Source organism: Couchioplanes caeruleus (assembly GCF_003751945.1).
Classification (GTDB): domain Bacteria; phylum Actinomycetota; class Actinomycetes; order Mycobacteriales; family Micromonosporaceae; genus Actinoplanes; species Actinoplanes caeruleus.
The window spans coordinates 2,165,185-2,222,855 of the sequence record NZ_RJKL01000001.1 but is presented as its reverse complement, the minus strand read 5'-3'; the positions used below and the strand labels follow the sequence as shown (position 1 = coordinate 2,222,855).

General features: G+C 71.3%; 49 protein-coding genes, 1 tRNA gene and 1 pseudogene (2 of these 51 only partly in view). 32 read left to right on the top strand and 19 right to left on the bottom strand.

Annotated features, from left to right (window positions below; all coding sequences use genetic code 11):
* Positions 1 to 54, top strand: partial view of an imidazole glycerol phosphate synthase subunit HisF gene (gene hisF / locus EDD30_RS09605; RefSeq protein WP_071806155.1) — the end only. 741 nt of this gene lie to the left of the window's left edge; 54 of the gene's 795 nt are visible here — the last part of the coding sequence; its start codon lies off the left edge, out of view; its stop codon occupies positions 52 to 54.
* 34 nt (positions 55 to 88) lie between these two features.
* On the opposite strand, the gene EDD30_RS09600 is transcribed toward hisF, so the two are convergent.
* A complete protein-coding gene (locus EDD30_RS09600) occupies positions 89 to 517 on the bottom strand; it encodes a hypothetical protein (protein WP_071806156.1) in 429 nt (142 codons plus the stop codon).
* Positions 518 to 675: 158 nt separating this feature from the next.
* Positions 676 to 1,329, bottom strand: a complete 654-nt coding sequence (yczE, locus tag EDD30_RS09595; RefSeq protein WP_071806157.1) for a membrane protein YczE — start codon at positions 1,327 to 1,329, stop codon at positions 676 to 678.
* Positions 1,330 to 1,388: 59 nt separating this feature from the next.
* On the opposite strand from yczE, the gene yczR reads away from it, so the two are divergent.
* Positions 1,389 to 2,843: a MocR-like transcription factor YczR gene (gene yczR, locus EDD30_RS09590; protein WP_071806158.1), complete on the top strand. Its 1,455-nt coding sequence runs from the start codon at positions 1,389 to 1,391 to the stop codon at positions 2,841 to 2,843.
* A gap of 103 nt (positions 2,844 to 2,946) precedes the next feature.
* The gene (locus tag EDD30_RS09585; RefSeq protein ID WP_071806159.1) at positions 2,947 to 4,545 is read left to right on the top strand and encodes a hypothetical protein; all 1,599 of its coding nucleotides are present in this window, start codon (positions 2,947 to 2,949) and stop codon (positions 4,543 to 4,545) included.
* A gap of 55 nt (positions 4,546 to 4,600) precedes the next feature.
* Here the strand turns inward: EDD30_RS09585 and EDD30_RS09580 are convergent, their stop codons facing one another.
* Positions 4,601 to 6,424 (bottom strand): AMP-dependent synthetase/ligase, encoded by a 1,824-nt coding sequence (locus EDD30_RS09580; RefSeq protein ID WP_071806160.1) that lies wholly within the window; start codon positions 6,422 to 6,424, stop codon positions 4,601 to 4,603.
* Between the two features lie 283 nt (positions 6,425 to 6,707).
* On the opposite strand from EDD30_RS09580, the gene pdxR reads away from it, so the two are divergent.
* Complete coding sequence (pdxR, locus tag EDD30_RS09575; protein WP_244945181.1) at positions 6,708 to 8,504, top strand: MocR-like pyridoxine biosynthesis transcription factor PdxR; 1,797 nt, start codon at positions 6,708 to 6,710, stop codon at positions 8,502 to 8,504.
* Here the strand turns inward: pdxR and EDD30_RS09570 are convergent.
* Together EDD30_RS09570 and EDD30_RS09565 are read right to left on the bottom strand one after the other, a co-directional pair.
* Positions 8,390 to 9,688: an APC family permease gene (locus EDD30_RS09570; RefSeq protein ID WP_071806161.1), complete on the bottom strand. Its 1,299-nt coding sequence runs from the start codon at positions 9,686 to 9,688 to the stop codon at positions 8,390 to 8,392. The genes pdxR and EDD30_RS09570 overlap by 115 nt on opposite strands.
* Before the next feature lie 66 nt (positions 9,689 to 9,754).
* A complete protein-coding gene (locus EDD30_RS09565) occupies positions 9,755 to 10,372 on the bottom strand; it encodes a TIGR03085 family metal-binding protein (protein ID WP_071806162.1) in 618 nt (205 codons plus the stop codon).
* 169 nt (positions 10,373 to 10,541) lie between these two features.
* Between EDD30_RS09565 and EDD30_RS09560 the strand changes: the two genes are divergently transcribed.
* Entirely contained in the window at positions 10,542 to 12,329 is a 1,788-nt protein-coding gene (locus EDD30_RS09560) for an ABC transporter ATP-binding protein (RefSeq protein WP_394328266.1), read from the top strand.
* Complete coding sequence (locus EDD30_RS09555; protein ID WP_071806163.1) at positions 12,326 to 14,098, top strand: ABC transporter ATP-binding protein; 1,773 nt, start codon at positions 12,326 to 12,328, stop codon at positions 14,096 to 14,098. Before EDD30_RS09560 ends, EDD30_RS09555 begins: the two co-directional genes overlap by 4 nt.
* A 145-nt stretch (positions 14,099 to 14,243) precedes the next feature.
* On the opposite strand, the gene rpsD is transcribed toward EDD30_RS09555, so the two are convergent.
* Positions 14,244 to 14,852, bottom strand: coding sequence for a 30S ribosomal protein S4 (rpsD, locus tag EDD30_RS09550; RefSeq protein ID WP_071806164.1), 609 nt, complete (start codon positions 14,850 to 14,852; stop codon positions 14,244 to 14,246).
* An 85-nt stretch (positions 14,853 to 14,937) separates the two neighbouring features.
* On the opposite strand from rpsD, the gene EDD30_RS09545 reads away from it, so the two are divergent.
* Positions 14,938 to 15,678 (top strand): DUF2470 domain-containing protein, encoded by a 741-nt coding sequence (locus EDD30_RS09545; RefSeq protein WP_071806165.1) that lies wholly within the window; start codon positions 14,938 to 14,940, stop codon positions 15,676 to 15,678.
* A 120-nt stretch (positions 15,679 to 15,798) separates the two neighbouring features.
* On the opposite strand, the gene EDD30_RS09540 is transcribed toward EDD30_RS09545, so the two are convergent.
* From EDD30_RS09540 to EDD30_RS09525, 4 genes are all read right to left on the bottom strand, one after another.
* Positions 15,799 to 16,401, bottom strand: a complete 603-nt coding sequence (locus EDD30_RS09540) for a TetR/AcrR family transcriptional regulator (protein ID WP_071806166.1) — start codon at positions 16,399 to 16,401, stop codon at positions 15,799 to 15,801.
* A 21-nt stretch (positions 16,402 to 16,422) separates the two neighbouring features.
* Complete coding sequence (locus EDD30_RS09535) at positions 16,423 to 17,157, bottom strand: ABC transporter permease (protein WP_071806167.1); 735 nt, start codon at positions 17,155 to 17,157, stop codon at positions 16,423 to 16,425.
* Complete coding sequence (locus EDD30_RS09530) at positions 17,154 to 17,879, bottom strand: ABC transporter ATP-binding protein (RefSeq protein WP_071806168.1); 726 nt, start codon at positions 17,877 to 17,879, stop codon at positions 17,154 to 17,156. Before EDD30_RS09530 ends, EDD30_RS09535 begins: the two co-directional genes overlap by 4 nt.
* 166 nt (positions 17,880 to 18,045) lie before the next feature.
* A complete protein-coding gene (locus EDD30_RS09525; RefSeq protein WP_148088125.1) occupies positions 18,046 to 19,773 on the bottom strand; it encodes a hypothetical protein in 1,728 nt (575 codons plus the stop codon).
* A gap of 134 nt (positions 19,774 to 19,907) precedes the next feature.
* On the opposite strand from EDD30_RS09525, the gene hisI reads away from it, so the two are divergent.
* Genes hisI through EDD30_RS09510 form a run of 3 tightly spaced genes read left to right on the top strand, consistent with a single transcriptional unit; the run spans position 19,908 to position 22,389 of the window.
* The gene (hisI, locus tag EDD30_RS09520) at positions 19,908 to 20,303 is read left to right on the top strand and encodes a phosphoribosyl-AMP cyclohydrolase (RefSeq protein WP_071806171.1); all 396 of its coding nucleotides are present in this window, start codon (positions 19,908 to 19,910) and stop codon (positions 20,301 to 20,303) included.
* A complete protein-coding gene (locus EDD30_RS09515; RefSeq protein WP_071806172.1) occupies positions 20,300 to 21,841 on the top strand; it encodes an anthranilate synthase component I in 1,542 nt (513 codons plus the stop codon). Before hisI ends, EDD30_RS09515 begins: the two co-directional genes overlap by 4 nt.
* A gap of 23 nt (positions 21,842 to 21,864) precedes the next feature.
* Positions 21,865 to 22,389 (top strand): Trp biosynthesis-associated membrane protein, encoded by a 525-nt coding sequence (locus tag EDD30_RS09510; RefSeq protein ID WP_244945180.1) that lies wholly within the window; start codon positions 21,865 to 21,867, stop codon positions 22,387 to 22,389.
* 97 nt (positions 22,390 to 22,486) lie between these two features.
* Here EDD30_RS09510 and EDD30_RS09505 read toward each other — a convergent pair whose 3' ends face one another.
* Entirely contained in the window at positions 22,487 to 22,774 is a 288-nt protein-coding gene (locus EDD30_RS09505) for a hypothetical protein (RefSeq protein WP_244945179.1), read from the bottom strand.
* A gap of 352 nt (positions 22,775 to 23,126) precedes the next feature.
* Between EDD30_RS09505 and trpC the strand changes: the two genes are divergently transcribed.
* The 5 genes from trpC (at position 23,127) to EDD30_RS09480 (ending at position 28,470) form a co-directional block, all read left to right on the top strand.
* Positions 23,127 to 23,930 (top strand): indole-3-glycerol phosphate synthase TrpC, encoded by an 804-nt coding sequence (trpC, locus tag EDD30_RS09500; protein WP_071806175.1) that lies wholly within the window; start codon positions 23,127 to 23,129, stop codon positions 23,928 to 23,930.
* Positions 23,931 to 24,006: 76 nt separating this feature from the next.
* Positions 24,007 to 25,248 carry a tryptophan synthase subunit beta gene (gene trpB / locus EDD30_RS09495; protein ID WP_071806176.1) on the top strand — a complete coding sequence of 414 codons (1,242 nt, stop codon included), beginning with the start codon at positions 24,007 to 24,009 and terminating at the stop codon, positions 25,246 to 25,248.
* 76 nt (positions 25,249 to 25,324) lie between these two features.
* Entirely contained in the window at positions 25,325 to 26,131 is an 807-nt protein-coding gene (gene trpA / locus EDD30_RS09490; RefSeq protein ID WP_071806177.1) for a tryptophan synthase subunit alpha, read from the top strand.
* A gap of 34 nt (positions 26,132 to 26,165) precedes the next feature.
* Complete coding sequence (gene lgt, locus EDD30_RS09485) at positions 26,166 to 27,260, top strand: prolipoprotein diacylglyceryl transferase (RefSeq protein WP_071806178.1); 1,095 nt, start codon at positions 26,166 to 26,168, stop codon at positions 27,258 to 27,260.
* Between the two features lie 16 nt (positions 27,261 to 27,276).
* Entirely contained in the window at positions 27,277 to 28,470 is a 1,194-nt protein-coding gene (locus EDD30_RS09480; protein ID WP_123678197.1) for an FAD-dependent oxidoreductase, read from the top strand.
* 32 nt (positions 28,471 to 28,502) lie between these two features.
* Here the strand turns inward: EDD30_RS09480 and EDD30_RS09475 are convergent, their stop codons facing one another.
* Together EDD30_RS09475 and EDD30_RS09470 are read right to left on the bottom strand one after the other, a co-directional pair.
* The gene (locus tag EDD30_RS09475) at positions 28,503 to 29,240 is read right to left on the bottom strand and encodes a hypothetical protein (protein ID WP_143162900.1); all 738 of its coding nucleotides are present in this window, start codon (positions 29,238 to 29,240) and stop codon (positions 28,503 to 28,505) included.
* 288 nt (positions 29,241 to 29,528) lie between these two features.
* On the bottom strand, positions 29,529 to 30,410 hold the full coding sequence (locus EDD30_RS09470) for a GNAT family N-acetyltransferase (RefSeq protein ID WP_071803462.1): 882 nt from the start codon (positions 30,408 to 30,410) through the stop codon (positions 29,529 to 29,531).
* Positions 30,411 to 30,536: 126 nt separating this feature from the next.
* Here EDD30_RS09470 and gltB point away from each other — a divergent pair, with 126 nt between their 5' ends.
* Positions 30,537 to 35,108: a glutamate synthase large subunit gene (gene gltB, locus EDD30_RS09465; RefSeq protein WP_071803461.1), complete on the top strand. Its 4,572-nt coding sequence runs from the start codon at positions 30,537 to 30,539 to the stop codon at positions 35,106 to 35,108.
* The gene (locus EDD30_RS09460; protein WP_123678196.1) at positions 35,101 to 36,579 is read left to right on the top strand and encodes a glutamate synthase subunit beta; all 1,479 of its coding nucleotides are present in this window, start codon (positions 35,101 to 35,103) and stop codon (positions 36,577 to 36,579) included. Before gltB ends, EDD30_RS09460 begins: the two co-directional genes overlap by 8 nt.
* A gap of 15 nt (positions 36,580 to 36,594) precedes the next feature.
* Here the strand turns inward: EDD30_RS09460 and EDD30_RS09455 are convergent, their stop codons facing one another.
* Entirely contained in the window at positions 36,595 to 36,834 is a 240-nt protein-coding gene (locus EDD30_RS09455; protein ID WP_071805344.1) for a hypothetical protein, read from the bottom strand.
* A 436-nt stretch (positions 36,835 to 37,270) separates the two neighbouring features.
* Between EDD30_RS09455 and pyk the strand changes: the two genes are divergently transcribed.
* Positions 37,271 to 38,707, top strand: coding sequence for a pyruvate kinase (pyk, locus tag EDD30_RS09450; RefSeq protein WP_071805343.1), 1,437 nt, complete (start codon positions 37,271 to 37,273; stop codon positions 38,705 to 38,707).
* Positions 38,704 to 39,579, top strand: coding sequence for an acyl-CoA thioesterase (locus tag EDD30_RS09445; protein ID WP_071805342.1), 876 nt, complete (start codon positions 38,704 to 38,706; stop codon positions 39,577 to 39,579). Before pyk ends, EDD30_RS09445 begins: the two co-directional genes overlap by 4 nt.
* Positions 39,580 to 39,726: 147 nt before the next feature.
* Here the strand turns inward: EDD30_RS09445 and EDD30_RS09440 are convergent, their stop codons facing one another.
* Positions 39,727 to 41,043 (bottom strand): HdeD family acid-resistance protein, encoded by a 1,317-nt coding sequence (locus tag EDD30_RS09440; protein WP_071805341.1) that lies wholly within the window; start codon positions 41,041 to 41,043, stop codon positions 39,727 to 39,729.
* A 150-nt stretch (positions 41,044 to 41,193) separates the two neighbouring features.
* Positions 41,194 to 41,270, bottom strand: a tRNA-Leu gene (locus EDD30_RS09435).
* Between the two features lie 217 nt (positions 41,271 to 41,487).
* Here EDD30_RS09435 and EDD30_RS09430 point away from each other — a divergent pair.
* The 11 genes from EDD30_RS09430 (at position 41,488) to EDD30_RS09380 (ending at position 53,929) form a co-directional block, all read left to right on the top strand.
* Positions 41,488 to 42,105 (top strand): ANTAR domain-containing response regulator, encoded by a 618-nt coding sequence (locus EDD30_RS09430; RefSeq protein ID WP_071805340.1) that lies wholly within the window; start codon positions 41,488 to 41,490, stop codon positions 42,103 to 42,105.
* A 218-nt stretch (positions 42,106 to 42,323) separates the two neighbouring features.
* Positions 42,324 to 43,487: a branched-chain amino acid ABC transporter substrate-binding protein gene (locus tag EDD30_RS09425; protein ID WP_071805339.1), complete on the top strand. Its 1,164-nt coding sequence runs from the start codon at positions 42,324 to 42,326 to the stop codon at positions 43,485 to 43,487.
* Positions 43,488 to 43,565: 78 nt separating this feature from the next.
* Positions 43,566 to 44,516, top strand: coding sequence for a branched-chain amino acid ABC transporter permease (locus EDD30_RS09420; protein WP_071805338.1), 951 nt, complete (start codon positions 43,566 to 43,568; stop codon positions 44,514 to 44,516).
* Positions 44,513 to 45,652 (top strand): branched-chain amino acid ABC transporter permease, encoded by a 1,140-nt coding sequence (locus EDD30_RS09415; RefSeq protein ID WP_071805337.1) that lies wholly within the window; start codon positions 44,513 to 44,515, stop codon positions 45,650 to 45,652. Before EDD30_RS09420 ends, EDD30_RS09415 begins: the two co-directional genes overlap by 4 nt.
* 65 nt (positions 45,653 to 45,717) lie before the next feature.
* Positions 45,718 to 46,542: an ABC transporter ATP-binding protein gene (locus tag EDD30_RS09410; protein ID WP_394328247.1), complete on the top strand. Its 825-nt coding sequence runs from the start codon at positions 45,718 to 45,720 to the stop codon at positions 46,540 to 46,542.
* Positions 46,532 to 47,242 carry an ABC transporter ATP-binding protein gene (locus tag EDD30_RS09405; RefSeq protein ID WP_071805336.1) on the top strand — a complete coding sequence of 237 codons (711 nt, stop codon included), beginning with the start codon at positions 46,532 to 46,534 and terminating at the stop codon, positions 47,240 to 47,242. Before EDD30_RS09410 ends, EDD30_RS09405 begins: the two co-directional genes overlap by 11 nt.
* A 26-nt stretch (positions 47,243 to 47,268) precedes the next feature.
* On the top strand, positions 47,269 to 48,177 hold the full coding sequence (locus EDD30_RS09400) for an ABC transporter substrate-binding protein (protein ID WP_071805334.1): 909 nt from the start codon (positions 47,269 to 47,271) through the stop codon (positions 48,175 to 48,177).
* A gap of 12 nt (positions 48,178 to 48,189) precedes the next feature.
* Positions 48,190 to 49,197, top strand: coding sequence for an amino acid ABC transporter permease (locus tag EDD30_RS09395; protein WP_123678194.1), 1,008 nt, complete (start codon positions 48,190 to 48,192; stop codon positions 49,195 to 49,197).
* A complete protein-coding gene (locus EDD30_RS09390) occupies positions 49,194 to 49,958 on the top strand; it encodes an amino acid ABC transporter ATP-binding protein (protein ID WP_071805330.1) in 765 nt (254 codons plus the stop codon). Before EDD30_RS09395 ends, EDD30_RS09390 begins: the two co-directional genes overlap by 4 nt.
* Positions 49,959 to 50,024: 66 nt before the next feature.
* Positions 50,025 to 52,715 carry a DNA polymerase I gene (gene polA, locus EDD30_RS09385; RefSeq protein ID WP_071805328.1) on the top strand — a complete coding sequence of 897 codons (2,691 nt, stop codon included), beginning with the start codon at positions 50,025 to 50,027 and terminating at the stop codon, positions 52,713 to 52,715.
* 869 nt (positions 52,716 to 53,584) lie between these two features.
* Positions 53,585 to 53,929, top strand: a complete 345-nt coding sequence (locus tag EDD30_RS09380) for an ArsR/SmtB family transcription factor (protein ID WP_071805354.1) — start codon at positions 53,585 to 53,587, stop codon at positions 53,927 to 53,929.
* Between the two features lie 313 nt (positions 53,930 to 54,242).
* Here EDD30_RS09380 and EDD30_RS09375 read toward each other — a convergent pair.
* Positions 54,243 to 54,562, bottom strand: a pseudogene (locus EDD30_RS09375) (DUF3140 domain-containing protein); the annotation flags it as partial.
* Entirely contained in the window at positions 54,552 to 54,704 is a 153-nt protein-coding gene (locus EDD30_RS38930; RefSeq protein WP_170047260.1) for a hypothetical protein, read from the bottom strand. The gene EDD30_RS38930 and the pseudogene EDD30_RS09375, both read right to left, overlap by 11 nt.
* A gap of 587 nt (positions 54,705 to 55,291) precedes the next feature.
* Between EDD30_RS38930 and EDD30_RS09365 the strand changes: the two genes are divergently transcribed.
* Positions 55,292 to 55,708 carry a hypothetical protein gene (locus EDD30_RS09365; protein WP_143162674.1) on the top strand — a complete coding sequence of 139 codons (417 nt, stop codon included), beginning with the start codon at positions 55,292 to 55,294 and terminating at the stop codon, positions 55,706 to 55,708.
* A gap of 177 nt (positions 55,709 to 55,885) precedes the next feature.
* Here the strand turns inward: EDD30_RS09365 and EDD30_RS09360 are convergent, their stop codons facing one another.
* Positions 55,886 to 56,725, bottom strand: a complete 840-nt coding sequence (locus EDD30_RS09360; RefSeq protein WP_071805352.1) for a class I SAM-dependent methyltransferase — start codon at positions 56,723 to 56,725, stop codon at positions 55,886 to 55,888.
* Positions 56,726 to 57,227: 502 nt separating this feature from the next.
* Between EDD30_RS09360 and rpsA the strand changes: the two genes are divergently transcribed.
* On the top strand, positions 57,228 to 57,671 hold the 5' end (the start) of the coding sequence (gene rpsA / locus EDD30_RS09355; RefSeq protein WP_123678193.1) for a 30S ribosomal protein S1. 1,062 nt of this gene lie beyond the right edge of the window; only the first 444 of its 1,506 coding nucleotides appear in the window; its start codon is at positions 57,228 to 57,230; its stop codon lies off the right edge, out of view.

Genomic DNA, 57,671 nt, shown 5'->3' with positions numbered 1-57,671 from the left:
ACGATCGGCGAGGTGAAAGACAGCCTCCGGTCGGCGGGACACCCGGTCCGCTGACCGCCCGTGACCGGTGCGGGCGCGGTGGGGGAGGTCAGCGGCCGTCGGCGAGGCGGAGCGAGTATTCGCGGACCGCGGCATGGTAGGTGCCCTCGTCGAGGCTCCACTCCGCGTCGCCCGGTGTCACCGCTCGGTTGAGCTGGGTCTGCAGGGTCACGACCGCCGACGAGAGGCCGCTGAAGGGGCGGGTGCGCCAGAGCTGCTCACCGGCCGGAGCCACCGCCACCAGGTCGTCGTCGATGGTCAGGAGTCCCGCGCCGGCCAGGCGGCGGACCGACTCCTCCAGATCTTCGCGGCTGGGCACGCTGTGGTGCAGGAAGTCGGCAGCGGCCAGCAGATCAGCCAGGGACGCGCCGGTCAGCGGAAGCGCGGCGTGCATCGCCCGGTCGCGCTCCAGCCGCTCGGCGATGACCGCTGATACGAAGATCCATGCGTCGTTCCAATGCCAGCCGCCAGCCCCCATGCCGCAATGATGCCGTCTGGCCGTCGAAGCGGAAAGCGCAGGTGTGGCAGATGTGCACCGGGCCATGCCCGGCGCCCGGACAATTCGCCCTCCCGGGGTCGCGGGTCCACCCAGGAGACGGCCCGCGACGGGGGATCAGACCCGGTCCGGGCGGCATGTCAGGGCAGGGCCGGGGCGAGGCGGGCCGGCGGGGTTCGCGGCGCGACCGTGAAGATCGGCAGGAACGCCTGGACCAGTGGGCCGATCACCAGCGCGTACGCGACCGTGCCGATCCCGGCCGTGCCGCCGAGCAGGAAGCCGGTCGCCAGCACCGTCAGCTCGATGGCGGTCCGGACCAGGCGCAGGGACAGCCGCGGGAAACGATGGGCGATTCCGGTCATCAGGCCGTCGCGGGGCCCCGGGCCGAAGCGGGCACCGATGTACATGCCGGTCGCCACGCCGTTCAGGAGGATGCCGGCGATCAGATATGTGACACGGATCGTCATCGATGCGCCGGGGGAGAGGAGGGCCAGGGCGGCGTCGACCACGACGCCGATCACGACCAGGTTGGCGATGGTGCCGAAGCCCGGCTTCTGCCGCAGCGGGATCCACAGCAGCAGGATCGGGACGCCCGCCAGGATCACCACCCAGCCGATGCTGAGGCCGGTGACTTCCGACACACCCTGGTGGAAGACGTCCCAGGAGGTCAGTCCGAGGCCGGACTCGACCATGAACGCCATGCTCACGCCGTACAGGATCAGGCCGGCGAAGAGCTGGCCGACGCGGCGCGGCAGGCGGCGCCCGGCGGTGGCCGAGTTGCTTGGGATCGTCATGAGTGCCACTCTGAAGGCCAATTGCGGCGGCTGACAGAGCCAATTTTCCGGGGGTGGCTATGACGACGTCGGTGCGCGGAGGCCAATTGGCCCGCCTGCTCGGCCAGTGGCACTCGCTTCCCGGGCGCCACCGGAGCCCGGACTATGCCGCGCTGGCCGGAGCGGTCCGCGGCCTGCTCGCCGACGGGCGGCTGCCGCTGGGCGTACGGCTGCCCGCCGAGCGCGAGCTTGCCGAGGCCCTGGGCGTGAGCCGGACGACGGTGACGGCCGCGTACCGGAACCTGCGCGAGACCGGCCACCTCACCAGCCGGCGCGGCGCCGGGAGCTGGACCACGCTGCCGAACGGCCACCGGGTCGCCAGCTCCGGCCTCTGGACCCCGGACGACGACATCGACATGATCGACCTGGGCGTGGCGGCCTCCGCCGCACCGGTCGAGCTGGTGCCCGCCGCCCGCGCCGCCGCCGACGACCTGCCGCGCTTCCTCGGCAGCGCCGGCTATCACCCGAGCGGCCTGCGGGAGCTGCGGGAGGCCGTCGCCGCCGCCTACACCGCCCGGGGCGTGGCCACCAGCGCCGAGCAGATCCTCATCACCAGCGGCACCCAGCAGGCGCTGGACCTGGTGCTGCGGCTGTCCGTCCCCGCGGGGGCGTCGGTGCTGGTCGAGTCGCCGACGTACCCGAACGCGCTGGCCGCCCTCGCCGCCCGCCGCGCCCGGATCAGCACCCACGGCCTCGACGCGACGACCGGCTGGGACGGCGAGCTGCTGCTCGCGGCGCTGCGGCAGACGCGGCCGCGGCTGGCGTACGTGATCCCGGAATTCCAGAATCCGACCGGCCACCTGATGCCGGCCGCCCTGCGCGAGCGCCTCGTGGCCGCGGCCCACGCGACCGGGACCGAGCTGGTCGTCGACGAGTCCTTCGTGGATCTTCCCCTCGACGGCGCCGAGATGCCGCCGCCCGTGGCCGTCTACGACCGGCACTCCCGCGTCGTGTCGATCGGGGGCATGAGCAAGGCCTACTGGGGTGGCCTGCGGATCGGCTGGGTGCGCGCGTCGGCGCCGCTCGTGCAGCGGCTGGCGGCGCTGCGGGTCGGGGTCGACATGGCCAGCCCGGTGCTGGAACAGCTCGTCGCCGTGCATCTGCTCGCCCAGGCCGAGACGATCGTCGCGGCGCGCCGCAGGCAGCTCGCGTTCCGGCGGGACGCGCTGATCGCCGCGCTGCGCGAGCATCTGCCGGAGTGGCGGTGCTATGTGCCCGGTGGCGGCGTGACCCTGTGGGCGGAGCTCGACGGGCCGATCTCCAGCGCGCTGTCGCGCGCGGCCGAGGACGTGGGCGTCCGGCTCGCGCCGGGACCGCGGTTCGGCCTGGACGGCACGCTGGAACGCTTCGTGCGGCTCCCGTTCACCCTGGCGGCGGACGACCTGACGGAGGCGATCCGGCGCATCGCCTCCGTGCGCCACGACCTGGACCGGGCGGCCCGCCCGGCCTGGCGCACCCCCGCGGTCATCGCGTAGGACCCCGTCGATGCACGGGTGCGGCCGGCACCTATCTTGGGCGCCGAGTGGATCACCGCCGAACGGGCGGGAGACCCCGAGGCAACCAAGGAGAAGGCTCCCTGTGACGTTTCTTTCCATCGCGCGCCGCGCGACGGCCGCGGCAGTGACCGCGCTGCTCGCCGCGGCCGCGCTCGGCACGGCCCGGCCGGCCGCCGCGGCCGATCCGGAGCCGCGGCAACCGGGCTACGGGTTCAGCAACCAGGATTTCGGTTTCTCCGAGGGTGGCAACCACCCCGACCTGCCGTCACGCTATCCGGCGATGACCGCGTTCCTCGAGGGCAGAACGCCGATCATTCGGATCGAACTGGAGTGGTGGCGCCTCCAGCCGACCCGGGAGACCACCAACGACCAGCTCAACTGGGGGCGGCTGGACAACGAGATCCGCAGCGCCAACGCCCAGGGACTCCGGGTGCTCCTGATCCTGGGCTACGGCGTGCCCTGGCTGGCCGGCGACAAGGCGACGACGAAGAATCTCGGCTCCTGGTTCCCGAGGGAGGACGAACCCTGGCGGAACATCATCGACCAGGCCATGGTCCGGTATTCCGGCATGGTGCAGGCGGTCGAGGTGTGGAACGAGCCGAACCTGAACGGCCGCCACGGCAACGACACGGTTGTCGAGCTGCAGCAGCGGTACTGGGAACTGACCCGGATCGCCCACCGGGCGGTCAAGGCGCGCTGCCCGGAGTGCACGGTCCTCGCCGGCGGGTCGGCGAACGGCCCGACGGAGGCACCCGCGGAGTCCCCGTCCGGCTGGCTCGACTACGGATACCGGCACGGATTCAAGAACGACTTCGACGCGGTCGCCTACCACCCGTACTGGGGCGGGTTCAGGGGCCGGGGACCGAGCACGCCGGCATGCCCGCCGGACCCGCGGATCTGGAGCCTGTTCGGACCGGCCGATCCGAAGTGCGGCGAGCTCGCCGCCACCCGCCAGCTCATGGTGCAGAACAACGACGGGGCGAAGAAGATCTGGGCCACCGAGTTCGGGGCGCCCACCGACGAGATCGAACCCGAGTACCGGCAGTCGAGGGAAACCGTCCGCGACCATATCGTCGAGGCCGTCCACATGTGGCGCGAGCGGGACTACACCGGCCCGATGTTCCTGTACTCCTACCGTGACGTGCAGCCCGTCTACGGGGACAACCCCAATCTCTGCGCCGAGAAGCCGCGCGACTCCCAGTGCAACTACGGCATCACCGACTCCGACGGCAAGCCGAAGGAGCCGATCTTCAGCGACCTGAAGGCCAAGGTGGCGAACCGGTATGAGCCTTCGATGCCCAACGGTACGAACCTGCGCCGCCTGATGGCGCTGAAGTCACCGAACGGCAAGTTCTGGTTCTGGTTCGAGGCGACGGGCAACGTGGCGGTGTACCGGACCCGCGACGCCAAGGTCCTCTGGGCGAGCGACACCCTCGGCACCGGGGACGAACTGCGCATGCAGAACGACGGCAACCTGGTGCTCTACACGAAGACCGGAGCCGTGGCCCGCTCGACGGGCAACCGGCCCCGGATCCTGCCCTCGAAGACGCACCGGCCGGTCGCCGAGCACCCGGTCGCCTCCCGGCTGTGGATGCAGGACGACGGCAACCTCGTGCTCTACCACGAGACCCCGAACGGCCCGAAGGCCGTGTGGGCAACGGATACCGCGGGCCAGCACTGAAACCGGAGGGGCGGAGGACCGCTGTTGCGGTTCTCCGTCCCATCTCGGCCCAGGATCAGATCTGCGCGAGCGAGCCCGCGTACATCTTGTCGATCTGCTCGGCGAAGTTGGACTCGACGCTGCGGCGCTTGATCTTCATCGACGGGGTGATCTCGCCGTGCTCGATGCTCAGGTCGCGGGGGAGGATCGAGAACTTCTTGATCGTCTCCCAGCGGTTGAGCTTGCCGTTGAGCTCCGCGATGAAGTCGGCGATCAGCTTCTCGGTCTCCGGCGCCGCGACGATCTCCGCGTACGGCTTGCCGGCCAGCGGGCCGCCCGCCGCCCACGAGGCGATCGCGTCCTCGTCGAGGCTGATCAGCATCGTCACGAAGTTGCGCGCCTGGCCGACCACGACCACCTGCGAGGTGTACGGGCAGACCGCCTTGAACATGCCCTCGATCGCCGACGGGGCGATGTACTTGCCGCCGGAGGTCTTCACCAGGTCCTTCTTGCGGTCGGTGATCCGCAGGAAGCCGTCCGCGTCGAGCTCGCCGATGTCGCCGGTGCGGAAGAAGCCGTCCTCGGTGAACGCGTCCGCGGTCTCCTGGGGCAGGTTGTGGTAACCGCGCATGACCGGCTTGCCGCGCAGCAGGATCTCGCCGTCGGCGTCGATGCTGACCTCGAGATCGCCGAGGGCACGGCCCACCGAGCCGATCCGCAGCTCGTCGCGGCGGTTGACGAAGTTGCCGGCGCTGCTCTCGGTGAGGCCGTAGCCCTCCGAGATCGGCAGGTTGGCCGCGGCGAAGAACTCGGCGATGTCGCGGCTCAGCGGCGCCGAGCCGGACACCAGCACGCGCAGCCGGCCGCCCAGGCGCTCCTGGAGCTTGCTGAAGACCAGCTTCTCGGCGACCGCGTACTGCGCCTTGAGCAGACCCGGGACGGGCTTGCCGGTCACCTCCAGGGCGACCTTGCGCTTGCCGGTGGCGACCGCCCAGGTGAAGATCTTGGCCTTGAGGCCGCCCGCGCTCATGGCGGTGGTGACCGTCTTGTTGTAGACCTTCTCGAAGATGCGCGGCGCCGCGCACATCAGCGTCGGCTTGACGACGGCGAGCATGTCGACCAGCTTCTCGACCCGGCCGTCGATGTACGTCGGCACGCCCACGTGCAGTATTCCGCAGAGCAGCGTCTTGCCGAACGAGTGCGACAGCGGCAGCCACAGGTACTGCAGGTCGGAGGACTCGAACAGGCCCAGCCCCGCCTGCGCGACGCCCTCCCAGGTCCAGCCGCCGTGCAGGAGCTGCACGCCCTTGGGCCGGCCGGTGGTGCCGGAGGTGTAGATCAACGTGGCGAGGTTGTCGGGGCCGACGTTCTCGGTGATCCGCTCGATGAGGTCGGGGGTCTCGGCGAGTGCCGCACGGCCGCGTTCCTCGAGCTCGGCGAGGGTGAGCTGGGGCGGCTGAGCGGAGGCGTCCGCGACGCCGTCGATGAGGACGACGTGGGTGACCGAGGTGGTGGCACCGGCGATCTTCATCGCCTGCTGGGGGTTCTCCGCGACCAGGACCTTCGAGTCGGAGTCCGCGATGATGTACGCGGCGTCCTCGGGCTCGGTCGTCGGGTAGACCGTGGTGGTGGCGCCGCCGGAGCAGTTGATGCCCAGGTCGACCAGCGCCCACTCCAGGCGGGTGTTCGACAGGATCGCGACGCGGTCTTCGAGACCGATCCCCAGCCCCACCAGGCCGGCCGCGATCGCCTTGGCCCGCTCGCCCACCTCGGACCAGGTCAGCCACGTCATGCCGGAGTCGTCGGCGGTGGGAGCGGCGAACGCCCGGCCGTTCGGGGTGGCCCGCACGCGCTGCAGGAACATATCGGGGATCGAGCGGTAGGGAACCTCGAGAACCATAAGGCGCCGCCTTTTGCGTCTAAGGGGGTTACAGCCGTGTTACCGGAGAGTATTGCCTCGGTAGGTGTGAACACCAGAGTCTCGTGGATCCCCTGATCAATCCTATCCGCCGGTCAGTACGCATTGCGGACACAAAACGGCTCAACAACTTTCGGCAAACTTCGTCAATGCGGGATCAGCGCGTCTCGAGGGAGGGGCGGCCGCCCGAGCAGACGACCGTGAACCGCACCCGGTCGTGGTTGTCGGAGGTGCTGCGGAACTCGCCCTCGTCACCCTCCTGCTCGTGCAGAGAGAAGCCCGCGCCGGGGACATGGAGACGATTTCGGGGGTGGCGGAATCACAGCGGGCGACGACAGTGCCACCCCGGGTGGTCAGGGTGCGGCTGGTGCCGGCGGCCGGCCGGCCCGGCTGCGCGGACCCCGGGGTCCCGGGCCGTGCGGACGACGGCTGCGCGGACGACGGACGCGTGGACGACGGCCGGGGCCGCGCAGACGGCGAACCGGGCCGGGTGGACGACGGCTGCCCGGCCGACGGGGCGGACACCGCGGAGGGCGGCAGTTCCGCCAGCTCGCGGGCCACCGGGGCCTCGCTGCGCGGACTGGTGCCGTCCGACGTCAGGCCGGCGCCGAGCACGCCGATCCCGGCGATCTTTTCGGTGACATCGGAGAATGGGCACGTGGACCTGATCATCAGCCTGGACGGCACGGACGGGACGACGGTCCAGGTCTACCGCGCGATCCGGCGGGCGATCGCGGACGGCCGGCTGCCCGTGGGACACCGGTTGCCGGCGACCCGGGTACTCGCCGCCGACCTGGGCGTGGCGCGCAACAGCGTGGCCACGGCGTACGAACGGCTCGTCGCCGAGGGTTCCCTGGTGGCGCGGACGGGATCGGGCACGTTCGTGGCCCCCGTCGCCACCGCGCCCGTGCCGCGCCGGGCCCCGGCCGACCCGCTGCGGCCCCGGGCGGGCTGGACCTTCGACCCGTTGCCCACGAGCGCCGGCACGCCCGCGCCGCGGTACGACTTCCGTACCGGCATCCCGGACGCGCGGCTGTTCCCGTTCGAGTCGTGGCGTCGGCTCGTGGCGGCCGAGCTGCGGCTGCGCGCCCATGATCCCGGCGGGTACGCCGATCCCGCCGGCCATCCGGCGCTGCGCTCGGCGATCGCCCGTTACCTGGGCTACTCCCGGTCGCTGCGGGCCGGGACCGACGACGTGCTGGTCACCAACGGCGCTCAGCACGCGCTCGACCTGATCGGACGGGTGCTGCTGCGTCCCGGTGACGTCGTGGCGGTCGAGGAGCCCGGCTACCCGCCGGCGCGGCGGTTGTTCGCCTCGCAGGGTGCGCGCGTGGTCGGCGTACCCGTGGATGCCGAGGGCCTGGTGGTCGACGCGCTGCCGCGGGCCGCCCGGGTGGTCTACACGACGCCGTCGCACCAGTTTCCGCTGGGCCGGGTCATGAGCGTCGCCCGGCGGCAGGCGCTGCTGGACTGGGCGGCCCGGCGGCAGGCCGCGGTGGTCGAGGACGACTACGACACCGAGTTCCGGTTCTCTGCCCGGCCGCTGGAACCGCTGTACGGACTCGACGGCACCGGACGCGTCCTATACGTCGGCACCTTCTCCAAGACCATGCTGCCCAGCGTGCGTACGGGCTTCGTGCTCGCCCCGGCCGCCCTGCGCGGTGCGCTGGCGGCGGCGCGGCAGCTCGGCGACGGGTTCGGGCAGATCGCCGTGCAGGCCGCCCTGGCCCGCTTCATCGACGAGGGACAGTTGGCCCGGCACGTGCGCCGGGCGGTGAAGGCGTACGCCGCGCGCCACGACCGCATCGTCGCGGCGTTGCGCGCGTGTCCCGGGCTCGAGGTCGTCCCGTCGGCGGCGGGGCTGCACGTGACCGCGCTGGCGCCCGGGTCGGCCCGGACCGTCGCCGCGGCCGCCGCCCGGGGCGTCGCGGTGGAGGATCTCGGCGCCTACGGCAGCGACTCGACCGGGTTCGTGTTCGGCTTCGGCGCGATCGACCCGGCACTGCTGGACGAGGGGCTGGGAATCTTCGGTGAAGTGCTGCGCCGGGGCCGGGAAGCGTAGGCGACCGCGCCGGCGGCGACGATCAGGCTGAGCAGGGCGGGCGGGCCGTTGAGGACCAGGAGGCCCAGGGTCGCCACGAACGCCAGGCCGGCGCCGCGGCGCGACCAGCCCCGGGGAAGCAGCCGGAGCGCGGCCGCGGTGCCCAGGACGTACACGAGCGTGAAGCAACCGGTGACCAAGAGCATCGAGGTGTGCAGGCTGATCGGCAGCAGCATCGCCACCAGACTCCCGGCGGTCACGACGGCCAGCGACCGGCGCGGGGTCCGGACCGGCCCGGCGGGCAGCGCGCCGTCGCGGGCCAGGGCGACCCCGAGCCGCGACGCCCCGGCGAGGTACGCGTTCACCGCGCCGATGGTCAGCAGCACGGCGACGACCGCGGTGACCGCGCGGACCGGCCCGCCGATCCCGGCGGCGAGCAGGTCGGCGAGGGGCGCCGGGCTGTCGCCGACGGCCGGGCCGAGCACGAGCACGCTCGCCGCGGCCACGGCCAGGTACAGCACGCCCACGACGAGCACGGCCGCGGCGGTGGCCCGGGGCACGTCCCGGCGCGGGTCGCGGTATTCGCCCGACAGCGACGAGACGGCCTCCCAACCCGCGAAGCCCCAGACCAGGATGGCCGCCGCGGCGCCGACCCCGGCCCAGCCGTGCGGGGCGAACGGCGTGAGGTTGGCCAGGCGGGCGTGCGGCAGGGCCGCCACGACGGCGACGACCAGCAGCGTGGCGAGGACGGCGGTGAGGTAGAGCTGCACCCGGCCGGAGATCTGCAGCCCGAACCAGTTCATCGTGGCGACGACGCCCAGCACGCCCAGGAACGTCGCGACGACCGTGGCGCGGCCGCCGCCCACGACGTCGGCGACGTACCCGCCCGCGAAGGCGGCGGCCGCGGGCGCGCCCAGCGGCACGGCGAAGTAGAAGCACCAGCCCACCGCCGCGGCGGCGCGCGGGCCGAAGGCGAGCCGGACGTACGTGGACACCCCGCCGCCGTCCGGATGGCGGGCCCCGAGCGCGGCGAAGGTCCACGCCAGCGGCGCCGACAGCAGGATCAGGGCGAGCCAGGCGAGCAGCGAGGCCGGCCCGGCCACCTCGGCGGCCAGCGCCGGCATGGAGATGACGCCGGTGCCGAGGACGGCGCCGACGCAGAGCGCGGTGCCCTGCGCCCGGGACAGGGTGCCGGTGGAGATCATGCGCCCACGGTAGGCGTCGATCGACTCCGGTTCCGAGCCAATTCCGCGCCGGTCGGAGGGGCCGATCTACATGCTCAGCCGCGCGGTGCGGATGCTCTCGTCGCCGGTCACGTCGACCCGCGCGACCTGCTGCCGGCCGGCGAGGAAGAGCGCGAGCTCGCCCGGGGCGCCGGTCAGGACGGTGGCCGGCGTGCCGTCGCCGACCTGGAACTCGCCGAAGCCCGGCGCCTGCACGCGGACCGGCCGGCGCAGGCGGCGCAGGGTGAGCCGCCCGGTGAACCTCGCCGCCCGCCAGAGCGCGGCCTGGTGGCCGTGGGGAAGCTGTCGTGGTTCCCAGTCCGGGCGGGCCCGGCGGACGTCCTCGTGGTGGATGAAGAACTCGACGGTGTTGGCGAGCTCGTCGGTCAAGGGGTTGCTGAGCGGGCTCCACCAGGGCGGGTTGCGCACGTCGTGGACCACGTCGGCGTACTGCCGGGCGGCGGTGGCCCGCCGGACGTGCTCGGTGTGCCCGGCCAGCGGCGGGACCAGGGCGCCGACCATCGCATCCGGGCGGCGCTCGCGGACGACGAGATGGGCGGCGAGGTCGCGGGCGGTCCAGCCGGCGCACAGGGTGGGCGCGTCCGGGCCCACCTCGAGCAGCAGGCCGGCGAGCAGCGACCGTTCCGTACGCGCATAGTCACTCATAGAGGCGATGGTAGGCAGGACCGGGACGATCCGCCCGACGGCCGCCGCGGGGCTGCGCCCGGGTGTAACGGCAGACACAATGGAAATCCCGTGGCAATGGACGGGAGGTTCGGCAGGATGGATTGGTAAGGCTGGAACGGCCGGCGGGGACTTACCAGGGGCGGGGATCTTGACCAAGAAGGCCAGCCGTGACGTGCTGGGCCGCGGCCTTCGCGTCCTCGGTCGCGCGATCCGCACCGAACCCCGCCTCTTCGTGATCGGCACCGTCGGCAGCAGCCTCTTCGGGCTGCTCGTCATCGCCAACGCGTACGTCGTCGGCGCCGTCATCGGTCACGTGGTCGTGCCCGCCTTCACCGAGCGCCGCGCCGGCACGGCCGTCCTGGCGACGATCGCGGCGGTGTTTCTCGGCATCGCCGTCCTGCGCGTCGCCGCGATCTTCGGCCGCCGGCTCGGCGCGGGCTTCATGCAGTTCCGGCTGCAGGCGCGCTACCGACGAGCGGTCACCCGGCGCTACCTCTCCCTGCCGCCGGCCTGGCACCAGCGGCACGCCACCGGCACGCTGCTGTCGAACGCGAACTCCGACGTGGAGGCCGCCTTCGTCCCGATCGCCCCGCTGCCGTTCGCGGTCGGGACGATCGTCATGATCTTCGCCGCGATGGTGTCGCTGTTCGTCACCGACTGGGTGCTCGCCCTGGTCGGCGTGGCCCTCTTCCCGGCGCTTTTCGGCCTCAACCTCGTCTACTCCCGCCGCATGTCGCCGCGGCAGATCCGCGCCCAGCGGCTGCGGGCCAAGGTGAGCGCGGTCGCGCACGAGAGCTTCGACGGCGCCCTGGTGGTCAAGACCATGGGCCGCGAGGCAGACGAGGCGCGGCGCTTCCGTGAGCAGGTCACCGAGCTGCGCGACGCGCTCATCTCCGTCGGCCGGCTGCGCGGCCTCTTCGACCCGCTGATGGACAGCCTGCCCAGCGTCGGCACCCTGGCCGTGCTGCTGCTCGGCGCCTGGCGGCTGCAGACCGGCGCGCTCAGCGTCGCCGAGCTGGTCAGCGTCGCGTTCCTCTTCACCGTCCTGGCGTTCCCGGTCCGCGCGATCGGCTGGGTGGTCGCCGAGCTGCCGCGCAGCGTCGCCGGATGGGAGCGGGTCCAGGCCGTGCTCGCGGCCGACGGCGACCTCGCGTACGGGCCGGTCGAGCCGGTGGGTCACGGCCCGGCGGCGCTCACCTTCGACCAGGTCCACTTCGCGTACGGCGAGGACGCCGAGGTCCTGCACGACGTCTCCTTCACCGTCCCGGCCGGCCGGACGGTGGCCCTGGTCGGCGCGACCGGCTCCGGCAAATCCACGATCGCCTCGCTGGCCGTACGCCTGGTCGACCCGGACAGCGGCACGGTCCGGCTGGACGGCACCCCGCTGCCCGACCTCAGCGAACGGGCCCTGGCCGCGGCGACCGCGCTCGTGCCGCAGGTGCCGTTCGTCTTCGACGACACCGTCCGCGGCAACGTGACGCTGGACCGCGAGGGCGTCGACGAGGCCGCGGCGTGGGCGGCCCTGCGGCTGGCCGAGGCCGACGGCTTCGTCGCGAACCTGCCGGAGGCGCTGGAGACCGCGGTCGGCGAGCGCGGCACCTCGCTCTCGGGCGGCCAGCGGCAGCGGCTCACCCTGGCCCGGGCCCTGGCCGGCCGGCCGCGCCTGCTGGTGCTGGACGACGCCACCAGCGCCGTCGACCCGCGGGTCGAGGCGGCGATCCTGGCGTCGCTGCGCGGCGCCGACGCCGGTGCCTCGATCCTCGTGGTCGCCTACCGGCGGGCCACGATCGCGCTCGCCGACGAGGTGGTCTACCTGGAGGACGGCAAGGTCGTCGCCACCGGAACCCACGCGCTGCTGATGGAGAACGAGCCCGGCTACCGCGCGCTCGTCACCGCGTACGAGAAGACCCACGCCGCCGAGGTGGTGCAGCCATGACCGTGGCCGTCGTCGAGGAGGGGATGCTCGCCACCCTGCGGCGCGGCATCGCGCTCTCGCCCGAGCTGCGGCCCGGGCTCGCCGGGACCCTGGCGCTGGCGTTCGTGTCCATGGCCGGCCGGGTCGCCGTGCCGATCGCGGTCCAGCAGGGCATCGACCGCGGCATCCGCGCGCCGGGCGGCCCGGATCTGGGCACGGTCGGCCTGATCGTCCTGCTCACCCTCGCGGTGCTCGCGGTCTCCACCGCCTGCGGGTACGCGATGACGCGCCGGCTGTTCACGGTCAGCGAGACCGCCCTGGCCGGGCTGCGCTCCCGTACGTTCCGGCACATTCACGACCTGTCCATGCTGCACCAGCAGTCGGAGCGGCGCGGCTCGCTGGTCTCCCGGGTCACCGGCGACGTCGACCAGATCACCCAGTTCCTGCAGACCGGCGGCGTCATGCTGCTGCTGAGCAGTGGTCAGGTGGTGGTCACCACCGTCGTCATGATCGTTTACTCGTGGCAGCTCACCCTGGTGGTCTTCGCCGCGTTCGTGCCGGCGGTCATCGTGATCCGGCTGTTCCAGCGGCGGCTCGCCGGCGCCTACCGGGTCGTGCGGGAACGCACCGGGGTCATGCTGGGCGTGGTCGCCGAGAGCGTCGTCGGCGCCACCGTGATCCGCGCGTACGGTGTCGCCGGGCGCACCGGCAAGCGCCTCGACGCGGCCGTCGAGGATCTGCGCGTCGCGCAGCAGCGAGCCCTGCGGACCAGCGTGATCAGCTTCTCGACCGGCGAGATCGCGGCCGGTGCCGCGCTGGCGGCGACCGTGGTGGTGGGGGTGCTGCTCGGGGTGGACGGCGGGCTCAGCATCGGCAAGCTCACCGCCTTCCTGTTCCTCGTGACCCTGTTCATCCAGCCGGTGCAGATCGCCACCGAGGTGCTCAACGAGGCCCAGAACGCGGTGGCCGGCTGGCGCCGGGTGCTGGACGTGCTCGACGTCAGCCCGGACGTGGCCGACCCGGGCGACGGCGGCGTGGCGCTGCCGGCCGGGCCGCTGTCCGTGCGGTTCCGCGACGTCTCGTACCGCTATCCGAGCGGTCCGGTCGTGCTCTCCGGGGTGGACCTGGAGATCCCGGCGCGGACCAAGGTGGCGGTGGTCGGCGAGACCGGCAGCGGTAAGACGACCTTCGCGAAGCTGCTCACCCGCCTGATGGACCCGGCCGACGGCGAGGTCCTGCTGGGCGGGACGCCGCTGACCGCCGTACGCTTCGACTCCCTGCGCTCGCGGGTGGTCATGGTCCCGCAGGACGGCTTCCTGTTCGACGCGACCGTGGCGGAGAACATCCGCTTCGCCCGGCCTGCGCTCACCGACGGCGAGCTGACGGCGGCGTTCGCGGAGCTGGGGCTCGCGGACTGGCTGGCCGGGCTGCCGCGCGGGCTCGCCACCCCGGTCGGTGAGCGCGGCGAGGCGCTGAGCGTGGGGGAGCGGCAGCTCGTGGCGCTGGTGCGGGCGTACGTCGCCGACCCCGACCTGCTGGTGCTGGACGAGGCCACCAGCGCCGTCGACCCGGCCACCGAGGTGCGCCTGCAGCACGCCCTGGACGCGGTCACCCGGGGGCGGACGACGGTGGCGATCGCGCACCGCCTCTCCACGGCCGAGTCCGCCGACGAGGTGATCGTGGTCGACGCCGGCCGCGTGGTGCAGCGCGGCCCGCACGCCGAGCTGCTCCGAGACCCGGAGTCGATCTACGCCAAGCTGTACGCGAGCTGGCTCGAGCAGACGCACTGAGGCCCCGGCGCCGTCGTCGAGCGCCGGGGTCCCAGTGTGCTCAGCGGGCGCCTCGATGTGCTGAGCGGGCGCCTCGGTGTGCTCAGCGGCTGTTTCGGTGTGCTGAGCGGGCGCGTCGGTCGGCTTAGCGGGCGCGTCGGTCGGCTTAGCGGGCGTAGAACTCGACGACGAGCTGCTCGTCGCAGACCACCGGCACCTCGGAGCGCTCGGGCTTGCGCAGCACCGTGGTGCGCAGCTCCTCGATCACCGTCGACAGGTACGGCGCGGTCGGGCCGTCGAGGTGCGCGCCGGTGGCCGCGATCTGGAACGGCGGCTTCTGCCGGCTGCTCTCGCGGACCTCGACCACCTGGCCGGGCTTGAGCCGGTAGGACGGGCGGTCGACCTTCTTGCCGTCCACCGTGAAGTGGCCGTGGGCGACGAGCTGGCGGGCCTGGTAGACGGTGCGGGCCAGGCCGGCGCGCTGCACGGTCGCGTCGAGGCGGCTCTCCAGCAGGGCGACCATGTTCTCGCCGGTCTTGCCCTCCTTGCGGTGCGCGTCGTCGTACGCCCGGCGCATCTGGGCCTCGCTGATGTTGTATTGGTGCCGCAGCCGCTGCTTCTCCAGGAGTCGCACCTGGTAGTCCGACTGCTTGCGCCGGCCACGGCCGTGCACGCCGGGCGGGAACGGGCGCCGCTCGAAGTACTTCACGCACTTGCGCGTCAGCGGGATGCCGAGTGCCCGCGACAGCCGGGCCTTGGGTCGGGAGTTGTTCACGGGCGATCTTTTCCTTCGGGACGGGATGCTACGGTTAGCCTCGCCTTACTAAGGTTAGCCTAACCGGTGCCCGGAGGTTCCTGACATGCAGCCCACCCATGCCGAGGTCGCGCGGACGCTCGCGGCCGGCCACCTGCCCGCCACCGCGCACATCGCCTGCCGTCCGGGCCCGCTCCCGGTGCGCCACGTGACCGACGCCCACGGCCGGGTGCTGCTGCTCTCGCCCCGCGACGGCGCGGTCACCGCCGCCCTCAGCCCGGCGCCGGGCACCGACGACACCGCCCTCGTCCTGGACATCTCCGACGTGCCGCCGGTGGCCGGCGCACCGTCCCTCGGCCGCGTGTGGGTCTCGGGCTGGGCCACCCTGCTAGCCGGAGACGAGGCCCGCCAGGCCGCGCTCGACTACGCCGACAGCGACCCGGCCTCCGACCTGCTCGACGTCGGCACCACGCAGGTCATTCACCGGATGGACGTCGCCGAGGTGCGCTACGAGCGCCACGGCGTCCTGGTCGAGGTCGACCCGGACGAGTTCGCGGAGGCGGAACCGGACCCGCTGCGCGCCATCGAGTTCGACCTCATCACCGACCTCGCCGACCACCATGTCGAGGAGATGGCCGGCTACGTGCGCCGCCAGCTCGGCCCGGCCGCCCGCCCCGGCGACGAGCCCCGCGTCGTCCGCCTCGACCGCTACGGCTTCCTGGTCCGCCTCGGCGCCCGGCTCGCCCGGCTGTCGTTCCCGCGCCCGGTGGCCGACCGCCACGACCTCGCCCACCTGCTGCATCCGGTGCTGTGCGGCCGGTGCGCGCACCGCGACGAGGCGGCGTAGCCCCCGCGGGAAGCCGCCGCGAGCGCCGGGCGCGTACCCCCCCCGCGCGGGAAGACGCCGCGCGGAGCGGGCGACGTAGCTCTCCCGCTGGACGCCGCGCGGACGGGGCGGGTAGCCCCGCTAGAAGACGCCGGGGAGATCCTCGGTGAGGTAGCGCTGCACGCTCGGGCCGACCGCGGCCACCAGCCGCTGCGGGTCGGCCGAGGCGACCGGCTCCGCCTTGAGTACGTAGCGGACCACGGCCAGCCCGGCGATCTGCGTAGCGACCAGGGCGGCACGGACCGGGGCCTCCTCCGCGTCGATGCCGAGCTCGGCCACCGCCCGGCGCAGGACCTGGGTGAGCACGAACTCGCGCATCAGTCGGGCGGTCCACTCGTTGCTCAGCGCCGAGCGCATGAGCGCCACCGCGGCACCACCGGCGGGCGAGTCCCACACGCTCAGCACGAGCGCGACCAGGCGCGCGCCGGCCTCCTCACGGGGCCCCGCGAGCGCCTTCGGTATCAGCTCGGCGGGGTTGACCGGCGCGTTCACGCTGGCCAGGAAGAGCTTCTCCTTGGTGCCGAAGTAGTGGTGCACCAGCGCCGGATCGACCCCGGCCTCGCCGGCGATCGCCCGGATCGAGGCCTTGTCGAAGCCGCGCTCGGCGAAGATGGTGCGGGCGGCCTCCAGGATGGACTGCTTGGTGTCCTGGTTGCCCGGACGCCGCCCGCTGCGCCGTACCAAAGAAGGTCTCTCCCGTCCGTCTCAGCCGGTGCGGCGCCGCAGCGTCGCGGCCGCCAGCACCAGGGCCACGATCGCGGCCCCCGTCACGATCGCAAGGTCGCGCCACATCGTCGCGGTCGGATCGGCATGCCGGCCGACCTGCATCAGGGCGTCCACCGCGTAGGACAGCGGAAAGGCGTCGCTGGCGGCCTGCAGCCAGCCCGCCATCTGCCCACGCGGCACGAACAGCCCGCAGAGCAGGAGCTGCGGCACGACCACCACCGGTAGGAACTGTACGGCCTGGAACTCGGTGCGGGCGAAGGCGCTGCAGAGCAGCCCCAGCGCCACCCCGAGCACCGCGTTGACCACGGCGATGAGCACCACGAGCCCGGAGCTGCCGACGGTATCGAGACCGAGCAGCCAGTACGCCGCCCCGACCGCCACCGCCGCCTGCACCGTGGCGGCCAGGCCGAACGCGAGCCCGTAGCCGAAGAGCAGGTCGAGCTTGCCGAGCGGGGTGGTCAGCAGCCGCTCGAGGGTGCCGGTGGTGCGTTCGCGCAGCATGGCGATGCTGGTCACCAGAAACATCATCACGAACGGGAAGATCCCCAGCATCGCCAGCGCGATCCGGTCGAACGTGGGCCCTTCGTCGTACATGTGGAACAGTAGGGTCAGCAGCGCCGCCGGGACGACGACCAGCAGCGCGACCGTACGCCGGTCGTGGCGCAACTGCCGCAGGATCCGGGCGGCCGTGCTGAGCGTGATCCGCAGGTTCATCGGGCGTCGACCTCCTCGCGGTCGCGGATGAGGCGCAGGAACGCCTCCTCGAGGTCCTCGGTGCCGGCCGTGGCGCGGATGGCCGCGGGCGAGTCGTCGCCGATCAGCCGCCCCTCGCGGATCAGCAGCAGCCGGTCGCAGCGCCCGGCCTCGTCCATGACGTGACTCGACACGAGCAGCGTCGTGCCCTCGGCGGCGAGCGCGTGGAACCTGCCCCACAGATCGGCGCGCAGCACCGGGTCCTGCCCGACGGTCGGCTCGTCCAGCACCAGCAGGCGCGGCTTGCCGATCATCGCGCAGGCCAGCGAGGCGCGGCTGCGCTGCCCGCCGGAGAGGTTCCCGACGAGCTGCCCGGCGGCGCCGCTCAGGCCGACGTCGGTGAGGGCCTGCTCGGCGTCGGCGGCGGACAGGCCGTGGAGCGAGGCGAAATACCGGGCGTTCTCGCGTACGGAGAGATCGGCGTAGATGCTGGGTGCCTGCGTCACGTAGCCGACGGTGCGGCGCAGGGCCGTCGCGCCGGCCGGCTGACCCAGCACGGTGACGGTGCCCGAGCGGACGATCTGCACCCCGACGACCGCCCGGATGAGCGTCGTCTTGCCGCTGCCGCTGGGCCCTAGCAGCCCGGTCACGCTCCCGGCCGGCACGGTGCAGGAGATCCCGTGCAGGACCCGCCGCCCACCGCGCTCGACCACGAGACCCCGGACCTCGATGGCGCTGGTCATGGTTGCCTCCGAAGAACTCATCAACTGTTGAGTTCAACGGTAGGTGAATTCCGTGGCCGGGACAATGACGCGTCGGAAAGCTGGCACACGGACATGACAAAGGCCGTGGTGCCGCACGAAGCGGGACCACGGCCTGAGGATGCAGGGACGGCTAGAGGGCCAGGATCTAGAGGGCCAGGATGCGGTCGAGGAACTCCCGGTAGCCGCGCATCGCCATGCGCATGCTCTCCGTGTCCGGGATGGAGGTGCCCCGCAGCGGGTCGAGCTCGTCCCGCTGCCTGAGCATCGACTCGGTCAGCTCGTGCGCGGCCTCGGTGAGCAGGTCGTGCGCCCGGGTCAGCGCGGCCACCGGATCGTCGACGAACTGCGCCTTGACCTCGTGCCACTCGGCCTGGAACCGCTTGCCGGCGGCCTCGTCCCAGAACGAGATCGGGTTGTGGTCCAGATCGCCGGGCCGCAGCGGCCCGCCGTCGTCCGCCACCCGCCGCCCGGCCGGTCCCTTCCCGGCGGCGCGCCGGCTCCCCGTCCGGGTCCCTGCCGCGTCGTCGCCCGTGGCCGCGCGACCGTCCGCCGTCACGTCCTGCTGGGCGGCGCGGCGCCCCGTTGTCTGCGGGGCTGCTTCCTGGCTCGTGGTGGCGGCGCCCGTCGCCGGGCGGATCCACTGATCCGGCTGCTCCGCCGCCGACGGCGCGGCCAGCGGGTCGCTTCCGGACGGGGTGAACGCGCCGGGGAACGGGTCGAGATCCGGGATCCGGTCGGCGGCACCGAGCGGGCCGGACGCGGTGGTGTCGCCGTGCGACGGCAGCGCCCAGGCGTCGTGCGTGCCGCTCCCGACCTCCCGCGCGTCGAGCCGGGGGTCGCGCGCCCCGGACCCGGCGTCGCGCGTTTCGGCCCCGGCGTCGCGCGGACCGATCCCGGCGTCGCGCGTTTCGGCCCCGGCGTCGCGTGCGTCCGGTTGCGCGTCCCGTGGGCCGAGCCCGGCGCCGTGCGTCCCGAAGCCGGGATTGTGCAGGCCGTGCCCGGAGCCGTGGGTGTCGAGGCCGGCGTCGGAGGTGGCGTACCGGCCCTCGCCCGCGGCCGTGCCCGGGGCGCCGGACGGGTGGCTCGGGGACGGCGGCACCTGCGCCGATCCGGTGGCCGGCGGCCCGCTCACCGGGCGCCGGGCGGAGAGGTCACCGTCCGGGTCGGCCGGCGGGTCCGGCAGCAACGGGTTTCCCGCCGCGGCGAACGGCGACGGTGCGTACAGTGGCGGGGTCTCCGGTGGAGGCGCGAACGGCGAGCGCGACATCGGCAGCGCGCCGTTGATCGCCGGCGACTGGCCGTTCAGTGGCGTGCCGTTGGCCTGCGACCGGCCGCCATGTCGTGGTCCGGTCTGTCCGTTGCGGTGCCCGTTCGTCTCCACGGGGTGGAAGCCTCCCTGATCGTTCCAGCGCGGTCCGTTGCTGATGCCGCTCGGCCGCGGCCCGGCGCTCCGCGGCCTCGGCACGCTGCCGCCGGTCTCCGGCTCGCGGCTGCCGAGCCGGGGCTTGTTGCTGCCGGTCTCGTGCTCGTCGGTGCTGCTGCCCGGCTCCCCGGCCCCGGTCGCCAAGGCATCGCGGCCCGGCGCGGGCCCGGTTGCCGGGCTGTCGCGGCCCGGCGCGGGCCCGGTTGCCGGGCTGTCGCGGCCTGGCGTGGGTGCGGTTGCCGGGCTGTCGCGGCCTGGCGTGGATCCGGTTGCCGGCCTGTCGCGGCCTGGGGTGGGTCCGGTGGGTGGCCAGAAGCGGGCGAAGTCACGGGACTGCCGGCCGTCCTCGGGGCTGGCCGTCGGCTCCATCTTCGAGACTCCCGTCGCGGTGGCGGCGCGACCGGTCCGGACGGGCCGGGCGGGCGCGGGCGCGCCGGCCGGGGCAGGCACGGCGCACGAAGACGGTACCGTCCCCGGCTACGCCGTCACACCCCCTGTGCGCGATGGTGACCGGATCGTGGGTTAGAGGGCCGGGGGAGTCTCGGCGCGCGGCCGCCGGAGCGCGTGCGGGACAATCTGGCACTGTGCCTGTCACAGACCTCCAGAACCAGCCCGCCCGGCCGTCCGCCCTCGACCCGGCGATCGCCGCCCGCCTGCGCCGCAACCCCGACGGCCTGGTCGCCGCCGTCGTGCGCGAGCATGCCACCGGCGACGTACTGATGCTCGCGTGGATGGACGACGAGGCGCTGCACCGTACGCTCACCTCCGGGCGCGCCACCTACTGGTCGCGTAGCCGCCGGGAGTACTGGGTGAAGGGCGCGACGTCGGGGCACCACCAGTACGTCCGTTCCGTGGCCCTCGACTGCGACGGTGACGCCCTGCTGGTCACGGTGGACCAGGTCGGGGCGGCCTGTCACACGGGGTCGCGTACGTGCTTCAACGACGAGTTGCCGGTCTCCGGCCCGGAGGAGAACTCATGACCAGCGGTGCCGTGACGCCCGACGAGGCCGGTTTCGTCGCCGAGGCGGCGCGCCGGCGGGTGGTGCCGGTGACCCGGCGGCTGCTGGCCGACGGGGAGACGCCCATCGGCGTCTACCGCAAGCTCGCCGGCGGCCCGGGGACCTTCCTGCTCGAGTCCGCCGAGCAGGGTGCCGGGTCCGCGGCGTGGTCGCGCTACTCCTTCGTCGGGGTGCGCAGCGCCGCCACGCTGGTCGAGCGCGACGGTGCGGCGGTCTGGCTGGGCAGCCCGCCGGCGGGCGTACCGATGGACGGTGACCCGGTGGTCGCCCTGCGGGAGACGGTCGCGGCCCTCGCCGCGCCCGGCGGTGAGCCGGCCGACGACGGACTGCCGCCGCTGACCGGTGGCATGGTCGGATATCTGAGCTACGACCTGATCCGACGGTTCGAGCGCCTGCCCGCCACCGCCGCGGACGACCTGCCCCTGCCCGAGCTGGGCATGATGCTCGCCACCGACCTCGTGGTCCTGGACCACTTCGACGGCTCGGCGATCCTGGTCGCCAACGCGGTGCTGCCCGGCGACGCCGACGGGGCCACCGCACGCGCCGCGTACCACCAGGCGGTGGGACGCCTCGACGCGATGACCACCGCGCTGTCCCGCCCCACCCCGCCGATGATCTCCACGGTGGAGCGGGTGCCGCCGGGCGACGTGGTCAGCCGCACCGCGCCGGGCGACTACCAGAAGGCGGTTGCCACGGCCAAGGAGGCGATCCGGGCCGGCGAGTGCTTCCAGATCGTCGTGGCCCAGCGCTTCGAGCGGGCCACCGACGCCGACCCGCTGGACGTCTACCGGGTGCTTCGGGCGACGAATCCGAGTCCGTACATGTATCTGCTGCGGTTCGACGACTTCGACATCGTCGGCTCCTCGCCGGAGGCGCATCTCAAGGTCAGCGCCGCGGACGGGGGCGTACGCCGGGCCCTGCTGCACCCCATCGCCGGCACCCGCTGGCGCGGCGCGACCCCGGAGCGCGACAACGCCCTCGCCGCCGAGCTGCTCGCCGACCCGAAGGAGCGCGCCGAGCACGTGATGCTCGTCGACCTCGGGCGCAACGACCTGGGCCGGGTCTGCCGCGCGGGCACGGTCGAGGTGCCCGATTTCGCGCGCATCGAGCGCTACAGCCACGTCATGCACATCGTATCCACGGTCGTCGGCGAGCTGCGCGACGACCGGACGGCCTTCGACGCGCTCGCCGCGACGTTCCCGGCCGGCACGCTGTCCGGGGCGCCGAAGGTACGCGCCATGGAGATCATCGAGAGCCTGGAGCCGACCCGTCGCGGCCTGTACGGCGGCACGGTCGGCTACTTCGGCTTCGCCGGCGACATGGACATGGCCATCGCGATCCGTACGGCGCTGATGCGCGGCGGCACGGCCTACGTCGGCGCGGGAGCCGGCATCGTGGCCGATTCCGACCCGGCCGCCGAGGAGCAGGAGACCCGCAACAAGGCCGCCGCCGTGCTCGCCGCGATCGCCGCCGCCGAGACCCTGCGCGCCGCCCGGTGACCGGTCCCGGCCGCAGGCTCGGCGTGACGGTCCTGTGTTGCGCCGCGGGCGCCGGCCTGGCGCTGTACGGCATCACCCGCGCCTGGGCGGTCGAGGTGACCACCCGGCCGGGCCTGCCCGACCTGACGACCGCGCGCACCGGCGCCGACCTCGCACCCTGGGTGGTCGGTCTGGCGCTGGTCGCCCTGGCCGGCGGTGGCGCGCTGCTCGCCACCCGGGGCACGGCCCGGCGCGGCCTGGGCGCACTGCTGGCGCTGACCGGCGCCGCGGTGGTGGCCGGAGCGGTCGGAGGCCGCACCGGGGCCGACGCCGGAGCGGCCGGGGCCGGCGGCACGCTGTGGCCGGTCGTCTGCGTCCTCGGCGGGCTGCTGGTGGTGGCCGGCGGCTGGCGGGCGCTGCGGCACGGCCACGAGTGGCCGTCCATGGGCGCCCGCTACGAGCGCCGCCCGGCGACGGCCACGCCGCCGCCGGCGAACGAGGATGAGCGGGTCGATACGAGGACGGCGTGGGACGCACTCGATCGCGGAGACGATCCCACCGCGCCCTGAGCCGTGGCCGCCGGAAGGCGGCGGGCCCGGGTGTGTCAGCGGGCGGGGTGTGTCAGCGGGCCGGGTGTCAGCGGGCCGGGTGTCAGCGGGCCGGGTGTCAGCGGGTCGAGACGAGCGTGCCGGGGGCCGCCTTCGCGCGCGGGGTGGCGCCGTGACCGGCGTTGCGCCGGCGGGGCCGGGCGGCGAGGGTGGCGACGAGCGCGTCCAGGTCCGCGCGTGCCTGGGCCCGGGCGCGGTCGGCGCACATCGCGGCCCAGGCGTTGCCCTGGGCGGTGCGCACGTTCTCCTCCCCGACGAGCCTGCGCTCCACGCCGGCGATCAGCACGGCGGCATACGAGACGACGGTGCGGGAGACGGCGGCGAAGCCGTTCTCGTCGCTGGTCATGGTCACCTCCACAGTGCTCGCGCGAGGTCCGCGGGGCGTTACGCCGCGGACCAGTCTGCCCGAGACCCATGGTGCCGGAGTCGTATTTCCGATTGATGACACGGCCGTCAACGCAGGGGACCGTCAGCCGATCATCCAGGGGGTCCCAGCTAGTCGCGAGAGGGCGCGAGGGAGGATGTGACGAAGGAGATAAGCTCCGCCCGGCAGCGCATTATGCCGCAGCCCACCTCGTGAGGCGCGCCATACCCCGGGCGGCTGGACACGTCGGCGGCCACCTAGCATCGGGCCGAGGACACCCGGAGAGGGGAGTCATTAGGTGACATCCGATCAGCGTGGTGCGGGATCGCAGAACGTGCTCGAGGAGATCCTGGCGGGGGTGCGCGAGGACGTCGCGGCGCGCCAGGATGAGGTCTCGCTGGAGCGGGTACGCGAGCTCGCGGCGGCGGCCCCGCCGGCGATCGACGCGTACGCGGCCCTGCGTAAGCCCGGTGTGGCAGTGATCGCCGAGGTCAAGCGGTCATCGCCGTCGAAGGGCGCCCTGGCCGACATCCCCGACCCGGCGGAGCTCGCGGGCGAGTACGCGGCGGGCGGCGCCCGCTGCATCAGCGTGCTCACCGAGGGCCGCTGGTTCGGCGGCTCGCTGGACGACCTCGCCGCGGTGCGGGCGGCGGTCGATGTGCCGGTGCTGCGCAAGGACTTCGTCGTCTCCAGTTATCAGGTGCACGAGGCCCGCGCCCACGGTGCCGACCTCGTACTGCTGATCGTGGCGGCGCTCGAGCAGAACGTCCTGGTCGGCCTGCTGGAGCGGATCGAGTCGCTGGGCATGACCGCGCTCGTCGAGGTGCACAACGAGGAAGAGGCCGACCGGGCACTGGATGCCGGCGCCCAGGTCATCGGAGTGAACGCCCGCGACCTGCGCACGCTGGAGGTGGACCGGTCCGTCTTCGAGCGGATCGCGCCCGGCCTGCCCAACAACGTCGTCAAGATCGCCGAGTCGGGGGTACGCGGCCCGCACGACCTGATCCGGTACGCGTCGGCCGGCGCCGACGCGGTCCTGGTCGGCGAGGGACTGGTGACCAAGAAGAGCCCCCGCGACGCGGTGGCCGAGCTGGTGAACGCGGGCAACCACCCGGCGACACCCCGCCCGGTCCGATGAGCGACCGGAGGGAGCGAATCATCAGGCTCAGTGCGCATGTGCCTCATGGCGGTCCGGAGCGAAGCGGAGGATCGGCATGAGCGCTGAGACCCTTCCCGACCTGACCGGTCACTTCGGTCGGTTCGGCGGGCGTTTCGTCCCCGAGGCGCTCGTGCGGGCGCTCGACGAGCTCGATGCGGCGTACCGGGAGGCCAAGACCGACCCGGCCTTCCAGGAGCGGTTCACCGGCCTGCTGCGCGACTACGCCGGCACGCCGTCGCTGCTCTACCGCGCCGAGCGGCTCTCCGCGGAGCTGGGGGCGGAGATCCTGCTCAAGCGCGAGGACCTCAACCACACCGGCGCCCACAAGGTCCGCAACGTGCTCGGCCAGGCCCTGCTCGCCAAGCGGATGGGCAAGCCGCGGGTCATCGCGGAGACCGGCGCCGGGCAGCACGGGGTCGCCAGCGCCACCGCGGCCGCGCTCCTCGATCTCGAGTGCGTCGTCTACATGGGCCAGGTCGACATCGAGCGGCAGGCGCTCAACGTGGCGCGGATGCGGATGCTCGGGGCGACCGTCGTGCCGGTGACCAACGGCTCGCGGACCCTCAAGGACGCCCTCAACGAGGCGCTGCGTGACTGGGTGTCGAGCGTCGAGACCACCCACTACCTGCTCGGCACCGCCGCCGGCCCGCACCCGTTCCCGGAGATCGTCCGCGACTTCGTCGGCGGCATCGGCACGGAGGCGCGCGAGCAGTGCCTGACCGCGCTGGGCCGGCTGCCCGACGCGGTCGCCGCCTGCATCGGCGGCGGCTCCAACGCGATCGGCATCTTCCACGCCTTCGTCGGCGACGAGGGGGTCCGGCTCTACGGCTTCGAGGCCGGCGGCGACGGCGTCGCGACCGGTCGGCACGCCGCGTCGATCACCGGGGGCTCGACGGGGGTCCTGCACGGCACCCGCACCTACGTGCTGCAGGACGAGGACGGCCAGACGATCGAGTCGCACTCCATCTCGGCGGGCCTGGACTACCCGGGCGTCGGGCCGGAGCACGCCTGGCTGCACGACACCGGCCGGGCGGTCTACGAGCCGGTCACCGACGCCGAGGCGATGGCAGCGTTCCAGCTCCTCTGCCGCACCGAGGGCATCATCCCGGCGATCGAGAGCGCGCACGCCCTCGCCGGTGCCGCCCGCATCGTGCCGCGGCTGACCGAGGAGCTCGGCCGCACCCCGACGATCGTGGTCAACCTGTCCGGGCGCGGCGACAAGGACGTGCACACCGCCGGGGCCTACTTCGGCATCCTCGACGAGCGCGAGGTTCTCGTACCGGGGGAGCAGGAATGACGCAGCGCAGCGGAGTCATCGTCAGGCTCAGCGCATTCGTGCCTCGTGGCACCACGGAGCGAAGCGGAGTGCTGGCGTGAGTATTTCCGAGACCTTCGGCAAGGCGAAGGCCGAGGGACGGTCGGTGCTCGTCGGGTGCATGCCCGCGGGCTTCCCGACCGTCGACGACAGCATCGCCTCGATGGTCGCGATGGCCGAGGCCGGATGCGACGTCATCGAGGTCGAGCTGCCGTACAGCGACCCGGTGATGGACGGCCCGGTGATCCAGAAGGCCTCCGACATCGCCCTGGCGGGCGGCGTACGCACCCGGGACACGCTGCGCATCATCGAGGCGGTCGCGAACACCGGCGCCACCGTCGTGCTGATGACGTACTGGAACCCCGTCGAGAAGTACGGCGTGGACGCGTTCGCCCGCGACCTCGCCGCGGCCGGGGCGACCGGAATGATCACCCCGGACCTGATCCCGGACGAGGCCGCGGCGTGGATCGCCGCCTCCGACCGGCACGAGATCGACCGTACGTTCCTGGTCTCGCCGTCCTCGACGGACGAACGCCTCGCGATGACCGTCGCGAACTGCCGCGGCTTCGTCTACGCCACCGCGCTGATGGGCGTCACCGGCGCCCGGACGTCGGTGTCGTCGCAGGCCCCGGAGCTGGTCGCGCGGGTCCGTGCGGCCGACCCGGAGATGCCGGTCGGCGTCGGCCTGGGCGTCGGCACCGGTGCGCAGGCGGCCGAGGTGGCCTCGTTCGCCGACGGGGTGATCGTCGGCAGCGCGCTGATCCGCTGCGTGCTCGACGCCCCCGACCTGGCCACGGGCCACCAGCGGCTGCGCACGCTCAGCGCGGAGCTTGCCGCGGGCGTACGGGAGAGCAAACCCTCCTGACATCGCCGGCAGGAATCGGCGGTAGGGTGCGCGCGTGACCCTCACCGCAATCCCCAGCCCCGCAACATCGGTGTGGCACGTCGCCGGCATTCCGATCCGGGCGTACGCACTCTGCATCGTCGCCGGCATCGTCGTCGCCGTCCTCGTGATGGAGCACCGGCTGCGCCGCCGCGGCGTGGCGCCCTGGGCCTCGCTGGACATGGCCGTGTGGGCGGTGCCGTTCGGCATCGTCGGCGCGCGGATCTATCACGTGCTCACCTCGCCGGGTGACTACTTCGGCGACGGCGGCCAGCCCATCCGGGTCTTCCAGATCTGGGAGGGCGGCCTGGGCATCTGGGGCGCGATCGCCGGCGGCGCGCTCGGCGCCTGGCTGGCCGCCCGCCAGCTCGGCATCCCGTTCGCGGTGTTCGCCGACGCGCTCGCGCCCGGCCTGCCGCTGGCCCAGGCGATCGGCCGGCTCGGCAACTGGTTCAACAACGAGCTGTACGGCAGCGTCACGACGCTGCCGTGGGGCCTGCGCGTGCACGACATGGACCGCGCCGACCCGGGCCACGCCACGGTCATCGACGGCACGCCGGTCACCCTGCCCGACCTCTACCATCCGACCTTCCTGTACGAGGCGGTCTGGAACGTCGGCGTGGCGGGGTTCGTCTGGCTCCTCGACCGCCGGTTCAAGTTCGGCCGCGGCCGCGCCTTCGCGCTGTACGTGATGGCGTACACGGTGGGCCGCTGCTGGATCGAGATGCTGCGCATCGACGACGCCAGCAAGTTCTTCGGCGTCCGCCTGAACGTCTTCACCTCGATCGTGGTCTTCCTGGGGGCGCTGGCCTACTTCCTGCTGGTCAAGGGTCCCCGCGAGTACGTGGTGCCGATCGACGCGCCCGAGACCGAGCCGGTGAGCGAGCCGGCCGGCGACGTGAGCCAGGTCGACGTCGGCACCACCGAGCGGGTCGCTACCGCCCCGAAGGCCTATCAAGTCGTGAGCGAGGAACGGTTCCGGGCGTACGAACGTACGGGCGTGCTGCCGCCTGCCGAGAGCCCGCCCGCCGAAGCCGACGCGCAGGAGCCGGCCGCGGACGGCGACGACGGCTCCCGCCCGGCCGCCTCCGCGTCCGCCGACGAGCGTTAGCGACCGGGCCGGCGACATGCGCACGGCCGTGGTGGTGGGGGCGGGCATGGCGGGCCTCGCCGCGGCCGGCGCCCTCGCCCGCGAGGGCTGGCAGGTCACCCTCCTCGAACGCGGCGAACGGGTGGCCGCGCCGCCGACCGCGCTGGTGCTCTGGCCCAACGGCCGCCGCGCCCTGGAGTCGCTCGACCCGGACGGTGGCTGGCCCGCCATCGCCGCGCCGCTGCCCGACGGCGGCGTCCGCCGCCCCGACGGCCAGTGGCTGGTCACGCCGCACACCCGCGCGGGTACCGGCCTGGCGACCCCCGCAGCGGTGCACCTCGAGGACCTGTACGACGCCCTGATGGCCGGCCTCGGCGAGCGCGTGGACATCCGTACCGGCATGGAGGTCACCCGGGTCCGGGCCCGGCGCGCAGCTCGCCCGGCGGTGGGCGACGGCCGGACGCTGTTCGAGGCCGACCTGATCGTCGCCGCCGACGGCATCGACAGCCCGGTCCGCCGCGCGCTGGCCCCCGAGGCGGTCGCCGTGGGCTCCGGCTTCGCCGCCTGGCAGGCGGTCGTGCCGGGCTTCCGCGCCCCCACCCTGCCCCCGGACCACCGCGCCGGCGGAGAGACCCTCGGCGCGGGCTACCGCTTCGTCTCGGTGCCCCTCGGCGACCGCGCGGCCGGCCGCGGCGGAATCTACTGGGTGGCGACCGCGGCGGGCGCACCCCGCCCGGAATCGCCCGCGACCCAACTGATGCTGCTCCGCCGATGGTTCGCCACCTGGCACGAGCCCATCGGCGAGCTGCTCGCCGCGACCCGCCCCGAGGATCTGATACCGCAGGAGGTCCGGGAACTGCGACCGCTGCCCCGCACGTACGGCTTCCGCTGCGGCACCGGAGGCGTCGTCCTGCTCGGCGACGCCGCCCACGCGATGCCCCACCATCTGGGCCAGGGCGCCTGCCTCGCCTTCGAGGACGCGGCGACGCTGCGCTCCCTGGTCGCGACGGCGGAGCCGGGGCCGGCGCTGGGCCAGGCCGTCGAGGCGTACGACCGGGTGCGCCGGCCGCGCACGACCACGGTGGTGCGGCAGAGCCGGCGGATGTCCGCGGTGGTGCAGGCGCGGGGCCGCCTGGCGCTGCGGGCGCGGGACGCGGCCCTGGGCTCCCTACGGCCGCGGATCCTGGGCCATGCCCACGGCCCGGCCGCGGACTGGAACCCCCCGGACTAGCGGGCCCGGGGGTCCGTCACGTTCGGCGGTGACTATTTCCCTGCCAGCTCGCCGAGATCCACGACCTTGTCCCCGGCCGGCGCCTTGATGTCTGTGAACGCCGCACCGAAATCGCTGAAAACCATCCCGGAGTCACCCTTGCCGGTCAACTGAAGAGGGTACGGCTCTCCGGTCGTCGCGACATAGAGCACCGAGTCGGGGTCGCCGGCGTCCTTGAGCCCGATCGCCGGAACACCGCCGACCTCCTTCTCCTCGCCCTTGCTCAGCGCCCCCGTGGGCTTGAGGAACGCCTCGATGGAACCGACCGTGAACAGGTCCGCGAACGACTGGTCCTTGTCGGCTCCGGCCACCCACCGGTCACCGATCGTCCGGGCCAGGGTCCTGCCCTGCTCGGCGTCGGTCGACATGATCCAGAACTTGTCGTTCGGCCGCAGGTACTTCTTGCCTCCGACGGCGAGGAGCTCGACCTCGGCCCCACCGAAGGACATGGAGCCGGTGAAGTTCTCCCCGCTGACCTTGAGGTCGATCGTGGTCTTCTGGCCCTCCATGTCCAGCATGCCCTTCGCCCGGTAGGACTTCGCCCGGGTGAGTGCGGCCTTCGCCCGCTGGAGGATCTCGTCCGCGCTCAGCGCCGCGACTCCGGATGTGGCGGATACCGGCGATGCGGCGGGCCCGGCGGCCGGCTGCACCGTATCCGCCTTGTCGCCCTGACAACCGGCGAGCGTCGTCGCCGCGGCGGCCAGCGCAATCAACGCGACCTTGGTGGACAAGCTTCGCATAGTGTTCTCGTTCCGTGAGGTATGAGGTGACGACGGCCGGCATCGAACGGGCATCGTCGATCCGGCCGGATGTTGATCATTTGAGCGCCGAGACTGTACCGCCGCGGCTGCCGGGTCGCATACATCTGGCCGGGGGAACGCCGTGGTGAACGCGTCGGCGAGCGGCACCGTGGAACCTGTGAGCCGGTCGGAGGAGGAGGAGCCACAACCCGCAGGTCATCGCCGCGCCGGCGAGTGCCGGTCCCCGCCATTCGGGGCGGGTGGCGACGCGGGTGGAACTCAGACCGCGACGACGGCGGGGGAGCCGATGCAGGCCGTGCCGATGCGGCGGAAGCCCACGCGGGAGTAGAGACGGGCCGTGTCGTCGTCGCCGGCCGAGAGGAACACCAGGTCGTCGCCGGCCTCGAGGGCGCGGCGGGCCAGGCTGGCGGTGAGCTGGGACGCATATCCGCGACGCCGGGCCGACGGGAGCGTGGCCACGCCCGCCACCTCGGCGACGCCGCCGACGCGTTGCACGGCGCCGGTGGCGAGGATGCCCTCGGTCGGGGACTCGACGACGCCGGTGAGGAAGCGGCCGGACGCGTGCCGGCGAACCTGGTCGGCGATGACATCCTCCGGCAGGGCCGGTACGGCGTCCCGCTGTGCGGGATCCGCCGGCTCCACCACCAGCGCGCCGGCGCGGTCCGTCGCCGGGGCCGCTCCGGTCGCCGACGCGGGCGCGCCGAAGCCGAGCTGCGCCACGGCGCGGCTGGCGGCGATGTCGGCGGCGAAGTCCGCCGACGCCGGGTCGAGGAAGCGGATGGCCGCGCCGGCGACGGGCAGGTCCGGCACCAGCGCGGCCCGGTCGAGCACCATCAGCGGGGCGAGCAGCACGTCGAGCCCGGCCGAGCGGGCCACCGCGAGCAGGTCGGAGGTCGTCTCGTGCACCCATTCGAAGGCCTCGGGGACGCCGAGGTCCCGTTGCCGCATCCGCACGGCGGTGATGTCGGCGGCGGACGGTGTCCCGCCCCCGATCCGGGGCCGCGCGTAGTAGTGCCAGCCTGCCCCTTCGCGGACGAAGAGCACGAACTGGCCGATGTCCTCCGTGACGGTGGCATCGCGGGGCACGGCATCGTAGAAACGTTCCAGCCGGGGGAAGATGTCGGTATCCTCTAGCGCCACCGCGCGAGACTACCGAACCCGCCACCACAAAGTGTGATCCATCCGTACCTGGCGGAGATCGGTGACTCCTAACGTAGTATCGAGAGACTCTGCTGGGCCGACGTCGTCCCGACCTCAAGGAAACCCGTGACGATCGGAGGCCCGGTGGCTTTTCCGCACCCCCAGGGTTTGTACGACCCGCAGCACGAGCGCGACGCGTGCGGTGTCGCCTTCGTCGCCGATCTCCACGGCCGGCGATCCCACGATGTGGTAGCCAAGGGTCTGTCCGCGCTCATCCGCCTCGATCACCGGGGCGCGCGCGGCGCCGAGTACAACACCGGTGACGGCGCGGGAATCATGATCCAGGTCCCGGACGCCTTCCTGCGCGAGGCGGTGGACTTCGCGCTTCCCGAGCCGGGTGCGTACGCGACCGGCCTGGTCTTCCTGCCCACCGACGTCTCCGAGGCGGCCCGCGCGATCGCCGTCTTCGAGAAGTACGCCCTGGTCGAGGGCGGCGACATCCTGGGCTGGCGCGACGTGCCCGTGGACCCGTCCGGGCTGGGCGAGACCGCGGAGGCGGCCCGGCCCGCGATCAAGCAGGTCTTCCTGGCCGCGCGCCGGCTCACCGGCACCGGGAACGGCAAGGCGGGCGAGCAGCTCTCCGGCATCGAGCTCGACATCGTCGCGTACTGCATCCGCAAGCAGGCGGAGCGGGAGACCCAGCAGCGGGGCATCGGCGCCTACTTCCCGTCGCTGTCCGCGCGCACCATCACCTACAAGGGCATGCTCACGCCCGACCAGCTTCCGGAGTTCTTCCCGGACCTGACCGACGAGCGCGTCGACAGTGCCATCGCCCTGGTCCACTCGCGCTTCTCGACGAACACGTTCCCGTCGTGGCCATTGGCGCACCCCTACCGGTTCATCGCCCACAACGGCGAGATCAACACGATCCGTGGCAACCGGAACTGGATGGCCGCCCGCGAGGCGCTGCTCGCCTCTCCCGCCCTGCCGGGCAGCATCAAGCGGCTGTTCCCGGTGTGTACCCCGGAGGCCTCCGACTCGGCCAACTTCGACGCCGTGCTGGAGCTGCTGCATCTCGCCGGGCGCAGCCTGCCGCACGCCGTACTGATGATGATTCCCGAGGCGTGGGAGAACGACCCGGGCATGGACCCGGCGCGGCGTGCCTTCTACCGCTTCCACGCCAGCCTGATGGAGCCCTGGGACGGCCCGGCCAGCGTGGCGTTCACCGACGGCACGGTCATCGGCGCGGTCCTCGACCGCAACGGCCTGCGCCCGGGCCGCTGGTGGCACACGAGCGACGGGCTGGTCGTGCTCGGCTCCGAGGCGGGCGTGCTCGACCTCGACCCGGCCACGGTCGTCGCCAAGGGGCGGCTGCAGCCCGGCCGCATGTTCCTGGTCGACACCGCGTCCGGCCGCATCGTGCACGACGACGAGATCAAGGCCGAGCTCGCCGCCGAGAAGCCGTACGACGAGTGGCTGCACGCCGGGCTGATCGACCTGCGTGACCTGCCGCCGCGCGAGCACGTCATCTACACCCACGACTCGGTCATGCGCCGCCAGCAGGTCTTCGGCTACACCGAGGAGGAGCTGAAGATCCTGGTGGCGCCGATGGCCCGGGCCGGCGCCGAGCCGCTCGGCTCGATGGGCACGGACACCCCGATCTCGCCGCTCTCCACCCGGCCGCGGCTGCTGTTCGACTACTTCCACCAGTTGTTCGCGCAGGTCACCAACCCGCCGCTGGACGCGATCCGCGAGGAGCTGGTGACCAGCCTGTCGTCGACCCTCGGGCCGGAGGGCAACCTGCTCGACCCGGGCCCGGCGAGTTGCCGCCAGGTCGTGGTGCCGTGGCCGATCCTCGACAACGACGAGCTGGCCAAGCTGCTCTCCATCGACGAGGACGGCGACCTGCCCGGTTTCAAGGCGGTGCGGGTCTCCGGGCTCTACCCGCTGCGCGACGGCGAGGAGGGCATAAAGGCCCGCATCACCGAGATCTGCCGGCACGTCTCGGAGGCCATCGAGGACGGCGTACGCATCCTCGTGCTGTCCGACCGCGACTCCAACGCCGACCTGGCGCCGATCCCGTCGCTGCTGCTCACCGCCGCCGTGCACCAGCATCTCGTGCGGGAGCAGACCCGCACGCAGGTCGCCCTCGTGGTGGAGAGCGGCGACTGCCGGGAGGTGCACCACGCGGCCGTGCTGATCGGGTACGGCGCCGCCGCGGTGAACCCGTACCTGGCCTTCGAGAGCGTCGAGGACCTCATCGCCACCGGCCCGCTCGCCGGCATGGAGGCGGGCAAGGCGATCGGCAACTACGTCAAGGCGCTCGGCAAGGGCGTCCTGAAGATCATGTCCAAGATGGGCATCTCGACCGTGTCGTCGTACTGCGGCGCCCAGGTGTTCGAGGCGGTCGGCCTCGCCGATGAGCTGGTGCAGCGCTACTTCGCCGGCACGTCCGGGCGGATCGGCGGGTCCGGGCTCGCCGAGATCCACGCCGAGGTCGCGGCGCGGCACGCGAAGGCGTACCCCAGCAACCCGGCCGAGCGCAGCCACCGCCGCCTCGAGGTCGGCGGCGAGTACCAGTGGCGCCGCGAGGGCGAGGTCCACCTGTTCAACCCGGAGACCGTCTTCCTGCTGCAGCACGCGACCCGCAGCAAGCAGTACGACGTGTTCCGCCAGTACACCGCGAAGGTGGACGAGCTCGCCGAGCAGGCGGGCTCCCTGCGCGGGCTGTTCCGCTTCGCCTCCGATCGGCAGCCGGTGCCGCTGGAGGAGGTCGAGCCGGCATCGGAGATCGTCAAGCGGTTCGCCACCGGCGCGATGTCGTACGGTTCCATCTCCGCGGAGTCGCACGAGACCCTGGCGATCGCGATGAACCGCCTCGGCGGCAAGTCCAACACCGGCGAGGGCGGCGAGGACGTCGAGCGCCTCTACGACCCGGCGCGGCGCTCCAGCGTCAAGCAGATCGCCTCCGGCCGTTTCGGCGTGACCACGGAATACCTGGTCAACGCCGACGACCTGCAGATCAAGATGGCGCAGGGCGCAAAGCCCGGCGAGGGCGGCCAGCTTCCCGGCAACAAGGTGTGGCCGTGGATCGCCAAGACCCGGCACGCCACCCCCGGCGTCGGGCTGATCTCTCCGCCGCCGCACCACGACATCTACTCGATCGAGGACCTCGCCCAGCTCGTGCACGACCTGAAGAACGTGAACCCGGCTGCGCGCGTACACGTGAAGCTGGTCTCCGAGATCGGGGTCGGCACCGTCGCGGCGGGCGTGGCCAAGCTCAAGGCCGACGTGATCCTGATCTCCGGCCACGATGGAGGGACCGGCGCGTCGCCGCTGAACTCGCTCAAGCACGCCGGCTCCCCGTGGGAGCTCGGCCTGGCCGAGGCCCAGCAGACGCTGCTGCTCAACAAGCTGCGCGACCGGGTCACCGTGCAGGTCGACGGCCAGCTCAAGACCGGCCGCGACGTGGTGATCGCGGCGCTGCTCGGCGCCGAGGAGTTCGGCTTCGCGACCGCGCCGCTGATCGTCTCCGGCTGCATCATGATGCGCGTCTGTCATCTGGACACCTGCCCGGTCGGCATCGCCACGCAGAATCCGGTGCTGCGCGAGCGGTTCACCGGCAGGCCGGAGTTCGTGGAGAACTTCTTCCTGTTCCTCGCCGAGGAAGTGCGCGGCTACCTGGCCGAGCTGGGCTTCCGCAGCATCGACGAGGCCATCGGCCACGCCGAGGTGCTCGACGTGGCCCCGGCCGTGCACCACTGGAAGGCCCAGGGCCTCGACCTGTCACCGGTGCTGTATGTCCCGGAGCTGCCGGAGGGCGCCGCCCGGCGCGGCGTCGTCGCGCAGGACCACGGCCTGGACAAGTCGCTGGACAACGAGCTGGTGGCGCTCGCGCAGCCGGCGCTCACCGACGGCCGTGAGGTCCGCGCGGAGCTCACGGTCCGCAACGACCACCGCAGCGTGGGCGCGATGCTCGGCGGCGAGGTGGCCCGGCGCTACGGCGGCAACGGCCTGCCCGACGACACCATCGCCTTCACCCTGCGGGGCACCGGCGGCCAGTCGTTCGGCGCGTTCCTGCCGCGCGGCGTGACGTTGCGGCTCATCGGGGACACCAACGACTATGTCGCCAAGGGCCTTTCCGGCGGCCGGGTGGTCGTGCGGCCCGCCGAGGAGGCGCCGTTCGCCGCCGAGGAGAACATCATCGCCGGCAACACCATTCTGTACGGCGCCACCGCCGGCGAGGTGTTCCTGCGTGGCCGCGCGGGGGAGCGCTTCGCGGTGCGCAACTCCGGCGCGTCGGCGGTCGTCGAGGGCGTCGGCGACCACGGCTGCGAGTACATGACCGGCGGTGTCGTGGTGGTGCTCGGCGCGATCGGGCGCAACTTCGCCGCCGGCATGAGCGGCGGCAAGGCGTTCGTGCTCGGCCTGGACCAGACCCTGGTCAATCCCGAGCTGGTCGACCTGGCGCCGCTCACCGCCGACGAGCGGGAGCTGCTGCACGGCCTGGTGGTCAAGCACCACGTCGAGACCGGTTCCGCGGTGGCGCAGCGGCTGCTGCGCGACTGGTCCACCGCGGTGACGGAGTTCACCGCCGTGGTGCCGCGTGACTACAAGCGAGTGATGGAACTGATCAAGACCGCCGAGGCTGCCGGTCGCGACGTCGACGAGGCGGTCATGGGGGTCTCTCGTGCCTGATCCGAACGGTTTCCTGCGCTACGAGCGCCAGCTTCCGGCCCGGCGCCCGGTGCCGGTGCGCATCCGTGACTGGCGGGAGGTCTACCCGCCGGCCGGCGAGGAGCTCATCCGCGACCAGGCGACGCGGTGCATGGACTGCGGCATTCCCTTCTGCCACGAGGGCTGCCCGCTCGGCAACCGCATCCCGGACTGGAACGACCTGGTGCGCACCGGCGCCTGGGCGTCGGCGGCGGAGAGCCTGCACGCCACGAACAACTTCCCGGAGTTCACCGGCCGGCTCTGCCCCGCCCCGTGCGAGGCGGCCTGCGTGCTCGGCATCGCCGACGACCCGGTCACCATCAAGCAGGTCGAGGTCGAGATCGCCAACCACGCCTTCGACCACGGATACGTCCGGCCACAGCCGAGCGTCGCCCGTTCCGGCAGGTCGGTGGCGGTGGTCGGCTCCGGACCCGCCGGGCTGGCCGCCGCGCAGCAGTTGGCCCGCGCCGGGCACGCGGTGACGGTCTTCGAGCGCGACGACCGCATCGGCGGCCTGCTGCGCTACGGCATCCCCGACTTCAAGCTCGAGAAGGAGCGCGTCGACGCCCGCCTCGCGCAGATGGCGGCCGAGGGCGTGGTGTTCCAGACCGGCGTGAACGTGGGCGTCGACGTGACCGCCGAGGATCTGCGCGAGCGCTTCGACGCCGTGCTGCTGACCTGCGGTGCGCTGGCCGGCCGGGACACGCCGGAGACGCCCGGACGGCAGCTTGCCGGCGTACATCTGGCCATGGACCATCTCGTTCCGGCCAACCGGGTGGTCGCCGGACTGCAGGAGTCGACCCCGATCGACGCCAAGGACCGGCACGTCGTGATCATCGGCGGCGGCGACACGGGCGCCGACTGCCTCGGCGTCGCCCACCGCCAGGGCGCGGCCGGCGTCATCCAGCTCGACCAGTACCCGCTGCCCCCGGACGTTCGCGCCGCCGAGCTGCACCCGTGGCCCACCTGGCCGGTCATCCTGCGCAACTACCCGGCGCACGAGGAGGGCGGCGAGCGCGTCTTCGGCGTGGCCGTGCAGGAGTTCGTCGACGACGGGCACGGCAACGTCGCCGCGGTCCGCGTCGCCGACGTCGTCGTCGAGCGGATCGACGGCCGCCGTACGGTCACCGTGACCCCCGGCTCGGAGCGCGACCTGCGCGCCGACCTGGTCCTGCTCGCGATCGGCTTCGAGGGTACGGAGCAGCAGCCGCTGCTGGACCAGTTCGGCGTGACCCGCAACGCCCGTGGCGCGGTGGACGCCGACGAGAACTGGCAGACCTCGGCGGACGGCGTGTTCGTCGCGGGCGACATGCACCGCGGCGCCTCGCTGATCGTGTGGGCCATCGCCGAGGGCCGGTCGGCGGCCGCGGCGATCCACCGCTACCTGGGCGCGCCCGGCGAACTGCCGGCACCGGTACGCCCGTCGTCGCAGCCTCTGGCCGCCACCCGCTGACCCACGCCGCCGCGCTCAGGTGATGGCGGGCACCACGATCGTCGCGGCGCCCGCCCACATGAACAGGATCGAGACGGCGATGAAGCCGACGATCCACGTCTCGTACCACCGCCAGAAGTTGCGCGGTTGCGGCGAGCGCCGGAAGCCGGGCCGAACGGCGGTCTCGGTGAGCTCGCACTCCTCGCGCCGGTAGTCGAGCCAGGTGAACGCCCCGACCACGATCAGCATGATCGTGAAGAGCGCGATGACGGTCACCAGGACGTCTTGAGCAGTTCGCCCGCCTCCCGGGCCGCCGTCTCGACCTTGGCCGCCTCGGCCGGGGCATTCCGCAACACTTCCCCCAAGGGGCCCAGTCGTGCACGTATCCCTCCCTGGACCCAGACGTGTCGTCACATGGGCATTGCGGACTGTAGTCCCTGGCCGCATGGCCCGCGATCGGGGGAGGAGTCGGGAAATCGACCGCCGCGACGCGGGCCGGTCCCCGGCCGCGGCAACCGGCGCACCGATAAGCTGGGGTCGTATCGCGGTCGCCGACGCCCGCATCCGCTGCTCCACCGAGGCAGCTCGCTCCGCCGAGCGCCGAGGCAGCTCGCTGAGCCGCACGCCGGGTGGCCTCGCGGAGCGTCGCCCCCCGCGTCGTCCCCCGCACGGGGGCCGGTCAGCGGGCCGATCCGGAAAAGAGACTAGCCTGATGGCTGTGACACGCCGCGCAAAGATCGTCTGCACCATGGGGCCCGCCACCGCCTCCACCGAGCGCATGCTCGGCCTGGTCGAGGCGGGCATGGACGTGGCCCGGATGAACTTCAGCCATGGGACCCATGAGGACCACCAGAAGATCTACGAGCTGGTGCGCACGGCGGCGAGGCAGACCGGTCGGGCCGTCGCCGTCCTCGCCGACCTGCAGGGACCGAAGATCCGGCTGGGCAAGTTCGCCGACGGTCCGCACGTGTGGAACAGCGGCGACGCCGTGACCATCACCAGCGACGACATCGTGGGCACCCGCGAGCGGGTCTCCTGCACGTACAACAAGCTTCCGGAAGAGGTCAAGGTCGGCGACCGCCTGCTGATCGACGACGGCAAGGTGGCCGTCGAGGTCTCCGCGGTGCAGGGCGCCGACATCCGGTGCCTGGTCACCGAGGGCGGCCCGGTCTCCAACAACAAGGGCGTGTCGCTGCCCAACGTCGCCGTCAGCGTGCCTGCGCTCAGCGACAAGGACGCCGAGGATCTGCGCTTCGCGTTGCGGCTCGGCGTCGACCTGGTGGCCCTGTCGTTCGTGCGCTCGCCCGACGACATCAAGCTCGTGCACCAGATCATGGCCGAGGAGGACCGGTCCGTCCCGGTCATCGCCAAGGTCGAGAAGCCCGAGGCGGTCACCCACCTCGAGGCGATCGTGCTGGCCTTCGACGGCGTCATGGTCGCCCGCGGCGACCTCGGCGTCGAGCTGCCGCTGGACGAGGTGCCGCTGGTGCAGAAGCGTGCCGTGCAACTCTGCCGGGAGAACGCGAAGCCGGTCATCGTGGCGACCCAGATGCTCGACTCGATGATCGAGAATTCCCGGCCGACCCGCGCCGAGGCCTCCGACGTGGCCAACGCCGTCCTCGACGGTGCCGACGCGGTGATGCTCTCCGGCGAGACCTCCGTCGGCAAGTATCCGGTGCTCACCGTCAGCACCATGGCGAAGATCGTCACCACGACGGAGAACGGCGCCCTCGGCGTCCCGGTCCTGCAGCACGACCCGCGTACCCACGGCGGCGCCCTGACCGTGGCGGCCTCGCGCATCGCCCGCAACATCGGGGCCAAGGCGCTGGTCGCCTTCTCGCAGACCGGCGACACCGTGCGCCGCCTCTCCCGGCTGCACTGCGAGCTGCCGCTGCTCGCGTTCACTCCGGTCGCCGCGGTCCGCGACCAGCTCGCTCTCTCGTGGGGGGTCGAGACCTTCCTGACGGACTTCGTCGAGCACACCGACGACATGTTCCGCCAGGTCGACCAGAGCATGCTCGGCCTCGGCCTGGCCAAGCCCGGCGACTACGTCGTGGTCGTCGCCGGCAGCCCGCCGAACGCGCCCGGCTCCACCAACACCCTGCGCGTGCACCAGCTCGGCTCGCTCGTCGACCCGAGGACCGTGTGACCGCCGACCGGGGACAGGCCGCGGTCGACCAACTGCTGGAGGTGCTCGACCTCAAGCAGCTCGACGCGGACCGGTTCCAGGGAGAGAGCCCGCAGACCGGCGCCCAGCGCGTCTTCGGCGGCCAGGTCGCCGGCCAGGCGCTCGTCGCCGCCGGCCGTACGGTCGACCCGGAGCGTCCGGTGCACTCGCTGCACGGCTACTTCGTGCGCCCGGGCGATCCCACGGTCCCGATCGACTTCACGGTCGAGACGATCCGCGACGGCCGCTCCTTCTCGGTGCGCCGGTGCACGGCCCAGCAGCACGGCAAGGCCATCTTCCTGATGTCGGCGTCGTTCCAGGTGGCCGAGGAAGGCTTGGATCACCACGCGGCGGCGCCGGAGGGAGTGCCGGGCCCCGAGGAGGTCCCCACGACCCGCGACTGGCTCGCCAGATACCCGGAACGCCGGGCGGCGCTGAGCTTCGGGCCGCAGGCGATCGACGTGCGCTACGTGAACACCCCCGGCTGGGTGCCGCCGGGCGACCGCGACGCCGCCAAGGAGCAGCGCGTCTGGATGCGCATCAACGGCAAGCTTCCCGACGATCCGCTGATCCACGCGTGCGCGCTGACGTACGCCTCGGATCTGTCGCTCTTGGACTCGGTGCTGTCGGTTCACGGCGAGGTGTGGGGACCGGGCGGCGTCATCGGGGCGAGCCTCGACCACGCGCTCTGGTTCCACCGGCCGTTCCGGGCCGACGAGTGGTTCCTCTATGACTGCCGCAGCCCCTCGGCGAGCGGCAGCAGGGGACTCGCGAGTGGCCGGCTGCTCACCCGCGACGGGGTGCACATCGCCAGCGCGGTCCAGGAAGGGCTGCTGCGCCGCATCGGCTCCTGAGCGTCCTCTGTCCCGTCGGCGGAGCCGGCTTCGTCGCGTCGCCGGGGCCGGCTCAGACACTCCGGCTTCGGTTACGGGGCCCGGCCGGAGCGGGACCCGGCCGGCGACTGGCCGTCGTGCTGGTCCCACTCCGGCGGGCAGGGGAGATCAGTCCACCAGCCGTCCGCGCGTGATGATCGACGTGTCGTCCATACCCGGCATCGCGGCGCGCGCGGCCTGCGCCGTCGGGTCCAGCAGGGGCAGCGGTCCCTCCTCGCCCGGCGGCTTCTGCCGTCCGGTCGCGGTCGTCCCGAGGTTGCTCGCGGCGTTCGCCGGCGTGCTGAAGTTGCTCGCGGCGTTGCGGGGCGTGCCGAAGTTGCTGGCGGCGTTTCCCGGCGCGCCGACGCTGCTCCCGGCATTGCCGGGCGATCCGGTGCCGGCCGCGTGGGATCCCGTCGCGGGGGCGGTCGTGTGCGCCGTCGCGTCTCCGGGCCGGCCGTGCCGTCCCGTGATCTCGGGCCGCGCCGGCTGCTGCGCGCTGGGCGAGTCCGGCGGCAACTCCGCGCCCTCGGCGGTATCCGGCACCTCGACCTGCTCCGCCTCGGCGGCCTGTGCCGCCGCACCCGGGACGGCCGCGCCGGTCACACCGGCCAGCGCCAGCATCGCGTCCAGATCCGCGGTGGTCCGCAGCACCTCGTCGTGGAAGCTGCCCGTCCGAGCGCCGGTCGGCCCGGGCGTGGAGAGATCCGCCAGGGCGGCGGCCTGACCCGGCCGCGGCCCGGACAGGTCGTGCGTGCCGCCGGCGGAAGTTTGCGGCATGGCCCGGTGCCGCGCTCGCGACGCCTGCGTCGGCCCCTCCTCGAAGTCCGTCATGCCCGCCGAGTAGCCGGCCACTCCGACCGCCCGCTCCGCGGGGAGTTCCAGCAGCCGCCCGGCGCGCGCCGACACCGACACCTCGCGCAGCCGCAGGGACGCCACCAGATCGGCGACCCCCCGGATCAGCGCCGCCCCGCCGAGGATGACGGCGACCATCTCCGCCGTACGCGCGAACGAGCCGGCGGCGAAGAACCCCAGTCCGAGCTCGGCGAGGCCGACGACGGTGAGCAGGCCCCAGATCCGGTCGGTCTCCCGGGTCATCATCGAGATCGCGAGATCGGCCGCGCCCCGCACCATGAGGTACCAGCCGATGAGCGCGGCCGGTGTCGTCCAGGTGTCGTTCCCGTCGCTCATCAGGACCACCCCGGTGGCGACGAACAACAGGGCCATACCCGCGTTCAGCCACCACGTCCGTGTCCCGGCGAGGGCGCGCACCGCCTCGGTCACCGCGGCGAACAACACGACCGGCCCGGCCACGTCCGCGATGTCGGCGGGTTCGAGGCGCAGCACGCTCCAGGCGATCGCCAGCCACGCCACCCCGGCGAGCAGAAGGAATCCCCACATCCCGTCTCGCACGACGGTCAGGGGCGACGAGCCGGACCACAACATGAAGCCTCCTGGCAGTGCTGGTACTGCCATGACAACATCGAGGACCCCGGCAAATCGGCCGTTCCCGCAAACCCGGGACTCTCGCCGGCCGCAACGGTCACCATGGGGCGCGCGAACCCCACCGTCCCCTGCCGCCTCGTGGTCGGTGCCTGGTGTCCCCGGTGGGATTCGAACCCACACTGAATGGATTTTGAGTCCATCGACTCTGCCGATTGGTCTACGGGGACGAGTCGTGCGCGGCCGCGCCGAGCCGGAGTACACCCTACCCACTCCGGCCCCAGGGCGGACATCCGGATACCGGAGTGTCGCAACGGTCCGAATCATGGAATTGCCCGGCCGGTCACTGCGCGGCAGGCCCGGTTCCCGGCACCCTCTACGCTGTCAGGGGCGATGTCCGGATACCCGGGTGTCGTGACTTCGCAGAGCAGTGGGGGTAGGGGTTCCGTGGCCGACACGCAGGCGGATGCCGAGCGCAGGCGGGTGTTGATCGCCGAGGACGAGGCCCTCATCCGGCTGGATTTGGCCGAGATGCTCGTGGAGGAGGGCTACGAGGTCGTCGGTGAGGCCGGTGACGGTGAGACCGCCGTGCGGCTGGCCGAGGAGCTGACGCCGGATCTCGTCATCCTCGACATCAAGATGCCGATCATGGACGGCCTGGCGGCCGCCGAGCGCATCGCCGGCGGTCGGATCGCCCCGGTGGTCATCCTGACCGCCTTCAGCCAGCGGGACCTGGTGGAGCGGGCGCGGGCGGCCGGCGCGATGGCGTACCTGGTGAAGCCCTTCCAGAAGTCGGACCTGGTGCCGGCGATCGAGATCGCCCTCTCGCGGTACGCGGAGGTCGCCGCGCTGGAGTCCGAGGTCGCGGGCCTGACCGAGCGGTTGGAGACGCGCAAGTCGGTCGAGCGGGCCAAGGGCGAGCTGATGACGAAGTACGCGATGACCGAGCCGCAGGCGTTCAAGTGGATCCAGCGCACCGCCATGGATCACCGCATGACGATGCGTGAGGTCGCCGACCGCATCCTCGCCGAGGGTCAAGAGCCCTCCGACGCTACCGCTGAGTAACCGCATCTGTCCCAAGCACTGCCTGTTTGTTACACCTTTCTCGTTCCGGCATCACGGGACGTAACGGTTCGGTGAATGCCCGTGTGAACCCTTACGAGTTCACCGGAAGGTGGGATAGCGTCCGGCCCCATGACGGGCGGCGTTGTGTCGTGGAGCACTGCAAGTGCCAATCGACCTGCGGTGGCTCGGTGGGTTCGGTATGGAGGAGGGTTCCAACCTTGAGGCAGGTTCTCGCACGAGCCATCGGCGGACTGGCCGTGATCGGCCTCGTCGCCGGTGCCGCTGCCTGCAACAGCAGCAGCAGCTCCACAGACACGGCCAGTGGTAACTGCGGCTACGAGCTCGCGTTCTTCGGCGCCCTGACGGGATCCGCTGCGAACCTCGGTGTGAACATCGAGCAGGGCTTCGAGCTCGCGATCCAGCAGTACAACACCAAGAAGGGTTCCGAGTGCATCAAGGTGCAGAAGTTCGACTCGCAGGGCGAGCCGGCCGTCGCACCCGGTGTCGCTCGTAGCCTCGTCGCCAACAAGAAGATCCTCGGCATCGTCGGCCCGCCGTTCTCGGGTGAGTCCGAGGCCGCGGACCCGATCTTCGAAGAGGCCGGCATCCCGACGATCACCCCGTCCGCGACGCGGGTCTCCCTGTCCTCCAAGGGCTGGAAGACGTTCCACCGCGCGGTCGCGAACGACGACGCGCAGGGCCCGGCCGCCGCGAACTACATCAGCGACGTGCTGAAGGCCGAGCGGGTCTTCATCGCCGACGACCAGTCCGCGTACGGCGCGGGTCTGGCCGAGGTCGTCAAGACCAAGCTGGGCGCCAAGGTCGTCGACACCGACAAGACCGAGGCGGACGGCAAGCAGACCGACTTCTCGGCGGTCGTGCAGAAGGTCGTCGCCTCCAAGGCGACGGCGATGTTCTACGGCGGCTACTACCAGAACGGTGGCCTCATCCGCAAGCAGCTCACCGCTGCGGGCTGGAAGGGTACGCTGGTCGGCGGCGACGGCATGAAGGACCCGGGCTTCGCCAAGTCCGCGGGCACCGCCGCCGCCGTAGGTACGGTCGTGACCTGCCCCTGCTCCCCGCCGGAGAAGGCGGGTGGCACGTTCGTCGCCGACTACAAGGCCAAGTGGAACGTCGACGCTGGTACGTACAGCGACGTGGCGTACGACGCCGCGAACATCTACCTGGCGGGTATCGACGCGGGCAACACCACCGTCGAGAAGATGAACACCTACCTGTCGACGGTCAACTACACCGGCATCGCGAACACCTACAAGTTCACCTCGACCGGTGAGCTTGACCCGGCGTCCATCAAGGTGTGGGCGTTCAAGTTCGACGCAGCGGGCAACACGGTCGCCGACCAAGAGATCAAGACCGCCTGATTCTGTAGTAACTCTCTGTAGGGCCGGTGTGGCCGGATGATCTCCGGCCGCACCGACCTTCTCGTTTCAGGAGCCCCTTTGAACTTCACCGGCCTGATTGAAAACTTCGGGCCGTATACGATCACGGGCCTGGCCCAGGGCGCGATCATCGCTTTGTTCGCGCTCGGGTACACCCTCGTGTACGGCGTGCTTCGCCTTATCAACTTCGCGCACTCCGAGGTCTTCCTGCTCGGGTCCTACGCGTGCCTCGTGGTCTGGGGCATGTTCGGGCTCGACCAGAACTCGGCTACTCCCAACATCTTCGCGGTCATCGGCCTGCTTCTCCTGGGGCTCATCGGCGCGATCGTCATATCCGGCCTCACCGCACTCGGCGTGGAGCTCGTCGCGTACCGGCCGCTGCGCAAGCGCAACGCGCCGCCGCTGGCCTTCCTGATCACCGCGATCGGGGCGTCGCTCTTCATCTCCGAGACGGTCGGCGTGGTCACCCAGCGCAACATCACCGGTGTCCCGCCGCTGATCCGGCCGACCGACGTCGTCGTGATCGGCAACATGCACGTGACGAATCTGCAGATTCTGATCATCGTGCTGGCGCTCGTGGCGATGTTCGTGCTCGACCGCTTCATCAACCGTTCCCGGCTCGGCCGGGGCATCCGCGCGGTGGCGCAGAACCCGGACAGCGCGGCGCTCATGGGCGTCAACAAGAGCCGCGTGATCGCGCTCGTCTTCCTCCTCGGCGGCCTGATGGCCGGCGTGGCGGCGGTGATGTACGACCTCAAGATCGGCGTCACGCGTTTCGACGCCGGCTTCCTGCTGGGCATCGAGGCGTTCACCGCGGCGGTCCTCGGCGGCATCGGCAACCTGCGCGGCGCCCTGCTGGGCGGTCTGATGCTGGGCGTGCTGCAGAACTACGCGGCCGGCCTGTTCGGCACGGAGTGGCTGCACGCCGCATCGTTCGTGCTGCTGGTGTTGATCCTGCTGGTCCGTCCGACGGGTCTGCTGGGCGAGTCTCTCGGGAGGGCTCGAGCATGAGCGAAGCGACCACGACTCCGGCCTCCGCGCCGCAGAAGAAGAACTGGCGGGAGTCGGGCGGCACCCGCGGCTGGTTCGGCCGGCAGCACTGGGCTGTCCGGTTGGTCCTGGCCATCACGTTCGCCCTGGTGGCGTACCTGCTGCCGTACGTCGGTCAGGTGCCGGTCATCGGCCCCCAGATCATCACTCAGGGCGTCGACTGGCCGAGTGCCCTGTTCTACATGTCGTACTACGTCCTGCTGGCCCTGGGTCTGAACGTGGTGGTGGGCTTTGCCGGCCTGCTGGACCTCGGCTACGTCGGCTTCTTCGCGGTGGGTGCCTACACCGTCGCGATGTTGACCTCGCCCGACAGCGTCCTGCACACAGAGTGGGGCTGGCTGGCGTCCATCCCGATCGCGCTGGCGATCACGATGGTCTCCGGTCTGCTGCTGGGCTGGCCGACGCTGCGGCTTCGCGGCGACTATCTGGCGATCGTGACGCTCGGCTTCGCCGAGATCATCCGCATCTTCGCGACGAGCTCGGAGACGCTGCGCGGTGACCGGGGCTTCTCGAGCATCCCGCACCCGCCGGGCGAGTACGCCGACGGCAAGCCGTGGTTCGGCGTGGCGGACGCGACCCCGTACTACTGGCTGGGTCTCTCGGTGGTCATCGTGGTCATCCTCGGCGTGCGCAACCTGGACCGCAGCCGGGTCGGCCGCTCCTGGCTCGCGATCCGCGAGGACGAGGAGGCCGCCGAGATCATGGGCGTGCGGACGATCAAGTACAAGCTGTGGGCGTTCGCCATCGGCGCCTTCATCGGCGGCCTGGGCGGCGTCATGTTCGCCGGTCAGCAGGGCTTCATGAACTCGCAGACCTTCATCCTGCAGTTCTCGATCCTGGTGCTGGCGGGCGTCGTCATGGGTGGCTCCGGGAACATCTTCGGCGCGATCCTCGGCGGTGCGTTGATCTCCTACATCCCGGACCGCCTGCGCGGCATCAAGGACCCGGTCTGGGACACCGATCTGTACGAGTACCGCTTTGCGATCTTCGGTCTGGTGATCCTGGTGATCATGATCTTCCGGCCACAAGGTCTGATCCCGAGCCGTCGTCGCGCGATGGAGCTCAAGGACCGTGAGAAGGAGGTGGCTCCCCAGTGAGCGAGCCACACATCGAGTCTCCGCAGGAGCTCGACGAGAAGAACGCGCGCCCGGTCGACCGGGCCATCCCGACCGGCAAGGGGACGGGTGGCACTCCGGTGTCGCACGCGGGCGCCGGCGACGCGCTGCTCGAGGTCCAGAACGTCACGCTGCGCTTCGGCGGCGTCGTGGCGCTCAACGACGTCAGCTTCAGCCTGCGCAAGGGTGAGATCTTCGGTCTGATCGGCCCGAACGGTGCCGGCAAGACCACCTGCTTCAACGCGATGACCGGCGTCTACCGGCCCACCAGCGGTGCGATCCGCTTCAACGGCCAGTCGATCGTCGGCAGGAAGAAGCACGAGATCACCCGGGGCGGCATCGCCCGTACGTTCCAGAACGTGCGGCTGTTCCCCGAGATGACGGCGCTGGAGAACGTGATGGTGGGCGCGGACGCCCACCACAAGACCAGCGTCATCGGTGCCCTCTTCCGCCTTCCGCGGCACTGGAAGGAAGAGAGGCTGGGCCGGGAGAAGTCCATGGACCTGCTGCGCTTCGTGGGCATCGCCCACCGCGCGGGGGAGGTCTCGCGCAATCTGTCGTACGGCGAGCAGCGCCGCCTGGAGATCGCCCGCGCGCTGGCGACCAACCCGACACTGTTGTGTCTCGACGAGCCGGCGGCGGGCTTCAACCCGGCGGAGAAGGTGGAGCTGCTCAACCTGATCCGCAAGATCCGTGACACCGGGGTCACCGTGCTGCTCATCGAGCACGACATGCGCCTGGTCATGGGCGTCACGGACCGGATCGTGGTGCTGGAGTTCGGCAAGAAGATCGCCGAGGGGACCCCCGCCGAGGTGCGGGACGACCCGAAGGTGATCGCGGCGTACCTGGGGGTCCCGACCGATGCTGCTTGAGTTGCAGGACCTGACGCTGCTGTACGGCCGCATCCAGGCGCTCCACGGGATCAGCCTGACCGTCGGTCAGGGTGAGATCGTCGCCCTGATCGGCGCCAACGGTGCCGGCAAGTCGACGACGATGCGGGCGATCTCGGGATTGCGCCCGATCGCCGAGGGGCGCATCATCTTCGACGGCGAGGACATCACCAGAATGCGCGCCGACCTGCGGGTCGTCCGGGGCGTGTCGCAGTCGCCCGAGGGCCGGGGGATCTTCCCCGGCATGACGGTGCGCGAGAACCTGGAGATGGGCGCCTACACCCGCCGGAACCGGTCCGAGATCAACGAGGACATGGATCGCGCCTTCACCCTCTTCCCGCGGCTCAAGGAGCGCGAGAAGCAGGTCGGCGGCACGATGTCCGGCGGTGAGCAGCAGATGCTGGCGGTCGGCCGCGCACTGATGAGCCGGCCCAAGCTGCTGCTGCTCGACGAGCCCTCGATGGGGCTCGCGCCGATGCTGATCCAGCAGATCTTCGACATCATCGTCGAGATCAACCAGCAGGGCACGACGATCCTGCTGGTGGAGCAGAACGCGCAACAGGCCCTGTCGCGGGCGCACCGCGCGTACGTGCTGGAGACCGGCCGGATCGTCAAGTCGGGCACCGGCACCGAACTGCTGCACGACCCCTCGGTGAAGGACGCCTATCTCGGCGTTGCCTAGCCACACCCCCTAAGGAGTATTTGACGATGTTCCGCATCTCATCTGGCCGTCGGGCGGTTCTCGGCCTGGCTGCCGCGGCGGCGATGACCGTGTCGCTCGCCGCCTGCGGCGAGGAGACCACCTCCGGCACCGGCACGGGAGCCCCCGTCCCGTCGGCTGCCGCCGACGCCGCGCTGGCCGACAAGGTTCCGGCCGCCATCAAGTCCGCCGGAAAGATCATCATCGGTACGGACTCCACGTACGCGCCGAACGAGTTCCTCGACGCGGACGGCAAGACGGTCAAGGGCGTCGACGTCGACCTGTTCAACGCGGTCGCGCAGAAGCTCGGCCTCACCACGGAGTGGCAGTCCGCGAAGTTTGCGGACATCATCCCGGGCGTCAGCAGCAAGAAGTACAACATCGGCGTCTCGTCGTTCACCGTGAACGCCGAGCGCATGAAGGAGACCACGATGGTCTCCTACTTCTCGGCCGGTACGCAGTGGGCGACGAAGTCGGGCTCGACGATTAACCCTGACGACGCCTGCGGCAAGAAGGTCGCTGTCCAGGTTGGCACCGTGCAGGTCGATGACATCACGGCCCGTTCCAAGAAGTGCACGGAGGCCGGCAAGCCGGCAATCACCGTTGACCAGTACCAGGCGCAGAGTGACGCGACCAACGCGGTCATCTCGGGCAAGAACGATGCGATGCTCGCCGACTCTCCGGTGTGCGCTTACGCGGTGAAGCAGACCAACGGCCAGCTGGCCTTGGTCGGCGACATCTACGACTCGGCGCCGTACGGCTACGTCCTGCCCAAGGACCAGGCCGACTTCGGAGGGGCGATCGAGAAGGCGCTCGAGGCGCTGATCGCCGACGGCACGTACAAGACGATCCTCACCAAGTGGGGCGTCGAGGCCGGCGCCATCGCCGACCCGGCCGTCAACCCTCAGGTTTCCTGAACCAGGCGCCTGATGACGACGGAGATGCAATCCGGACGGGCACGACCCGAGGCCATCAAGGCCGTGCCCGTCCGGCACCCCGGGCGCTGGTTGGCGATCGCAGTCCTCGCCGTACTTGCCGCGATGTTCGTTCACCTGCTGGTGACCAATGACCGCTTCAACTGGCGGTTCATATTCGTCAGCATCGGCGACGGTAAACGCGGCGTCATGTTCACGGGTCCGGTGTTGGAGGGCCTGCGCGGCACAATCCTGCTGACCGCGCTGGCGATGTTCATTGGCGTCGGCCTGGGCATCGTCGTCGCGATCATGCGGCTGTCGACGAATCCGGTGTTGTCCTGGGTCGCCTGGTTCTACACGTGGGTGTTTCGGGCGGTGCCCCGGCTCGTTCTCGCGATCCTTTTCGGAAACCTGGGTATTCTGTGGGATCGGATCGGCTTCGGCCTGCCGTTCGACCGGCAGATCGGCAATCTGTTCGGCATCCATGACCTGAACGCTCAGATCTTCAGCATCAAGGCCACTGACCTGCTGTCCGGATTCGTCGCCGGTGTCCTCGCGCTGGGATTGTCCGAGGCGGCGTACATGGCCGAGATCGTCCGTGCCGGCATCCAGTCGGTCGACCCCGGGCAGGCGGAAGCGGCGTCGGCGCTCGGTATGTCGCGCGGCCGGGTGCTGCGCAGGGTCGTCCTGCCTCAGGCCATGCGAGTCATCGTTCCGCCCACCGGCAACGAGACGATCGCCATGGTCAAGGACACCTCACTCGTGGCGTTCGTACCCGTCACCTATGAGTTGTTCTTCCAACTGCAGGCCATCAGCTCCCGTACGTTCATCGTGCTTCCCGTGCTGGTTGCTGCCTGTCTCTGGTACCTGATCCTGTGCAGTGTGCTGATGGTGGTTCAGTTCTTCGTCGAGCGTCATTTCGGGCGCGGCTACGGGGCCACCGATCGGGCCAAGCTGCGTCTGCGGGCGGTCGCCGCCGAGCAGGGCGCGGTGCTTCCTGCGGAGGAAGGCAGTAGGCAATGACCGACGAGATGATCCGCGCCGAGAACGTCCACAAGTCGTTCGGTGCGCTCGAGGTGCTCAAGGGCGTCGACCTCGTGGTCCGGCCGGGTGAGGTGTGCACCATCCTGGGCCCGTCGGGCTCGGGCAAGTCGACCTTCCTGCGGTGCATCAACCACCTGGAGAAGATCAACGCTGGCCGCATCTTCGTGGACGGCGACCTGATCGGCTACCGGGAGCGCGGCGGCAAGCTGCACGAGCTGAGGGACTCCGAGGTTTCGGCCCAGCGCCGGTCCGTCGGCATGGTGTTCCAGCGATTCAATCTCTTTCCCCATATGACGGTCCTGGCGAACGTCATGGAGGCGCCCTGCGGGGTCAAGAAGGAGGACAAGGCCGAAGTACGCGAGCGCGCACTCGCCCTGCTGGACCGCGTCGGTCTCGGCGCCAAGCGGGACAACTACCCCGGTCAGCTCTCCGGCGGTCAGCAGCAGCGGGTGGCGATCGCCCGGGCGCTGGCGATGCGGCCCAAATTGATGCTGTTCGACGAGCCGACCAGCGCGCTGGACCCGGAACTCGTCGGCGAGGTACTGGACGTCATGAAAGACCTCGCCCGCGACGGTATGACCATGGTAGTGGTGACCCACGAGATCGGCTTCGCCCGTGAGGTGGGCGACTCGCTGATCTTCATGGACGGCGGCGTCGTGGTCGAGCAGGGTCCGCCGCGCGAGGTCATCGGCAACCCGCAGCAGGAACGCACCAGGGCATTCCTGAGCAAAGTCCTGTAGAACAGGCGCTTCGGCAGGCGGGGCGGTCGGCGGAGTTGTCGTACCCCGGGACTAGAGTTCTCGGACGTGAGCGACGACGCCCAGACCCCCCGCTTGCTGCTGCTCGACGGCCATTCGCTGGCCTACCGAGCCTTCTTCGCGCTGCCCGTGGAGAATTTCTCCACGCAGACGGGGCAGCCGACCAACGCCGTGTTCGGCTTCACCTCGATGCTGATCAACATGCTGCGCGACGAGAAGCCGACCCACATCGTGGTGGCGTTCGACGTCTCGCGGCAGTCGTTCCGCACCGAGAAGTACGCCGATTACAAGGCCGGCCGCTCCGAGACCCCGCAGCCGTTCCAGGGCCAGGTCAGCCTGGTCAAGGAGGTGCTCGAGGCGCTGCGCATCCCGGTGGTGGAGAAGCCCGGCTACGAGGCCGACGACGTCATCGGCACCCTCTCCTGCCAGGCCCGCGACGCCGGCTTCGAGGTGGTCATCTCCACCGGCGACCGGGACGCGTTCCAGCTCGCCGGCGAACACGTCACGATCCTCTACCCGGTGCGCGGCGTCTCCGAGGTCTGGCGGATGACGCCCGACGCCATCGAGGCCAAATACGGCGTGCGCCCCGAGCGCTACCGCGACAAGGCCGCGTTGGTCGGTGAGACCAGCGACAACCTGCCCGGCGTCCCCGGCGTCGGCGACAAGACCGCGGCCAAGTGGATCAATCAGTACGGCGGCCTCGACGGCATCATCGCCCACGTCGACGAGATCAAGGGCAAGGCGGGCGAGAACCTGCGCGCCCACCTGGCCGACGTGATGCGCAACTACGAGATCAACGCGCTGGTCTGCGACCTCGAGCTGCCGCTGCGCCCCGAGGACGTCAAGTGGCAGGGCTGGGACCGCGAGGCGGTGCACCAGGTCTTCGACGCGCTCGAGTTCCGGGTGCTGCGCGAGCGGCTCTACTCCTACCTCGAGGCCGTCGAGCCCGAGGCCGAGTCCGGCTTCGACCTCTCCGGCACGGTGCTGTCCACGGGCCAGGTGGCCGCCTGGCTGACCGAGCACGCCCGGGAGGCCCCGGTCGGCGTCGCCGTCACCGGCCGCTTCGGCCGCGGCACCGGCGCGCTGACCGGCATCGCCGTGGCCACCGGCGCCGGCCCGGCCGCCTGGTTCGACCCGGCCGCCCTCGACGCCGGCGACGAGCAGGCGGTGGCCGCCTGGCTCGCCGACCCCGAGCGCCCCAAGATCATTCATGACGCCAAGCCGGCGATGCTGGCGTTCCGCGCGCACGGCTGGACGCTGCAGGGCGTCCGTGTCGACACCGCCCTCGCCGCCTACCTCGCCAAGCCCGACCAGCGGGCCTACGACCTGACCGACCTCGCCCTGCGCTACCTCAAGCGCGAGCTGCGCGTCGACGCCCCCGACGACGGCCAGCTCACCCTCGACGGCCTCGGCGACGAGGGCGCCGCGGAGCAGAACGTGATGCTGCGCGCCCGCGCCACCCTCGACCTCGCCGACACCCTCACCGAGGAGCTCTCCCGCGACGACGGTGCCTCGCAGCGCCTGCTCGCCGAGGTGGAGCAGCCGCTCGAGATCGTGCTGGGCGAGATGGAGCACGTCGGCATCGCCGCCGACACCGACTACCTCTCCGAGCTCGAGGCGCACTTCGCCGCCGAGGTCAAGGCGGCCCAGCAGGCGGCGCACGAGGTGGTCGGGCGCGAGTTCAACCTCGGCTCGCCCAAGCAACTCCAGGAGATCCTCTTCGTCGAGCGCAACCTGCCCAAGACCAAGCGGATCAAGTCCGGTTACACCACCGACGCCGACGCGTTGCAGAGCCTGTTCGCGCAGACCGGCGACCCGCTGTTGGAGCACCTCCTGCGGCACCGCGACGTGGCCAAGCTCAAGTCCACCGTGGACGGCCTGCTCAAGTCGGTCTCCGAGGACGGCCGCATCCACACCACGTTCAACCAGACCGTGGCGGCCACCGGTCGACTCTCGTCGACCGACCCCAACCTGCAGAACATCCCCATCCGCACCGAGGAGGGCCGCCGCATCCGGCGCGCGTTCGTCGTGGGGGAGGGCTTCGAGTCGCTGATGACGGCCGACTACAGCCAGATCGAGATGCGCATCATGGCGCACCTCTCCGGCGACGAGGCGCTCATCGCGGCCTTCAACTCGGGCGCGGACTTCCACGCCGCCACCGCCTCGTCGGTCTTCCACGTCCCGCTGGACGAGGTCGTCCCCGACCAGCGGCGCAAGATCAAAGCCATGAACTACGGCCTGGCGTACGGTCTGAGCGCCTTCGGCCTGAGCAACCAGCTCAACATCTCCACCGAGGAAGCCCGCGGCCTCATGGCGGAGTACTTCGAACGCTTCGGCGGCGTCCGCGACTACCTCCAGGCCGTCGTCCGCCGCGCGGTCCAGGACGGCTACACGGCGACGATCCTCGGGCGCCGCCGCTACCTGCCCGACCTCAGCAGCGACAACCGCCAACGCCGCGAAATGGCCGAACGCATGGCGCTGAACGCACCCATCCAGGGCTCGGCGGCCGACATCATCAAGGTCGCCATGCTCCACGTCGACGCCGCGATCGGCGAGGCGGGCCTGGCCTCCCGCATGCTCCTCCAGGTGCACGACGAACTCGTCTTCGACGTAGCCCCGGGCGAACGAGAGGCCCTCGAAACCCTGGTCCGACGAGAAATGGGCGCCGCCTACCCCCTGTCCGTCCCTCTCGAAGTCTCCGTAGGCATAGGCCAAGACTGGAACGGCGCCGACCACTAGCACCCCCGACGCCACCCGCCACCCGGGGCGACCCGCCAGCCCGCGCCCCGGGCGTGACCCGCCTGTTCCAACCCGGGCGTGACCGCTGCCGGGCGTCCGGTTCTGACCCGGGCGTGGCCGTCGCGCGCTGCTCCGCCGCGCTGCCCGCCGCCTGTCGCCGCGCCGCGCTGGCCGCCGCCTGTCGCCCGCCGCGCTGCCCGCCGCCTGTCGCCCGCCGCGCCGCCTGGCCGCTGGTGCCGCCCGCTGCCAGGCGCCGCGCCCGCTCCGCTCGCCAGGACGGCGTCCGGTGCCCCCTGCCGCCTGGGGCCGCCCACCGTCTGGGTCGCGGTGTGATCCGCCAGTCGGCGCCTGGCGCGGCCTGCCACCCGGTTGCCGCGCGCTCCCGGCGCCGGTCTCCGACGTCCATCTGGGTCCTCGAAACCGCCTGCTGGCAGGCTGTCTGCCCACATCGGAGGGTTCCCTGAACGGTCGCTGAAGGAACGCCTGCCCGTAGGTCCTCAATCGCTTGCCCGAACACTCTTCGCGTGACACCAAACTTTGCGCCCACCCGATCGTGGAGCTCCCACAAAATGTGATTCATGACCCAATCGGCCACCGGCCGCAGCCATTCCGGCTACAGATCGTTGCGTCCATTCTCTACTGGCACCACCGCATTCCCCGCCGTCGGGTACCGCCTCCCACCTGGGAATACACTCTCGAGGCGGTCCTGCAGCGATGGCTTGCGGCACCCCGGGAACCCACATGTGCCGAATGCATTCTGGCGCTCTGCAACCGTGATCTCCCCAGCGAAGGCAAGCTGTCGGAATTCCGGCGTCCCGGACTTGCCCGGCTCTGCAAGGGTGGTTTCCATGCCGAGCAGTTCCATCGAGATGACATCGCTGTCGGGCGCATGGGCGCCCGTAGTGCGCCGGCCCCTCGCGGCCGACCAGGCCCGAGTGTTCGCGCCGATGTTCAAGGCCCTGGGCGACCCCGTACGACTGCGGTTGCTATCCATGATCGCCTCCGCCGGCGGCGGCGAGGTGTGCGTCTGCGACCTCACCGGTTCCTTCGACCTGACCGGCCCGACGATCTCGCACCACCTCAAGGTCCTCCGCGAAGCCGGCCTGGTCGACAGCGACCGACGAGGAACCTGGGTCTACTACCGCATGGTCCCGGAAGCCCTCACCCTCCTGGCCGGCCTCCTCGACGTCAGCGCCGCAACCACCCCCGCCTGACCCCAACCCCACCGGCTGTCACCCTCCGAGCTCGCACCTTCGTCGGCTCGGAGGTGGCGCCCGCCGCAAAGGCCGGGCCAACCCGCGCTGGTCGAGGGGTGGTGTCCGCGGCGCGGACCCCAGAGCCGACCTCACTTCGACTCCGCGATGGAAGCCCGGCACCTGAGTCCGCCGGTATCACCTCGACTCGTGCTCAAGCTGTGCCCCGAGCACCCGCATCAACCCGCGCTCGGTGCCCATCATCCAGCCAGGCGCGCACAAGCCGCGCTCGGTGTCCACCATCCAGGCCCGCACAACTCGCCGCATGTCATTTCTTCAGCGGATCATGGCCCCAGTTCATCAGCGAGTACCGCCACTTCATGTCCGCCACGTCGCCCGAGGGGCGCTGCGCCAGGTGGCGGTGCACGTACCCGACCACCTTCCGCACGTGTGCCTCGTCCGCATCGCGCAGGTCGCCCTTTTCGTGTGCAGGATCTCGATGATCTTCCGGCCGCTGTCGTGGCCGACCGACTCGCCGCCGCTCGGCGGCTTCTGGCCGACGTCCGTCGACTCGTCCGTCGTCAGCCACTTTTCAAGCTCCGAGGCGGTCATGTTCACCGCATCCCGGAACTCCGCGTACGTGTCACTTGCCATGCTTCAGCGCCTCCGGCTTGTGCACCGCGGTACGCCCCGTCTTGCCGCTTTTGACCACGTACTGGGGTGCGGCGGTCGCCGAGAGTCCGATGCTGCTCCGCAGACGCCGGCATTCCCACGGCCACCTGCTTGTCGCCGGCATCCGTGCACCTGCCGTGTGAACCGCTGATTCGCGAACGCTGTGATCGCGAAGGAGGCCAGTCGCAGTGGCGCGGAAGCAATCTCGGACAACGCGCCGGTTGACGGGTCGTGTCATGATCGCCGGACGATCACTCGCAACCAGACAGGGCAACGCCATGAATGACCCTCGCCGACGCTGACGTATCGGCGGATGAACTGTTCGTCGTTTCACGGCATTGAGTGACATCGACCGACTGTCACGAGAGTGGCAATAGTGCCGGTCTATGATCCTGATCATGGCGACTGCATGACTGCACGGATCGAGCGCGAATATCATGCCACGGCTGTTCGGGTGAGTCACTCTGCGTCAGATTCCTGAAGCAACTGCGCTCATGGGATCTGGGAGAGTTGCGTTCGTCGTTCGCTTCTGTTTATATGGTGCCCGATTTTTGCGGGCGATCGAAAAGGGTCGCGCGACGGGAAGAAGAGGATCCACATCCGGAGTGTGTCGTGTCGATACCTCTACGTCGCTGACACCCGCAATGCAGGAATGCCGAGAAAGGGACATGAATGAGAAGGATGGTTTCCAGGCCTGTAGCGTGGGCTGGTATGTTGGCCGCCGTCGTGGGCGGGCTCACCGTGGTGCAGCCGTCGCCTGCAATGGCTGGTGACTGCGCCAAGCCGCGGTGTGGCGGGGTGGTGCGCAACGCATCAAGCAGGATGGTGCAGATCGCGAACTGCTGGAGTGGAAGCCCGAACGTGTACGTCGGCACGAAGCCGCCGTGCGCGACGGTCTTCTCGCAGAATCTTCCGAAGGCCTATTACTTCCTCAACAAGAATCAGAGTTCCACGAGTCTCGGCAAGCGCTACTATGATGTGGACGCGTTCCGCGCCGAGGCTGGCTGTTACACCAAGCTTCAGGAGAATGGCAGCTCCTGGGCCTACGACAGGCGAGGCAAGGATCACTATTGGGTCAAGATCAGCAGTGACCGGAAGGATGTCGTGATCACTTCGGTCACCTGCTGATGCATACGCGGCAGTGCCGGTGATTGATCCGGGCAACGAATTTCGTTGCCCGGAATCGCACCCGGCGGATGCAGATGAGTAAGCTCGTGGCAACTGCCAGCTTTGGCAGTCGGCACGCTCCCGCATGCGAAACGTGTGGTTGTCCGCGTTCTTCGCTGGGCTGGCAGAAGCGTCGACCTATGAGTCGCGGACGGCCGGACTTTCTGGCACGTGACTGACGAATATCGCCGTCCCGGGGAAGAGTCTGCCGCGCAGGGGGCTCCATTGCCCCCAGATCTGTTCGTGGCCCTCCGGCCATTCGGGCTCGATGAGATCGGTCAGCACGAACCCCGCCGCCACGAGCTCGCGGATGCGGTCGCCCAGGGTCCGGTGCTGTTCCACGTATGTCGGCATGCCCGCGGCGTCCTGCTCCACATATGGCCGGCGGTCGAAATAGGGATGGATCGCCCGCAAACCCTCCTCTCCCGGTTCGTCGAGAAAGATCCAGCGCATGGGGTGCGTGATGGAGAACACCCACGTACCGCCCGGTCGCAGGACCCGCGCTACCTCGCGCATCACCGCCGCGGAGTCGGCGACGAAGGGGACCGCCCCGAACGCCGTGCAGACCACGTCGAATACGGATGTCGCGAAGGGCAGCGCGAGGGCGTCCGCCTGCACGAGCGGCACCCGTACCCCCGCGCGGTCTGACGCTTGCTGCGCATGGCGCAGCATTCCCCCACTCAGATCCATTGCGACCACGTCGGCGCCCTGCCCGTCGAGCCAGCGCGCGGCCGAGGCCGCACCGCACCCGAGCTCGAGCACCCGCCGGCCGCGCACGTCGCCGAGCAGGCGCGCGTCAGCCTCCCGGAGACCCTCGGGACACCAGACGAAATCCACGTCACCGAGGAACGCGCCGTGCTCCTCCTGGTAGTCGTCGGCATCCAGGTCCCACCAGTGCCGGCTGGCGGCGCGGCTCTCGTCGTCGGTCACCGCCCGGCGTAGCGCGGCGGGGTGGGCGGTGGGTTGCGCTTCGATCACCAAGTCACCGTACGGGGGAGCACGACACTTTCCCCACGGCGGCTCGACGGGTCGACCGCCGCCCGGCCGCGTCGCCTTCCGTGTGGCGGGGCCGTGCCGCCTCCGATTTCGATGCGGAGATCTGTGGCACACCTGCCCGCTGACCTCGGACATCGACGCCGATCTCCGGGGCGTCCCGCGCGGAGGCCGCCCCTAGGTGCATAAACGCCGCAAAACGGGCGCTATGGCCGGCTCGGCGAGAACAATATGCCTCGGTCATCAGGAGGGCTTGCAACCTGTGGTAATGCGCACGGTAAGCTAGTCGATGCGCTCGCGGATCGTGTGCCTCGGCAGGGAGCAGGTTCCGCAGTCGTCGGTCCCAGCATGATCCTGCTCGCTTGATCGCTCTCGCTTGATCGCCAAGTTCCAGCGTTGTGATCACCGGATGTTCGTGCTGTGCCCGCCGGCAGTTCCGCGGCGCGCAGAGACACCACGAAACCATCCGTTCGGAGCAACAGTCCACATGACGAGCAGCATCGAGGCCACCTCGAGCGCCAACAGGGTCACGGTCGACGATCTCGGCTCGGAGGAAGCTTTCCTCGCAGCCATCGACGAGACCATCAAGTACTTCAACGACGGCGACATTGTCGAAGGCACCGTCGTCAAGGTCGATCGGGACGAGGTCCTGCTCGACATCGGCTACAAGACCGAGGGTGTCATCCCCTCGCGCGAGTTGTCGATCAAGCATGACGTGGACCCCGCGGAAGTGGTGTCGGTCGGTGACCACATCGAAGCCCTCGTCCTCACCAAGGAGGACAAGGAAGGCCGCCTGATCCTCTCGAAGAAGCGCGCGCAGTACGAGCGCGCCTGGGGCACCATCGAGAAGATCAAGGAGGACGACGGCGTCGTGCGCGGCTCCGTCATCGAGGTCGTCAAGGGTGGCCTCATCCTCGACATCGGCCTCCGC

Bases quoted from the DNA above. Each gene is read 5' to 3' on its own strand.
- EDD30_RS09545 (WP_071806165.1), top strand. From the start codon at position 14,938: ATGCAGCCCACCCATGCCGAGGTCGCGCGGACGCTCGCGGCCGGCCAC.
- EDD30_RS09570 (WP_071806161.1), bottom strand. From the start codon at position 9,688: ATGATCTCCACCGGCACCCTGTCCCGGGCGCAGGGCACCGCGCTCTGC.
- EDD30_RS38930 (WP_170047260.1), bottom strand. From the start codon at position 54,704: ATGCCGGCGACAAGCAGGTGGCCGTGGGAATGCCGGCGTCTGCGGAGC.
- EDD30_RS09380 (WP_071805354.1), top strand. From the start codon at position 53,585: ATGACATCGCTGTCGGGCGCATGGGCGCCCGTAGTGCGCCGGCCCCTC.
- EDD30_RS09365 (WP_143162674.1), top strand. From the start codon at position 55,292: ATGTTGGCCGCCGTCGTGGGCGGGCTCACCGTGGTGCAGCCGTCGCCT.
- EDD30_RS09405 (WP_071805336.1), top strand. From the start codon at position 46,532: ATGCTGCTTGAGTTGCAGGACCTGACGCTGCTGTACGGCCGCATCCAG.
- EDD30_RS09505 (WP_244945179.1), bottom strand. From the start codon at position 22,774: ATGACCAGCGACGAGAACGGCTTCGCCGCCGTCTCCCGCACCGTCGTC.
- EDD30_RS09600 (WP_071806156.1), bottom strand. From the start codon at position 517: ATGGGGGCTGGCGGCTGGCATTGGAACGACGCATGGATCTTCGTATCA.
- EDD30_RS09535 (WP_071806167.1), bottom strand. From the start codon at position 17,157: ATGAACCTGCGGATCACGCTCAGCACGGCCGCCCGGATCCTGCGGCAG.
- pyk (WP_071805343.1), top strand. From the start codon at position 37,271: ATGGCTGTGACACGCCGCGCAAAGATCGTCTGCACCATGGGGCCCGCC.
- EDD30_RS09440 (WP_071805341.1), bottom strand. From the start codon at position 41,043: ATGTTGTGGTCCGGCTCGTCGCCCCTGACCGTCGTGCGAGACGGGATG.
- EDD30_RS09515 (WP_071806172.1), top strand. From the start codon at position 20,300: ATGACCAGCGGTGCCGTGACGCCCGACGAGGCCGGTTTCGTCGCCGAG.
- yczR (WP_071806158.1), top strand. From the start codon at position 1,389: ATGACGACGTCGGTGCGCGGAGGCCAATTGGCCCGCCTGCTCGGCCAG.
- EDD30_RS09395 (WP_123678194.1), top strand. From the start codon at position 48,190: ATGACGACGGAGATGCAATCCGGACGGGCACGACCCGAGGCCATCAAG.
- EDD30_RS09530 (WP_071806168.1), bottom strand. From the start codon at position 17,879: ATGACCAGCGCCATCGAGGTCCGGGGTCTCGTGGTCGAGCGCGGTGGG.
- yczE (WP_071806157.1), bottom strand. From the start codon at position 1,329: ATGACGATCCCAAGCAACTCGGCCACCGCCGGGCGCCGCCTGCCGCGC.
- EDD30_RS09415 (WP_071805337.1), top strand. From the start codon at position 44,513: ATGAGCGAAGCGACCACGACTCCGGCCTCCGCGCCGCAGAAGAAGAAC.
- trpB (WP_071806176.1), top strand. From the start codon at position 24,007: ATGAGCGCTGAGACCCTTCCCGACCTGACCGGTCACTTCGGTCGGTTC.
- EDD30_RS09565 (WP_071806162.1), bottom strand. From the start codon at position 10,372: ATGAGTGACTATGCGCGTACGGAACGGTCGCTGCTCGCCGGCCTGCTG.
- EDD30_RS09400 (WP_071805334.1), top strand. From the start codon at position 47,269: ATGTTCCGCATCTCATCTGGCCGTCGGGCGGTTCTCGGCCTGGCTGCC.
- EDD30_RS09480 (WP_123678197.1), top strand. From the start codon at position 27,277: ATGCGCACGGCCGTGGTGGTGGGGGCGGGCATGGCGGGCCTCGCCGCG.
- EDD30_RS09555 (WP_071806163.1), top strand. From the start codon at position 12,326: ATGACCGTGGCCGTCGTCGAGGAGGGGATGCTCGCCACCCTGCGGCGC.
- EDD30_RS09580 (WP_071806160.1), bottom strand. From the start codon at position 6,424: ATGGTTCTCGAGGTTCCCTACCGCTCGATCCCCGATATGTTCCTGCAG.
- EDD30_RS09390 (WP_071805330.1), top strand. From the start codon at position 49,194: ATGACCGACGAGATGATCCGCGCCGAGAACGTCCACAAGTCGTTCGGT.